At 37.5% G+C, this 57,671-nt stretch carries 44 protein-coding genes and 1 pseudogene; 38 read left to right on the top strand and 7 right to left on the bottom strand.

The window, feature by feature from the left end; genetic code table 11:
* Nucleotides 1-146: 146 nt before the first annotated feature.
* The 7 genes from allC (at nucleotide 147) to B5D30_RS03000 (ending at nucleotide 8,944) form a co-directional block, all read left to right on the top strand.
* Nucleotides 147-1,379, top strand: a complete 1,233-nt coding sequence (gene allC / locus B5D30_RS03030) for an allantoate deiminase (RefSeq protein ID WP_078806567.1) — start codon at nucleotides 147-149, stop codon at nucleotides 1,377-1,379.
* Between the two features lie 378 nt (nucleotides 1,380-1,757).
* Nucleotides 1,758-2,975, top strand: a complete 1,218-nt coding sequence (locus B5D30_RS03025) for an MFS transporter (RefSeq protein ID WP_078806566.1) — start codon at nucleotides 1,758-1,760, stop codon at nucleotides 2,973-2,975.
* Nucleotides 2,976-3,059: 84 nt separating this feature from the next.
* A complete protein-coding gene (gene allE, locus B5D30_RS03020; protein WP_078806565.1) occupies nucleotides 3,060-3,848 on the top strand; it encodes a (S)-ureidoglycine aminohydrolase in 789 nt (262 codons plus the stop codon).
* Between the two features lie 77 nt (nucleotides 3,849-3,925).
* Nucleotides 3,926-5,002 carry an ureidoglycolate dehydrogenase gene (allD, locus tag B5D30_RS03015; protein ID WP_078806564.1) on the top strand — a complete coding sequence of 359 codons (1,077 nt, stop codon included), beginning with the start codon at nucleotides 3,926-3,928 and terminating at the stop codon, nucleotides 5,000-5,002.
* A 54-nt stretch (nucleotides 5,003-5,056) separates the two neighbouring features.
* On the top strand, nucleotides 5,057-6,817 hold the full coding sequence (fdrA, locus tag B5D30_RS03010) for an acyl-CoA synthetase FdrA (protein WP_078806563.1): 1,761 nt from the start codon (nucleotides 5,057-5,059) through the stop codon (nucleotides 6,815-6,817).
* Nucleotides 6,818-6,840: 23 nt separating this feature from the next.
* Nucleotides 6,841-8,103: a YlbE family protein gene (locus B5D30_RS03005; RefSeq protein WP_078806562.1), complete on the top strand. Its 1,263-nt coding sequence runs from the start codon at nucleotides 6,841-6,843 to the stop codon at nucleotides 8,101-8,103.
* Nucleotides 8,104-8,128: 25 nt separating this feature from the next.
* Complete coding sequence (locus B5D30_RS03000) at nucleotides 8,129-8,944, top strand: oxamate carbamoyltransferase subunit AllH family protein (protein ID WP_159443179.1); 816 nt, start codon at nucleotides 8,129-8,131, stop codon at nucleotides 8,942-8,944.
* Nucleotides 8,945-8,966: 22 nt separating this feature from the next.
* Here B5D30_RS03000 and B5D30_RS02995 read toward each other — a convergent pair whose 3' ends face one another.
* The gene (locus tag B5D30_RS02995) at nucleotides 8,967-9,461 is read right to left on the bottom strand and encodes an ABC transporter permease (protein ID WP_234984610.1); all 495 of its coding nucleotides are present in this window, start codon (nucleotides 9,459-9,461) and stop codon (nucleotides 8,967-8,969) included.
* 187 nt (nucleotides 9,462-9,648) lie between these two features.
* On the opposite strand from B5D30_RS02995, the gene B5D30_RS02990 reads away from it, so the two are divergent.
* The 9 genes from B5D30_RS02990 to B5D30_RS02945 all read left to right on the top strand — a co-directional run bounded on the left by B5D30_RS02990 (nucleotide 9,649) and on the right by B5D30_RS02945 (nucleotide 18,982).
* Complete coding sequence (locus tag B5D30_RS02990) at nucleotides 9,649-10,596, top strand: hypothetical protein (protein ID WP_144399460.1); 948 nt, start codon at nucleotides 9,649-9,651, stop codon at nucleotides 10,594-10,596.
* Nucleotides 10,597-10,732: 136 nt separating this feature from the next.
* The gene (locus B5D30_RS02985) at nucleotides 10,733-11,335 is read left to right on the top strand and encodes an ABC transporter ATP-binding protein (RefSeq protein ID WP_078806558.1); all 603 of its coding nucleotides are present in this window, start codon (nucleotides 10,733-10,735) and stop codon (nucleotides 11,333-11,335) included.
* A 68-nt stretch (nucleotides 11,336-11,403) separates the two neighbouring features.
* A complete protein-coding gene (locus tag B5D30_RS02980) occupies nucleotides 11,404-11,616 on the top strand; it encodes a hypothetical protein (RefSeq protein ID WP_078806557.1) in 213 nt (70 codons plus the stop codon).
* A gap of 235 nt (nucleotides 11,617-11,851) precedes the next feature.
* Complete coding sequence (locus tag B5D30_RS02975; RefSeq protein WP_078806556.1) at nucleotides 11,852-12,349, top strand: hypothetical protein; 498 nt, start codon at nucleotides 11,852-11,854, stop codon at nucleotides 12,347-12,349.
* Between the two features lie 499 nt (nucleotides 12,350-12,848).
* Nucleotides 12,849-14,135, top strand: coding sequence for a hypothetical protein (locus tag B5D30_RS02965; protein ID WP_078806554.1), 1,287 nt, complete (start codon nucleotides 12,849-12,851; stop codon nucleotides 14,133-14,135).
* 57 nt (nucleotides 14,136-14,192) lie between these two features.
* Entirely contained in the window at nucleotides 14,193-14,858 is a 666-nt protein-coding gene (locus B5D30_RS02960; protein WP_078806553.1) for an ATP-binding cassette domain-containing protein, read from the top strand.
* 725 nt (nucleotides 14,859-15,583) lie between these two features.
* Nucleotides 15,584-16,102 carry a lactococcin 972 family bacteriocin gene (locus B5D30_RS02955; RefSeq protein ID WP_078806552.1) on the top strand — a complete coding sequence of 173 codons (519 nt, stop codon included), beginning with the start codon at nucleotides 15,584-15,586 and terminating at the stop codon, nucleotides 16,100-16,102.
* A gap of 161 nt (nucleotides 16,103-16,263) precedes the next feature.
* Nucleotides 16,264-18,327, top strand: coding sequence for a DUF1430 domain-containing protein (locus B5D30_RS02950; protein ID WP_078806551.1), 2,064 nt, complete (start codon nucleotides 16,264-16,266; stop codon nucleotides 18,325-18,327).
* Nucleotides 18,328-18,334: 7 nt separating this feature from the next.
* Nucleotides 18,335-18,982, top strand: a complete 648-nt coding sequence (locus tag B5D30_RS02945; protein ID WP_078806631.1) for a putative bacteriocin export ABC transporter — start codon at nucleotides 18,335-18,337, stop codon at nucleotides 18,980-18,982.
* A gap of 82 nt (nucleotides 18,983-19,064) precedes the next feature.
* Here B5D30_RS02945 and B5D30_RS02940 read toward each other — a convergent pair whose 3' ends face one another.
* From B5D30_RS02940 to argR, 3 genes are all read right to left on the bottom strand, one after another.
* On the bottom strand, nucleotides 19,065-19,583 hold the full coding sequence (locus B5D30_RS02940; RefSeq protein ID WP_078806550.1) for an LURP-one-related/scramblase family protein: 519 nt from the start codon (nucleotides 19,581-19,583) through the stop codon (nucleotides 19,065-19,067).
* A 20-nt stretch (nucleotides 19,584-19,603) separates the two neighbouring features.
* Nucleotides 19,604-20,476 carry a Cof-type HAD-IIB family hydrolase gene (locus tag B5D30_RS02935; protein ID WP_078806549.1) on the bottom strand — a complete coding sequence of 291 codons (873 nt, stop codon included), beginning with the start codon at nucleotides 20,474-20,476 and terminating at the stop codon, nucleotides 19,604-19,606.
* Nucleotides 20,477-20,629: 153 nt separating this feature from the next.
* Nucleotides 20,630-21,073 (bottom strand): arginine repressor, encoded by a 444-nt coding sequence (gene argR / locus B5D30_RS02930; RefSeq protein WP_078806548.1) that lies wholly within the window; start codon nucleotides 21,071-21,073, stop codon nucleotides 20,630-20,632.
* 327 nt (nucleotides 21,074-21,400) lie between these two features.
* Here argR and argS point away from each other — a divergent pair, with 327 nt between their 5' ends.
* From argS to B5D30_RS02905, 5 genes are all read left to right on the top strand, one after another.
* Nucleotides 21,401-23,092, top strand: coding sequence for an arginine--tRNA ligase (argS, locus tag B5D30_RS02925; RefSeq protein ID WP_078806547.1), 1,692 nt, complete (start codon nucleotides 21,401-21,403; stop codon nucleotides 23,090-23,092).
* Nucleotides 23,093-23,903: 811 nt separating this feature from the next.
* Nucleotides 23,904-24,770, top strand: coding sequence for an RluA family pseudouridine synthase (locus B5D30_RS02920; RefSeq protein WP_078806546.1), 867 nt, complete (start codon nucleotides 23,904-23,906; stop codon nucleotides 24,768-24,770).
* A 102-nt stretch (nucleotides 24,771-24,872) separates the two neighbouring features.
* Nucleotides 24,873-27,008 (top strand): PBP1A family penicillin-binding protein, encoded by a 2,136-nt coding sequence (locus B5D30_RS02915; protein ID WP_078806545.1) that lies wholly within the window; start codon nucleotides 24,873-24,875, stop codon nucleotides 27,006-27,008.
* A gap of 72 nt (nucleotides 27,009-27,080) precedes the next feature.
* Nucleotides 27,081-27,416, top strand: a complete 336-nt coding sequence (locus B5D30_RS02910; protein WP_078806544.1) for a YlbF/YmcA family competence regulator — start codon at nucleotides 27,081-27,083, stop codon at nucleotides 27,414-27,416.
* Between the two features lie 110 nt (nucleotides 27,417-27,526).
* A complete protein-coding gene (locus B5D30_RS02905) occupies nucleotides 27,527-28,810 on the top strand; it encodes a replication-associated recombination protein A (RefSeq protein WP_078806543.1) in 1,284 nt (427 codons plus the stop codon).
* A gap of 52 nt (nucleotides 28,811-28,862) precedes the next feature.
* On the opposite strand, the gene B5D30_RS02900 is transcribed toward B5D30_RS02905, so the two are convergent.
* On the bottom strand, nucleotides 28,863-33,110 hold the full coding sequence (locus B5D30_RS02900) for a 2-hydroxyacyl-CoA dehydratase (RefSeq protein ID WP_078806542.1): 4,248 nt from the start codon (nucleotides 33,108-33,110) through the stop codon (nucleotides 28,863-28,865).
* Nucleotides 33,111-33,289: 179 nt separating this feature from the next.
* Between B5D30_RS02900 and B5D30_RS02895 the strand changes: the two genes are divergently transcribed.
* From B5D30_RS02895 to B5D30_RS02885, 3 genes are all read left to right on the top strand, one after another.
* Nucleotides 33,290-33,886 (top strand): TetR/AcrR family transcriptional regulator, encoded by a 597-nt coding sequence (locus B5D30_RS02895; protein WP_234984609.1) that lies wholly within the window; start codon nucleotides 33,290-33,292, stop codon nucleotides 33,884-33,886.
* Between the two features lie 85 nt (nucleotides 33,887-33,971).
* A complete protein-coding gene (locus B5D30_RS02890) occupies nucleotides 33,972-34,676 on the top strand; it encodes a GntR family transcriptional regulator (protein WP_078806540.1) in 705 nt (234 codons plus the stop codon).
* A 513-nt stretch (nucleotides 34,677-35,189) separates the two neighbouring features.
* The gene (locus B5D30_RS02885; RefSeq protein ID WP_078806539.1) at nucleotides 35,190-37,421 is read left to right on the top strand and encodes an Ig-like domain-containing protein; all 2,232 of its coding nucleotides are present in this window, start codon (nucleotides 35,190-35,192) and stop codon (nucleotides 37,419-37,421) included.
* 214 nt (nucleotides 37,422-37,635) lie between these two features.
* On the opposite strand, the gene B5D30_RS02880 is transcribed toward B5D30_RS02885, so the two are convergent.
* Nucleotides 37,636-38,553: a peptidylprolyl isomerase gene (locus B5D30_RS02880; protein ID WP_078806538.1), complete on the bottom strand. Its 918-nt coding sequence runs from the start codon at nucleotides 38,551-38,553 to the stop codon at nucleotides 37,636-37,638.
* Nucleotides 38,554-38,852: 299 nt separating this feature from the next.
* Here B5D30_RS02880 and truB point away from each other — a divergent pair, with 299 nt between their 5' ends.
* The 9 genes from truB (at nucleotide 38,853) to B5D30_RS02835 (ending at nucleotide 48,760) form a co-directional block, all read left to right on the top strand.
* Nucleotides 38,853-39,779 (top strand): tRNA pseudouridine(55) synthase TruB, encoded by a 927-nt coding sequence (gene truB, locus B5D30_RS02875; RefSeq protein WP_078806537.1) that lies wholly within the window; start codon nucleotides 38,853-38,855, stop codon nucleotides 39,777-39,779.
* Between the two features lie 2 nt (nucleotides 39,780-39,781).
* A complete protein-coding gene (ribF, locus tag B5D30_RS02870) occupies nucleotides 39,782-40,735 on the top strand; it encodes a riboflavin biosynthesis protein RibF (protein WP_078806536.1) in 954 nt (317 codons plus the stop codon).
* A 224-nt stretch (nucleotides 40,736-40,959) separates the two neighbouring features.
* Entirely contained in the window at nucleotides 40,960-41,289 is a 330-nt protein-coding gene (locus B5D30_RS02865; protein WP_078806535.1) for an ArsR/SmtB family transcription factor, read from the top strand.
* 91 nt (nucleotides 41,290-41,380) lie between these two features.
* A complete protein-coding gene (locus B5D30_RS02860) occupies nucleotides 41,381-43,663 on the top strand; it encodes a heavy metal translocating P-type ATPase (protein WP_078806534.1) in 2,283 nt (760 codons plus the stop codon).
* A 156-nt stretch (nucleotides 43,664-43,819) separates the two neighbouring features.
* Nucleotides 43,820-44,041 carry a hypothetical protein gene (locus B5D30_RS02855; protein WP_078806533.1) on the top strand — a complete coding sequence of 74 codons (222 nt, stop codon included), beginning with the start codon at nucleotides 43,820-43,822 and terminating at the stop codon, nucleotides 44,039-44,041.
* A gap of 15 nt (nucleotides 44,042-44,056) precedes the next feature.
* On the top strand, nucleotides 44,057-45,052 hold the full coding sequence (locus B5D30_RS02850) for a hypothetical protein (RefSeq protein ID WP_078806532.1): 996 nt from the start codon (nucleotides 44,057-44,059) through the stop codon (nucleotides 45,050-45,052).
* A 163-nt stretch (nucleotides 45,053-45,215) separates the two neighbouring features.
* Nucleotides 45,216-46,742, top strand: coding sequence for a prealbumin-like fold domain-containing protein (locus tag B5D30_RS02845; RefSeq protein ID WP_078806531.1), 1,527 nt, complete (start codon nucleotides 45,216-45,218; stop codon nucleotides 46,740-46,742).
* Between the two features lie 108 nt (nucleotides 46,743-46,850).
* The gene (locus B5D30_RS02840) at nucleotides 46,851-48,209 is read left to right on the top strand and encodes a 4Fe-4S dicluster domain-containing protein (RefSeq protein ID WP_078806530.1); all 1,359 of its coding nucleotides are present in this window, start codon (nucleotides 46,851-46,853) and stop codon (nucleotides 48,207-48,209) included.
* Nucleotides 48,206-48,760 (top strand): BMC domain-containing protein, encoded by a 555-nt coding sequence (locus B5D30_RS02835; RefSeq protein WP_078806529.1) that lies wholly within the window; start codon nucleotides 48,206-48,208, stop codon nucleotides 48,758-48,760. The genes B5D30_RS02840 and B5D30_RS02835 overlap by 4 nt, the downstream gene beginning before the upstream one ends.
* Nucleotides 48,761-48,831: 71 nt before the next feature.
* Here B5D30_RS02835 and B5D30_RS02830 read toward each other — a convergent pair whose 3' ends face one another.
* Nucleotides 48,832-50,274 (bottom strand): helix-turn-helix domain-containing protein, encoded by a 1,443-nt coding sequence (locus B5D30_RS02830; protein ID WP_078806528.1) that lies wholly within the window; start codon nucleotides 50,272-50,274, stop codon nucleotides 48,832-48,834.
* A gap of 302 nt (nucleotides 50,275-50,576) precedes the next feature.
* On the opposite strand from B5D30_RS02830, the pseudogene B5D30_RS13955 reads away from it, so the two are divergent.
* The 5 genes and pseudogenes from B5D30_RS13955 to B5D30_RS02815 form a co-directional block, all read left to right on the top strand.
* Nucleotides 50,577-54,791: pseudogene (locus tag B5D30_RS13955) on the top strand (glycosyl hydrolase family 18 protein); the annotation flags it as partial.
* 233 nt (nucleotides 54,792-55,024) lie between these two features.
* The gene (locus B5D30_RS14235) at nucleotides 55,025-55,150 is read left to right on the top strand and encodes a hypothetical protein (protein WP_268802093.1); all 126 of its coding nucleotides are present in this window, start codon (nucleotides 55,025-55,027) and stop codon (nucleotides 55,148-55,150) included.
* The gene (locus B5D30_RS14230; RefSeq protein ID WP_268802093.1) at nucleotides 55,147-55,272 is read left to right on the top strand and encodes a hypothetical protein; all 126 of its coding nucleotides are present in this window, start codon (nucleotides 55,147-55,149) and stop codon (nucleotides 55,270-55,272) included. The genes B5D30_RS14235 and B5D30_RS14230 overlap by 4 nt, the downstream gene beginning before the upstream one ends.
* A gap of 557 nt (nucleotides 55,273-55,829) precedes the next feature.
* Entirely contained in the window at nucleotides 55,830-56,615 is a 786-nt protein-coding gene (locus B5D30_RS02820; RefSeq protein ID WP_078806526.1) for a dihydroorotate dehydrogenase electron transfer subunit, read from the top strand.
* Nucleotides 56,615-57,562 carry a dihydroorotate dehydrogenase gene (locus B5D30_RS02815; RefSeq protein ID WP_078806525.1) on the top strand — a complete coding sequence of 316 codons (948 nt, stop codon included), beginning with the start codon at nucleotides 56,615-56,617 and terminating at the stop codon, nucleotides 57,560-57,562. The genes B5D30_RS02820 and B5D30_RS02815 overlap by 1 nt, the downstream gene beginning before the upstream one ends.
* The last annotated feature ends 109 nt before the right edge of the window (nucleotides 57,563-57,671 follow it).

Here is a 57,671-nt window from a genome sequence, read left to right as displayed (position 1 = left end):
AGATTGTTTTTATTCTTGTTTAAACCAACTAATGAAATCCAGGTGCAAACGATTACAATATAAGTGTAAGGTAAAGGAATTTCTAAGGCTAAAAAGGTGTAGCACAAGGATTTTCCAAAAAAATAAAAAGAAAAGAGGAATACGAAATGGAGAACTTTTATCAAGAAGTCGAAGAAAACATTAGCTGGCTATCTGCGATTGGTAGCGATCCAACAGGTGGGATTAGTCGCTTGTTGTACGACGAAAATTGGCGAATTGCTCAAAATGGTTTAAAAGAGAAATTCGAGGGAATTGGTTTAAGTACAACATTCGACGAAGTTGGGAATTTATTTGGTCGTTTGACAGGAAGTAAATACCCAGAAGAAACGATTATGTCAGGAAGTCACGTAGATACTGTTGTAAACGGAGGAAGTCTTGACGGTCAATTTGGGATTGTCGCAGCGTATCTTGCCGTGAAATACCTCAAAGAAACGTACGGTCAACCGCTTAGAAGTCTGGAAGTCATTTCAATGGCAGAAGAAGAAGGAAGTCGTTTCCCATATGCTTTTTGGGGAAGTAAAAATATTTGGGGACTTGCTAAACGAAGTGATGTTGAAAATGCAACGGATGCAAACGGAGTGCCGTTTGTCACGGCAATGCGAGAGTCTGGATTTGATTTTCGTGATGAGGATAATCGATTCCGTAATGACATTAAGGCATTTGTAGAAATTCACATTGAACAAGGAAACGTTTTGGAGCGTATTGGTAAATCCGTTGGTGTGGTCAATGCGATTGTTGGTCAAAAACGTTATACGATTACTCTAAGTGGTGAGGCGAACCATGCAGGAACCACTCCTATGGAATATCGTAGAGATGCAATTTACGGATACAGCAAAATTGTCAGCCAAAGCATTGAAAAAGCAAATGCTCAAGGAAATCCTACTGTTTTGACGTTTGGTCATGTGGAAGTAATGCCAAATACGGTCAATGTAGTTCCCGGAAAAGTTGTTTTCTCAATGGATTGCCGTCATACCGACCAAGGAAAACTCAATGAATTTACACAAATTCTTGAAAATGATATGAAACAAATTGCAGAAGAACTTGGATTGGCAATTGACATTGATTGTTGGATGGACGAAAAACCAGTACCAATGTGTGAAAAAATCGTGAAAGTGCTTGAAACTTCTTGTCAAGAACAAGGACTTGATTATCAACTCATGCACAGTGGTGCAGGACATGACTCTCAAATTTTTGCTCAATTTGTACCAACGGCAATGTTATTTGTTCCAAGTATTGCAGGCATTAGCCACAATCCAGCAGAAGCGACAGAAACAAAAGATTTAGTAGAAGGTGTAAAAGCGTTAGTTTCTTCACTTTACAAACTGGCTTACGAAGAATAAAAAGCGAAATGGTGCGTTTTGAAGTTTGCAACAGTGAGCCACAGCATTTACTTGCTGGAAACGTAAGTTTCCAGTGCAGTTGCGAACAGTTGCCAAACTTCAGCACCATGTAGCTAGACAAAGAAAAGCTACGAGGGGCGTTTAGGAGTTTGTCGCAGAGAGCCATGCCATTCACTTGCCTGAAGCAGAGCTTCAGGTGGCATTGCGAACAGCGACCCACCTCCTGTCCCTCACAGCTAGACAAAACGAAAAGCTACGAGGGGCGTTCAGGAGTTTGTCGCAGAGAGCCATGCCATTTACTTGCCTGAAGCAGAGCTTCAGGTGGCATTGCGAACAGCGACACCCTCCTGCCCCTCACAGCTAGACAGGAGAATTAAAATGGAAATTTCAGAAGCAAAAACAGGCGTTCCATATTGGCAAAAAGTAATCGTCATGCTCTGTATGGGGTGGATTGCCATTTGGATTTATCGTTCAGCACTTACCCCGCTATTTCCAGAAATACAGCAATCTATTGGGATTCATTCAAATGCTCAAATGGGATTGATTTCAAGCTGTTATTTCTTTGGTTATACAGGAATGCAAATTCCAGCAGGGATACTGGTTGACAAACTAGGTAGAAAAATTGTGTTAATTCCGGGCTTTCTTATTTTTGCAGCGGCAGCATTTTTGATTGCCAAATCTGGCACGCTTATGACCATTTATATTGGTAGTTTTATTGCAGGTTTAGGGTGCGGGTCTTATTATGGTTCAGCCTATTCGCTGTCAAGTGAATGTATTCCAAGCGAAAGACGTGGACTTTCCACTGCGATTATCAACAGCGGTTCTGCCGTTGGTATGGGCATTGGCTTGATTGGCTCTAGTTTGCTGGTGAAAAGCGTTGGTTTGCCTTGGCAAATGATGATGTATATCTGTTCAATTACGATTCTTGTCATGGTGCTAGTATTTGCACGTGGCATAAAATCTAGCGTAAAAAGTGAAAAAGTAGAAGAACAAGCAGTTGAGAAGAAAAAAGAAAAAATTAAAATCAGTTCTTTGTTCAATATTCACATGATTGCCTCTTATCTTTTATACTTTGGCACTTGTTATAGTTATTACATGATTGTGACATGGTTGCCTTCATTTTTACAGGAAGAACGTGGTTTTAAAGGTCTTGCGATTGGTTTTTCTTCGGCATTGGTAGCTTTTGCGGCAATTCCGGGAGCGTTATTTTTCAGCCGATTGTCTGACAAATTTAAGGAAAAGAAAATCAGTTTTATACTCTTTTTAGAGCTTGCAGCAGCGGGTATGCTTTTTCTCGTGGTAAAATCACCAAATGCTACGTTGTTATTAATCGGATTGATTTTATACGGTTTGTTAGGAAAATTAGCAGTAGAGCCGATTATCATTTCGTTCATTGGTGACAGTGCCTCCAAAGAGAATTATGGAACAACTTTTGGAATATTCAACTTTTTCGGTATGAGTTCTTCCGTTTTGGCACCAGCCATTACAGGAATGATTTCCGACAGCACAGGTTCTAAAATTATGGGATTTTATATAGCAGCTGCCATTTTAGTTGTCACAGCGATTTTCTTCCTCATCGTCAATAAAAAACGATAAATGCGGAAATTTAGGAGAGAGACAGAGTTTCGTGGAAAAAAGAAAAAGGGTTAGGCAGTAGTAAAAAAGAAACGGAGAATTATTATGGGATACAAAACAAACCAAATTGGTTATACAAAGGAATTATTATCATCACGTGCGATTATGAAACGTGGCAATTATGCCCTCATTCCCCCAGACGGATTGGTGAAAAACGTTGTGCCGAATTTCGAGAATTGCGAAATGACAATTTTAAGCACGAAAAAACTAGGTGCGAGCTTTGTAGATTATATTTGTAAAGTCTTGCCAAATGGAAAAAATGTCAAAGGTTTTGGCGATGAAGGGATTGAAGTCTTTTTATACGTTGTCAAAGGAAAACTTTCTGTTAAAACGGATGATACAGAAACGAAAGAGCTTAGCACAGGAGGATATGTCTACGCTCCAGCAGGTGTGAAAATTTATTTTGAAAATACAAGCGAAGAAGCGACAGAATTATTCCTTTACAAAAAAAGATACCAAGAACTTGAAGGAGCAAAACCTTACACGGTTATTGGAAATGTCAATGAGTTGAAATCTCAAGCCTATGAAGGAATGGAAGATGTGCAATTAGTTGATTTATTGCCAGCAGAAATTGATTTTGATATGAACTTCCACATTTTAAGTTTCGCTCCGGGGGCAAGCCATGGGTATATTGAAACACACGTTCAAGAGCATGGAGCATTGTTACTTTCTGGGCAAGGAATGTATAACCTAGACAACGATTGGGTGCCAGTACAAAAAGGAGATTACATTTTCATGGGAGCATATAGCTTGCAAGCCTGCTACGCAACAGGACGTGATGAACCATTAAGTTATCTCTACTCAAAAGATTGTCACCGAGATGCAGAAATATAAATTTACTGATTTTTAGAGATGCCCTTATCTAAAAGGGAATATAAATCAGTAGAAAATCTTGGAATGGAGAGAGCAAAATGGAAAATGAAGTGATTAGACTAGGAGCTTTTGAATTAAAAGAAAAAATTGTAAAAAAATTATCAAAAGCTGGTTTATCCGAGGAATATGCAGGAGATATTGCGGATAATCTAGTGTTTGCAGATATTCGAGGCATTCATTCACATGGAGCAGTTCGTGTAGAATATTATGCTGAGCGTATTTCAAAAGGAGGCACGACATTAGAGCCAAAACTTCGCTTTGAAAAAACAGGAGCAAGCACTGGAATTTTTCATGGAGATAATGGAGCAGGTCATATGGTGGCGAAAAAAGGAATGGAGGAGGCAATCAAACTTGCCAAGGAAAGTGGAATTGGAGTAGTAGGTGTAAGAGAAATGGGGCATAGTGGCACACTTTCTTATTATGTAGATATGGCAGCAAGAGAAGACTTAGTCGCTATTTCCGTTTGTCAATCAGATCCAATGGTCGTCCCGTTCGGTGGGCGAGAAAATTATTTTGGCACGAACCCAATTGCATTTGCTGCACCGACAAATAAAAAACGTCCGATTGTTTTTGATATGGCAACGACAGTACAGGCTTGGGGGAAAATTTTGGATGCGAGAAGTAAAAATCATTCTATTCCAGACACTTGGGCAGTCGACAAAGAGGGAAATGCGACAACAGACCCTTATGAAGTGCAAGGCTTATTGCCGATTGCAGGTGCAAAAGGGTATGGTTTGATGATGATGGTGGATATTCTCTCTGGCAGTTTGCTAGGACTTCCTTTTGGAAAACACGTGACGAGTATGTATAACGACATGACGGAAAAAAGGAATCTTGGTCAATTACACATTGTGATAAATCCAACCTATTTTACCGACCTTGAGACATTCAAGGCACGTCTAAGCCAAATGATTGATGAACTTCATAGTATTCCAGCAGGAAATGGCTTTAGCGAAGTATTATATCCGGGCGAGCTGTCGGAAAAAATCGCTGAAGAAAACCAAGAAAAAGGTATTCCGATTGCAAAATCAGTCTATGAATACCTAGAAAGCGACATCATTCACCGCAACCAATACGACCACTCCACTGCATTTGCAGCAGGGTCAAAAAAATGAAGTGTTTAAAGGAGTATCCTCAATTTGAGGGTGAAGAAGGGAGAATGTTCAAGAATGTTACAAACAATAATTAAGAAAAATAGTTATCAAGACTCTGTTGTTTTAATGCTTTTAACGAATAAAATCAATGAACTTGATGCGGTAAAACGTGTTTCGATTATGATGGGAACACCTGCAAATAAAGATATTTTTATCGCCGCAGGATTTGATACACCAGAGATGAAAGAGGCATCAGCAAATGACATGGTCATCATGCTAGAGCTAGAAAATGGTGGCAATGAAAAAGAAGTTCTGGAAAAAGTAGATGAATATTTATTAAAACAACAGGACGGAGAAGGTGTGCGAGAGGAAAATGTGAACTCGTGGGAAAAAGCATTGAAAAAAGCGAAAAATGCCTCTGTTGCTCTGTTTTCAATTCCGGGAGCATACGTGCCACTTGAAGTGGAAAAAGCACTTCATCACGGGTTGCACGCATTTATTTTTAGCGACAATGTGCCAGTAGAAGAAGAACTTCGTTTGAAAAAATTGGCACATGAAAAAGGCTTGCTTGTCATGGGACCTGATTGTGGGACAGGGATTCTTCACACATTGCCACTTGCATTCACCAATAACATTCGTGCGGGAAAAATTGGGATTGTGGGGGCCTCTGGCACAGGCATACAGGAAGTTTCAACACTTATTCACCGTTATGGTCAAGGTGTGAGCAATGCAATTGGTACAGGTGGACGTGATTTGTCATCAGAAGTCGGGGCAATTTCCATGATTGATGCGATTGTTGCATTGAACGAAGATGTGAATGTTGACACAATTGTCGTGATTTCTAAGCCACCTGCAAAAGAAATCAAGGAAAAAGTGATGAAACTTTTACATGCCATTTCTAAACCTGTGGTAACGATTTTTATTGGCGAAAAACCAAGTTTTCATGAAAAAAATATTTATCAAGCCTATACGCTTGAAGAAACTGCACAACTTGCAACGAAAATCCAAAATCATGAGCCAGTACAATACACGCCACGTTCTCCAGAGAAACTCAATGTAAAATTGACGAACGAACAAGTCGGTATTCGTGGGTTTTATGCAGGCGGCACGTTAGCTTATGAGGCGTCAATGCTCTTGAAAGATGCTCTTGTTCTTGAGGAAGTGGAGCATAAAGAAGGAGTCATGCTCCAGACGAGTGAGCATAGTATCATTGATTTGGGTGATGATATTTATACGAATGGGAAACCACATCCGATGATTGACCCAGAAAATCGTATTGGAAAAATTAAAGAAATTGTCAACGACTCAACGGTTGCAACCGTACTCTTTGATATTGTCCTTGGCTACGGAGCACATAAAAATATGGCAGAATGTCTTGCAAAAGTAATCAAGGAAGTACAAGAAACACTCGCTCTTCAAAAGAGAGAAGTCGCTTTTATCGGGGTAATTGTCGGAACAGATTTAGACGTTCAAGGAATGGAGACGCAAAAGAAAATTTTAGAAGAAGTTGGTGTGACAGTTTGTGAAAATAATACACAAGCGGTACAAACTGCTTTGAAATTACTAGGCAAAGAAGTTCAGTTTGTAGAAAAAGAAATCTACGCAAGCAAAGAAATTTCATGCGAAAGTCCGTTACCAAAAACCTCAAAAGAATTGAGCGAACTACTTTCAACAAAACCAACGGTTATCAACGTAGGTTTAAAGAGCTTTACAGAGTCTATCATTGAAAACAACGGGGAAGTCGTTCAATACAATTGGGCACCTGTTGCAGGCGGAAATATCGAATTACAAAAAATCTTACATTTCTTAGATACTTATCAATTTAAGAAATCATAAAATGAACGGAGGAAGTAGAGAAAATGAATTATCAAACAATTGATCAAGCCAATCAAGCTGTTATTGACAAAATAATTGCCTCATCTCCATTCTTATTGGATGTAGTGCCAGCAAAAGAAGTGATTGCAGAATTAAAGGATTACGTGTTACTTCATGCAGGCCCGCCTATTCAATTTCATGAGATGACAAACCCAATGCAAGGTTCTTGTATCGGAGCAACGCTTTTTGAGGGCTGGGCAACTACTGAAGAAGAGGCTCTGGAGCTTTTGGAAAATGGAAAAATTACCTTTATCCCTTGTCACGAGGTGCAAGCAGTTGGACCAATGGGAGGGATTACCTCTCAAAATATGCCTGTATTTGTAGTGGAAAATGCAACAGACAACAATCGTGCGTATTGCACAATGAACGAGGGAATTGGTGCCGTGCTTAGATTTGGTGCGTATTCTCCAGAGGTGATTAAGCGATTAAGTTGGATGCGTGACGTGTTAGGACCAACATTGAGCAAAGCATTGAAAACATTGGAAAATGGCTTGAATTTGAATGTCTTGATTGCTAAAGCGATTGCGATGGGCGACGAATTTCATCAGCGAAATATTGCCGCATCTCTAGCATTTTTAAAAGAAATTGCTCCGATTATTCCAAAACTTGTGATTTCTGAAAAGGAAAAAGAAGAAGTGCTGACATTTTTGGCGGATACGGATCAATTTTTCCTCAACATCATGATGGCAGCTTCAAAAGCAGTGATGGACGGAGCAAGGAAAATTCAAGAAGGAACGGTTGTAACTGCGATGTGCCGAAATGGAAAAGATTTTGGTATTCGCATTAGTGGCATGGGCGATACTTGGTTTACAGCACCTGCAAATACCCCAGAAGGTCTGTATTTCTCAGGATATTCAGCAGAAGATGCCAATACAGATATTGGAGACAGTGCGATTACGGAAACTTTCGGAGTAGGTGGAATGGCGATGATTGCTGCTCCAGCAGTTACACGATTTGTAGGAACAGGTGGCTTCTATGAGGCATTGGAAATTAGCGACAATATGACCGAAATTTGCCTTGCACACAACCCGAATTTCCCAGTTCCTACGTGGGATTTCAAGGGAATTTGCTTAGGCATTGATGCAAGAAAAGTGGTGGAAACAGGCATTTTACCTGTGATTAATACAGGAATTGCTCACAAAAAAGCAGGAATTGGTCAAATCGGAGCAGGAACGGTTACTCCGCCACTTGCTTGTTTTGAAAAAGCCCTCCGTGCCTACGCAGAAAAATTGGGAATGGAGAAATAAAAGGTTAGTAAAAACGGTGATGAAAATGAAATCAGTCAAAATAGGCAGTTTAGTAAAGAAAATGTTAAGCGTTTCTCTAGTTCATTCTTCAATGAAAAATGAGATAGAATTAAAAGTTCACAGCGTTTTTCAAAGTGGGTTCAATATGCAAATAGACAACCAATTAATTTTTATTGGCAATCTGGAAAAAGGCATTACACCGTTTGGACTTCACATGGAAACAAGTGAATTTTTACGACTGAAAGAGGCGGTGAAAATGGAAAAGAAACTTTCTGTATTTTTTCCGCCCACATTTCACACCATGACATTGCTTGCAAATGGTGAAACCTTTCACTTTGACGAAGTAGAGGAACATGACGGAAACCTTACGATTCACCAGCCGTTTGTTGAATCAAAGAAAATTCAAGGAATAAAACTTTTGACTGGACTAGATTTTACGGAAGAACTTGAGGAAAATTCTGAAACCCTCTCTTGTCTGTTTTCAACAAACGAAGAGAAGATAGAGAGAGGTTTGACGTATTATTTAGGTCGAGGGTGCGGTTTGACTCCTTCGGGAGATGATTTTCTAGTAGGTTTACTGTCTGTCGATAGCCATTTCAACCTTTTAGACAGCCAATTTTATCCGATATTGGAAAAATTATTGCACGAAAGGCGAACAACAGATGTTTCAACCATGTATCTGCGTGCTGCTCTACAAAAGAAATTTAGCTCATTAATCATAGATTTTCTATCACAAACACACGAGAGCAGTTTCTTAGCGTTATTAGCAAGTGGTAGCACGTCTGGGGCAGATACAATGGCTGGGATTTTTGTGGGAATGAAAAGGACGCTTAAAACTTAAAGGGAGTTTTGAGCGTCCTTTTCTATCTTAATATCTCAATCAAATCTTTATTTGCCGCTTTATTTGCTGGAATGACACTAAACAAAATCCCAATGAAACCAGAAACACCTAAAGCAAGGGAAAGAGTAAAGAAATCTGGTGCTACTTGAAACGGAAGAAATACAGAAATCGTAAGAGCCACCAGAAAACCAAAAATATAGCCAATTATTCCACCGATAACGGTAAGAAAAACTCCTTCTAGCAAAAACTGCAAACGAATATCTCGCCGTTTTGCACCCAAAGCACGCCTTATACCGATTTCTTTTGTTCGCTCTGCAACAGAAATGTACATCATATTCATCACACCGACACCAGCAATTAAAAGAGAAATTCCTGCAATCGCTGAAATGAAATACGTCAACATTGAAAGCACATTGCCAATTCCGTCTGTCAAAGCACTCATATCAAATGTTTCATAAGTACCACTCAGTCGATTGTTCCCTTTATTCCTCAAAAGTTTTAATGCTTGATTTGTCACTTCTGTTGCTTTATATCCTTGAGTAATCACAAGTTCAATCGAGGATTGATTATTATTTTGCTTAAAATAATAATCTTTGACTCCTTTTGGAAAAATGACGCTATAAGATATGTTTTTTATTTTAGTATTTTTTATGATTCTATTCTCAATTATTTACTTCTTACTTTCAATAGAAAGCAAGCAGACTTTGGAAAAAATAGTTAAGCCTACTTTTTTTCAAGAGTATTTTTATCATTTTTGTAAAAAGAGAATATTTCCTATTTTTAAAGGGAAACATATGATTACGCAAATAACGATGATACGGGAGATTTATTCTAATGTAAATATCTTGAGGAGTATTTGTCAAGTTCCTTATGGTATGTTTCTTTTTCTATCTTACTTATTACTAGAATATGTAGAAAGAGAAAATTTGAGGAATTTAATTATTCTTTCTCTTTTATCTATCTTAGGGCAACGTTTCGTTTCCATGAAAAATGCAAGAGGAGTTATGAGTATTGAGAAGAAAACGGGAGAAGATTTCTTTTTCTATCAAGCACAAAATATAAAAGTAACACAAGTATTATCTGAAAAGTCTCGTGCATTTCTATTTTTTTCAAGTGTGAAGATGTTCTATCTTCTTGTTTTTATTGCATTTTCATTTCGTACGTTATTAGAATGTTGTTCATTTCTATTGATTGTAGCTATAACTATTTTAAACAATTATAAATTATCTTCTTATAGCTTATATCTTTTGCCAAAGCAAGAGAATAATATAAAATATAATGACCAAAAAAAATTGAATGGTTATTTGTACTATGTTTCATCTTTAAGCGTTATACCACTTCCAATGCTTTGGTTGCAATCAATGACTTCAATGGTATTTTTAATCAGTTGTATAATTTGGATAGTTTTAGGAAATGTATTTCTTTTTATTCTCCATAGAAGAATAGAAAAAGCATTGTCTTGGCAGAGATTTATTGAGGAAACAAGAACATTTTCATATAAGAACTTGAATGGATACGAAGTTTTTATTTTCTCTATATTGTTGTTTTTGGTTATCTATTTATTTAGAGAAAAATTTATCTCTTATGTTTGTTATGTATTTATTTGGTTCTATGGATTAATAAATATTTTGGTTGTTACAAAGAAAGAATGAGGAGAAGAGAATGTTCAAAAACAAAAATGACATTACTCAAAGAATATGGTAGTTTTTATTTACGCTTTATTATGCCGTTAGTCGTTTTTAGTGCGTTTGTAGAAGCGTTTGTCTCGAAAACTTTAGGAGGATAAGCATGTTATACTTAAAAAATTTAGAAAAGAAATACGGAGATTTTCTTCTGTTTGATAAAATAGACTATACATTTCATGATAATGAAATCTATGGAATTATTGGAAAAAACGGAGTTGGGAAAACAACGTTATTTAAAGTAGTAACAGGTATTGTACCAGTTGATAGTGGGGAAGTTATTTTTGAACATTCTGAGGACACAATGTACTATCTTGGTGACAGCCCATTTTTATATGAAGAACTAACAGGAGAAGAATTTTTGGAGTTTTCGGCAAAGATGTTAGGTTTCTCTAAAGATGACTCTGAGTTAATTTCAATGTGTAAATCAATCGACATACAGCCATATCTTTTCAATAGAATCAAAACATATTCATTTGGTATGAAGAAAAAATTAGCATTAATTGTGGCTTTTATGTCGAAAGCCAAATACATTGTATTGGATGAGGCAACAAATGGAATAGATAAAAATTCATTAGAGAGAATAACAGAAATCATTAGGTGCAGTAGCAAAAAAAGAACATTTTTTATCATCAATCATGAGAGCGAACTATTGGAAAGTATTTATACAAAAAGAGTTTATTTAGAAAATGGAAAATTGGTAGAATAAAAAGAGTCGCTTTTTATAAATATATGGTAATATATGGGTAGATAAAATAAGAAAACAGAGGTACGCATATGCTAAAAATCCCAGAAAACAGACAAGCCCACAAACTACTACGTTATGAACTAGCAACAATGCAAGTAATTATCGTAGTATTTTCAGTCATTATTTTGCTAACAGAGAAAGAAAACACTCTAGGTTATGCTTTATTAGCTGTAAGCACAATTATTTCAACAATTTTTGAAGTATCAATTCGCAAAGAGGCAGAAAAAGAACAAAATAAGTAAAGCGAATGCAAAAAGGAGAAATGAACTTTAATGTTTCTCCTTTTTTGAAGAATTTCTTTTCCTAGGAAAATGGAAATAATCGTAGTCTATAACTTTGTAAAAGAAAAGACTTCAAGCAATACCTTCTTTTAGTGAAATTGACAGATTTTACAAATTTTATTCTTTTTCTCTAAACATTGTGTTATAATCAACATATAGAGAAAAATGTTCGTGCGAAGTGAAAGGAAGGATTATAATGATAGGAAAATTAAAAATCAAAAAGATGTATCCGCTATTATTGGTTGTTGTTATTGCTAGAATCATAGCATTTTTATGTAGTTATTATACAGGAGCAAAAGGGGAATTTTTTCACTCCGTAGAACTTGTAAAATCTGATTTCGTAGCAAAGTTGATATTGGCTATAATTGTAATTGTTATTTCAATTGTCAGCATAGGGATTGTTTATCTTTTTTCAGAACTTTTACTTTTTATTTCAAAAGAAATTTTGCAAATAGAAATTCAATTTGAGAAGATATTTATTGCCTATGCAATCTTTATGATTGTGACAGCTATACAACCTATATTTAGAAACTGGAGTTTATTTTCACTTTCCTTTTTAAATCCAATAAGTGTGCTAGGAACACTTATATTTGGAGTGTTGTTATACCATTTTTCTAAAAATAAGGTATTAGCTGTATCGTTGAGTATATGCGTTTGTTTTTCAATTCATATAATTAACATTCTTCAGCTATAAAGTTTTTGAAAGCAGGTGGCAGATTGAACATACTGAACTCTAAAAGAGTGAATCAAACAGTAATCACGGTATTTATGGTTTCTTATATATCAATTTCTATGAGTACTCTTGAAGAGAATGGTCTATCGAGCAATTATTTTTTGATGATTTTATTTGCTCTTTCGGCTGGTGTAATGATGTTAGTTACCTATCTATGTTATTCATTTTTTATGAAAATTGTTTTAATATATGGGTTAAAATATAAATATTTAATTTGGAATACAATATGGATAAGTTCATCAATAAACATGATCATTAGTTTCTTTCTTCGAGAAGAAGATTGGATAAAATTTTTCAATAACATTGGCTTTAGTCCTTTCTTTTTCATCATGTTTGGACTAATTGCTTATATTTTGTTGAAGATAGAAAAATGGTCAATCAAACAAGTAAGTGTGTATATGTTTTTGTTGTTACTGTATAATTCGTTAGGTACTTTTTTGATCATGTTAGGAGCGTGAATATGAGTAAAATAAACCGTTTTATTACTTTTCTGAGGTATGAGAAATTTAAAGAACAGTATAGTCTTTATCTTCCTCGTTTACCAGAAATACTTTGGAAAATTATCTTTTTCTTTTTTCGTAGAAGAGAATATTTTTTGATAACGATTATAAGCGTGATTTTATTTTTTATTCAATACAATCATTTAGTTTCAGTAAACGGTTTACTGTTAACAAGTTTGCTATTTTTCTTCTCGAAACTAGTGTTTACTGAAGCTGCCATTCTTCGTGATAATGAGATATTCAAAGTTCGTCATTTGGATTATTATCGTTCTACTTTATTCACAAAAGAAGAACAACGGCAACTTATTTCTAATTTATCCTTTTATTATATGAAAGAAGAGTTGTTTGTTTTTATTCCGTTTGTATTTTATTTTGTGTTCTTACAAGTAACAGATAGTGTTGCAGTAGTAGATTATGTGTTGTTTCCAGCGGTGGTAGTTTCCTTTTTGTTTTCTGTATGGAAAGTCTGTATTTATCACTTAGAATTAGAAGAGTATTCCAAGAAGGAAAAGAAACCGACAGTTTACTTATTGTTTTTTTCGCTATTAATACTAGTCAAATTATTTTTATTACTGGGAGTGAATGTATCTTTTGAACATTTCACGATTAGCAAAATTATAGAACTTTTGAGTAATAGAACGATTTCTCTCTTAATGATTATTAGCTTTGCATGGGTACAACTGGGGATAAAAATGGTACAAATAAAGCAAAAAGATAAGCGGTTGAATCATGTGAATTTCTTTCTAAAACATTTGAAATCGTTGAATAGAGATTTATTTTTTCAAGAAGTACAAGCGACAATAGGTTTTATATCGGGTATGATTATACTCTCGTTTTTACTTCCGATGACCACTCAGACAAAAAACGGTATATTAACTTTGGTTCTCGTGTTTTTCATAAGTCCTTTCAACTCAAAATATTTAGTCAATGAAAAGTATCTTAGTTATTTAAAAATTACACAAAAAACATATAGAAGTTTATGGCTCATTTTTAAACGGACTTTTTGGCTACAAATTACAATCGTAATGACCCTTACGCTTTTACTAAATGAAAATTTAGAATCTGCGTTGTGTTATTTTTTTGTAAACACACTATTATTTTTGATTGCAATGTTCCTGTTATTTGTTTTATATGGAGTAGTTCTTTCTAGCAAACATACCGATAGAATGAAGTTAAAATTATTGGAAATTACATTCTTTATCCCAATTGTTTTAATGACACTTTTCTTGGTATGGAGAGGAAAATAACAAACGAGGAGTAGGGACATAGCTATCATTGAAAATTTATTTGTTTAAGGAGAGAATATGAAGATTGAAAAAATTGTAAAAACCTATGACGGTAGTAGAAAAGTAATAGATAACTTATCTTTTGAGTTTGAAAAAAATAAAGTTTATAGCATATTTGGGAAAAACGGGATAGGTAAAACCACATTATTAAATATTATAAGTGGACACTTGAGTATTGATGAAGGTCGAGTTTTTGATAATGATGATGTAATGCTTATAACAGAGCATATGATAATCTTTGAATATATTACAGGACTAGAATTTCTCACTTTAACATTAGAGCATAAGAAGAAAAAGATAGAAGTAGAAGTGATCAATGAATGGCTGGAGAAATTTGAGATGTTGGACTCAAAAGATATGTATATAGCAGAATATTCGGCAGGAATGAAGTATAAATTAATGATGATATTAATTTTCTTAATTAAGCCGAAAGTTTTGTTACTAGATGAACCCTTTGCTGAATTAGATATTTTAACGGTAAAGAAAATCAATAAAGAATTTCAAAAAATAAAAAATGAAGTCTTGATTATTTTTTCCACCCACACGTCCAACTTGGCGTTTCAAATGAGTGATGAAATTTTGTATTTGACAAGGAAGAAAATCTATCCTTTTAAAAATGAATTTCACTCGAATGAAGAATTAGAAAACTATATAGAACACTTGATGAAAGAAAATGAGAAATAAGAGTATCTTTAGGGCACCTCTAAAAACTCACGCTTATCCAAAATTGCTAGTTTCCCGATTTTCTTCGTCAGTCTCCTCAACCTTGTCTAGCTCCGAAGTGCAGGAGTTTGGCAACTGTTCGTAGTGTCGCTCGAAACTAAAGTTTCGATGCTAGTCTTTCAAGAATCTTTGATTCTTAGAAAGACTGTATGCGAAACGAAGTGTAGCGGTAAATAAACGACACGGCTCACTGTTGCAAACTCCTTAACGCACTTCTTCGCTTTTCTATGAACCACATAGCTTTCGTCGATTTCCTCGAAAACAAGAAAAACTAGCTAATTTTGGATTAAACGGAGTTTTTAGAGGTGCCCTTTAAAAATTCACGCTTACCGAAATTGCTTGTTTTGGATTAAGCCGATTTTTTTGAGGTATTCTGATTTTTTGTTTGAGATTTTTCCATTATTTCTTTCACTTTTGATAATTTTAGCATGAGGGGAAGTTTGATAAAATCTGAATTAAGTGTTTTTTTTAAAATAAATGACGAATTTTCGTATATTTAGTTTTCGTGACTTGATTTTGTTCTTTATTCGAAAAAATGTGTTATACTCAGTGTGTCTTGACAAATGTTAGGGCAAACCAAAAGTTAAAAATCAATTTTTGCGTAATTCTGCTCGTTGTGTGGAAATTGTTTTTTAGAGCAGGCTTTTGGTATTGAAATGGAAAAAGCCAAAAAGTAGGAGGATACTATGGTAAAAGAGTTAAAACATTATGAATCCAATAAAGAAACTTTGTTTGAGAAAGAAGAAACAAAGTGGAAACAGATGAAAAAGATTACAGTGACAGCAACTGCAACGCTTTTTATTGCTACACTTGCTTTCACTTCTATTAGTGCTTTTGCTGGGGAAGTGAGCATTAATAAAAGTAGTCCAATGTCTGGTGCGGTTGTATTAGATGATAATGGAAAAGTAATTAGTGCGAATGACACAAGTTTCATATCAAAAAACAAATCTATTCAGTCATATGGAATTACATGGGTAGAAGATGGACAATGGGTTTATGGCTCTCTCGGCTATCCACAAGTAGCATGGGGGAAAAAAGGGTCATTCTCTAATTTTCTTCATAAGAAACGTCTTCATTCTGCTACGGCAAAAGTAGGCAGCAAATCCAGTGGTCGTGTATATGCCGAAGCTGGTAAATGGGCTTGTGCAAAAGTTGTTGCTAACTCAGGTGAGGGACAAGCTCAAGCTTTCTACAATATCTATTAAGGGTATCTCTAAAAACAGAAGATTTCGTTAGTAAAAAACAATGAAATCTTCTGCTTATTTTCAGGACACCTCTAAAAACTCACGCTTATCCAAAATTGCTAGTTTTGGCTTAACCGGAGTTTTTAGAGGTACCCTTCAAATAAAACAGAATCGAGAATACAATGAATACAAAATTACACAAATCAGCATTGATGTTTTTTTTCTTATTAATTGTTGGATTAAGTTCTGTTCATTTCAGACAGAAGGAAGAAATAAAAGAGATCAAAGCTCAATTCCACATTGAAAAGCAATATCCTTCCTTTGTTTTACCTAGTAGAAAAGGAACTTTTCAAAATAGACAAAAACTAATCGAAAAACTAAGTGCATTAGCAAAAGAATTTGAAGTAGAACTCATTGCACGGTCGACCTCCTATACTATTGAACCGAGAAAAAATGAAGAGAGTTCAAATTTATATTTTTTCACCACGGATAAAAAACATTCTATTTTGGAGAAAAGATTTAAAAATAGCTCTAAAAAAATATTTGGAAAACATGGAACAGTCAATTTTATTCTTGAGGATTTTCAACAGGCAAACTCTTTAGATGTTGCAACTTTTTTTGTTTTAACAAAGGAAAAAGTAGAGTTCAATAAATTTTTAGAGAAATTGAAAATAGATTATGAACAAGTCACAGGAGAGACGTATCCAATCAATTCATTTCAAACAATAGAAAAGGAAGAAGTAAATTTAGAGGCTAATTCATCTTTTTCTCAGTCACTTACTTTATCCATTTTCTTCCTAAGCGTATTCTCTATTGCATGGCTTTATTGTGAAAGTAAAAAAGTAGGTCTTTACACTTTACATGGATTGAGTGTAGGACAACAATTTTCAAAGATTGTTTTCACAAAAGGAATGAGTGTTTTGTATTTACTGGCTGTTATGTTAGAAGTTGGTATTTTACAAATGTATGCTCTAAACTATTTTATTTACCTAATCGTTTTTATTCTAGGTTATTTAGGGATATTGTATGTCGCCTTACTTATCTTGTTCCATTTGTCAACGGTTAATCAACTCAACCATAAATCTTATGATAAAAAACTGGCATTCTTAGAGCATGGGGTGAAATTTGTGATCCTCTTTACTTTGATACCAACATTGTTTCCTTTAATAGATAATGCAAGAAAAGTGAAAAATAGTATAGAACTATCAAATAAGAACGAGGAATACGCAGTTTTTTATCCTATTTCCATTGGAAAAGAGACGATGTTGCTCCAAAAACCAGAGGAAAATTTTTTCTATGAAAGTTTGGCATTTAAAATTTACGATAAAATGAATCAAAATGGAGGGCTATATTTTTTCTCTCATGATTATTATAATCAAAATGATGAACTATCCAAAACCCTCGTAGTTAATCCAAATTATTTGAAAAAATTTCCGATTGAAACGGTAACAGGCAAGAAAGTGAATATTTCAGATGATGAAACCTCTGTTGTTTTGCTCGTCCCTGAAAAATTTTCTTCTAAGTTAGAAGAGATTAAGCAGTATTACAATTCAGAATCTCTAAAAGAAATTCGTTCGCTTTATAGCAATACAGAATTTGGCAATGAAGAACCTAAATTAGAGATTTATCTTATCAAAAACGAACAACGATTGAGTGGATTTGATAAGAAACCTTTGATTACCCACCCAAATCTTATTTTAGTACAAACGGAAAAAAATAAGCAGTTTCTCTTGCCGAATTTTTTAAGCGGGAATTCTTTTGAAACTTCTATGAAAATCAAATTAAATGGAAGTGTAGAGAAAACATATCAAGAATATTTGCCTATTTTGAAAGAAATCGAGCGTGAGGATACATACACTTCACTTGTTCCTTTAAATAAATTGGATGATTTTTTGTTAAAAGAGACAATTGGAAATATACGAGAATATGTTCAAGAAAAAGCATTAGCTGTTTATTTGATTCTGAGTTTGATTATTAGTAGCACAATGTTTTATTTTCAGCAAAAGAAGAAAAAATTCGTTATCAAACGAATACATGGGATTTCTTTATACAAAACCTATCAAACATTATTCCTGTTGACACTTAGTGAATACTGTTTGCTCTTTTTATCCGTTTTGTACTACAAAGAAAAAGTGAATGCAATGATTGCGGTTTCCGTGTTTTTTGTGATAGAGATACTCGTGGTGTTGCTTACTTTGATGTGCATGGAAAAACGGAGTATGGATGAAACGTTGAAAGGAAAATAAAAATATGGTGGTAAAAATTTCTAAATTAAATAAGTCATTCAAAGGAAAAGAAGTATTAAAAAACATCACTTTGCACATTCCAGAGAAAAAATTTGTCGTGATTTATGGCGAGAGCGGAAGTGGGAAATCCACTTTATTGAATATGATTGGATTGATTGATTCTTTTGATAGCGGAGAATTAACACTATTCAACAGAAAAGCACCCCCAAGGTATGCAACAGAGGCATTATTATTAAGGCGAAATTTCATGTCGTATATGTTTCAAAATTATGCTCTGATAGAAGATGAAACGATTCAGGAAAATTTGGATATTGCCTTGTGCTATGAAAAGCTAAGTAAAAAAGAAAAAAGGGAAAAACAAAACAATGCATTAAGTGAAGTAAACCTTAAACACTCTTTGAAAACAAAGATTTACCATTTGTCTGGCGGGGAAAAGCAACGTGTGGCACTTGCCCGTGTGATTTTAAAACCTAGCAGACTCATTTTAGCAGATGAGCCTACTGGCTCTTTAGATGAGAAAAATAGAGATGAAATCATTCAACTACTAAAAAAGGAAGTCGAGAAAGGGAAAACAGTTGTCGTTGTAAGCCATGACCCTTATGTTATCGAACAAGCTGAACTTTCATTTTCTATGGATAAGTTAAATAATAGATAGTTAAGGGTACCTCTAAAAGCTCCGCTTAAGACTAAATTAGCTAGTTTTAAGCAGAGTTTTTAGAGATACTATGCATTATTCGTCACACCAATTTTACCTCGCCAGAAAAACTTTTCATCTCCAGCCGTTTTCCAGAAAACACCCAATAATCGAGAACAAACGCAAGAACAATCGCCACAGGTGCGTTTTCTTTCTCGGAGATTTCTAAGCAATAGACATCGCCTACGCTTGTGCTTGCAGGATACATTTTCAAAACTTGGAAAATACCTTTCATGATTTGATAATGATGAGCATGAAGGTTTCCTTGGATTGTCCAGTTGAGTTGTTCGACAAAATAAATATCTTGAAAAGTAAACGTCCATTTTTTCTTTAGTGTTGCGATTTTTTCATTGTTGACAAAAATATCGTAGTGACGACCGAGCAGTTGCCCAACTTGTTTGATTTCGACAAGTTTGCGACCGCTCATATCGTAGAGAGAAAGCGTATCTCCATTTGAGAGCATAGAGCCTGTTAAGAAATAAACAGGACGTGCATTTTCGTCCAAAACAATGGAGCGTTTGCCGTCAGAAAGCGTACGTTGTTGGATATAAAATTCACACATTACCTGTTCACCTCCTCTTGCTAAAGATTTTCTTCTATCGCTCGTAAAATTGCTGTTCCTACACCATTTTCTTCGTTTGTTCCTGTAATATATTTTGCGTGTTTTTTCACCTCATCATGAGCATTGCCCATTGCAAAACTCACACCTGCATACTCAAGCATAGAAACATCATTGAAACTGTCGCCAATTGTCATTACTTCACTCGCCTCAATGCCTAACTTATCAGCGAGAGCTTTGACCGCTAGTCCTTTTTGTGCATTGATGTGGTTGATTTCGATGTTGTATTCACCACTTGACGTGATAATCACTTCGAGATTTTCTTCCGCCACTTTTTTGCGAAACGGAGCAAAAGAGACATTTCCGTCATGCGACATAACGAAAAATTTTAGCACCTCAATGTCTTTTTGTAGAACAATTTCACGCAGATTTTTTACATATTGAATATGGAAAAACTGCATTGCCGTGCTAGACATTGCCACTGCTTGCTTAAATGTCAAATGTGGCAAGCTCTCAGCAATATTTTGTGCGAAAAACTCAATCCGCTGTGCATGATTTTCCGAAAAAATCCCTTTATTTGTACCAAGTTCGGCATACAGCCCAAATTCTTCAAGTAAGTCTATTAATTGTAAGACAATCTCTTTGTCAAGTGCAACCGTGCGAATACTGTTGCCGTCTTTGTCAAAAATTGCCGCACCATTCACTCCGATAACAGAACATTCAATGCCCGCATTTTTTAGCGGAATTTCTGCCTCTTGGTAATTTCTTCCTGTCGCTACGACAAAGGTAATGCCACTTTCTTGAGCTTTTTTAATCGCCTTGGCAGTAAAATCTGAAATATCAATATGTCCCGTCACAAGAGTCCCGTCCATATCGCTTGCTATAAGTTTAATCATTTGTTTGGCTCCTTGCTTATTTTTTTGTCTAGCTACGAGGGGCTGAAGTCTGGCAACTGTTCACAATGTCGCTCGCAACTGACGTTGCGAGTAAATAAACGACAGTGTTCACTGTTGCAGACTTCAAACCGCCCCTCTCCGCTTTTCTTTTTACTAGAGATACCCTTTAAATTTTTCCTCATACTTTTTGGCAATTTGTTTGTCACGGAAGGCGATGAATAATGTATCTGCACCTGCAATTGTGCCAACAATTTCCTCGTTTTTTGCCTCGTCAAAAATATTGGCAAGAATATCCGCTTTTCCAAGTGTCGTGTGGATAACCAACAAAAAATCCACACGGTCAATTTTACTCGCACTGCGTCTGATTTCTTCTTCGGCTAAGATTTCATGCGTATCACGTGGTGGCACATAGGCAAATTTGCCAGGTGACGTGCGAATTTTGTTTAAATTTAACTCTTGAATATCTCGAGAAAGTGTTGCTTGCGTTGTTTGAAAGTTATTTTTGCTTAGCTGTTTCAATAATTCTTCTTGGGTGGAAATCGTCATCTCTTGAATTAACGAAAGAATTTTTTCCTGCCGTTCTTGTTTTCTTTTCATATCTTCTCCTTATAGTATAGAACATTTTCTCTTAAATTTCCCATATTTTTTATCAACTCAAATCTGTAAGGGTTTTCTATTAAACCTAGCATTTTCCAAAAGAGAAATGAAAATAGATGAGCTGATAAAAATATTATACTAAAAATTTCAATAAAAATGGGCAATTTCTTCTATTTTTTGGTATGATAGGAGGAGAGAAAAATCTTGTTTTTTGTTGGAGATGTTTTAGACTATTTAGGTGCACTTAAAACAAGAAAACAAAAAGAGATGTGTGAAGGGGAAACTCTCACTTATATCAGAGAAAAAATGAAATAAAGGAGTAGAACGATGAGTGAAAAACAACTTGTTGCACAAGCAATAGCAAAAGCACTTGACGGTGAATTAAGTGCTGAGGAGATTTTGAATTTGCTAGAAAATCCAAAATCAAAAGAGCATGGAGATGTAGCGTTTCCGACGTTCTCGCTTGCGAAAAAATTCCGTAAAGCACCACAAATGATTGCAGCAGAACTAGAAGAAAAATTGGAAAAGGACGCTTTTGAAAATGTAGAAGTTGCAGGAGCTTACCTTAATTTCTTCTTAGACAAGCAAAAAGTAAGCAGTGCGACACTTTCAGAAATTATCACGCTTGGCGAAAAATATGGTCAGCATGAAATTGGGCAAAATCGCAAAGTGCCGATTGATTTATCTAGCCCAAATATTGCCAAACCATTCAGCATGGGGCATTTGCGTTCAACGATGATTGGAAATTCTTTAGCGAAAATTTACGAAAAAATTGGTTTTGTTCCAGTGAAAATCAATCACCTTGGTGACTGGGGAAAACAGTTTGGTATGTTGATGACGGCATATAAAAAATGGGGGGATAAAGAAACAGTCGAAAAAAATCCTATCCAAGAACTTTTGAAATTGTATGTGCGTGTCAATGCTGAAGCTAAACAAGATGAAGAAATTGACGCACAAGGTCGTGCATGGTTTAAGAGATTAGAGGACGGAGACCCTGAGGCTCAAGAACTTTGGAGCTGGTTTAGAGAAGAAAGTTTGGTAGAGTTTAACCGTATTTACAATAAATTAGGTGTAGAATTTGACTCGCTAAATGGTGAAGCATTTTACAATGATAAAATGGACGAAATCGTTGAGATTTTAGAGGAGAAAAATCTGCTCAAAGAATCAAAAGGTGCATTGCTTGTTGATTTAGAAAAATATGATTTACCGCCTGCATTGATTAAGAAAACAGACGGTGCAACGCTTTATATTACGAGAGATTTGGCAGCTGCTCTTTACCGTAAACGCACGTATGATTTTTACAAAGTATTGTACGCAGTAGGAAATGAGCAAAGCAATCACTTCAAGCAATTAAAAGCCGTTCTTGCGGAAATGGACTTTGATTGGGCAAAAGATATTATTCACGTGCCATTTGGGTTGATTACACTTGGAGGAAAAAAACTTTCTACACGTGAAGGGAAAGTCGTTCTTCTTGAGGAAGTGCTTGATGAGGCAGATGCTCTTGCATTAAGTCAAATTGAGGCGAAAAATCCAGAGCTTGCCAATAAAGAGAAAATCGCACATCAAGTGGGAACAGGAGCAGTTATTTTCCATGATTTGAAAAATGACCGCTTGAATAGCTTTGACTTTGACCTTGATGAAGTCGTGCGTTTTGAAGGAGAAACAGGACCTTACGTGCAATACACACGTGCAAGAAGTATGAGCATTTTGAGAAAAGCCAACTTTACGCTAGACGTGAATGTGCAATATTCTTTGAATGATAAAGATTCTTGGGAGGTTGTGAAATTATTGAAACAATTCCCAGAAATCGTGGTGCGTGCAGCGGAGAAATACGAGCCTTCTGTTATTGCGAAACATTCGATTCAAATCGCTCAAGCATTCAACAAATACTATGCACAAGTGCGTATTTTAGACGAAAACGAAGAACTTCCAAACCGCCTAGCACTCGTTCACTCAGTAGCAGTCGTGTTAAAAGAAAGTCTCAGACTTCTAGGCGTAGAAGCACCAGACGAAATGTAAAAAAGAAAAGCAAAGAGGGGCGTTTTGAAGTCTGCAACAGCGAACACTGTCGTTTATTTACTTGAAACGAAGTTTCAAGCGACATTGTGAGCAGTTGCCAGACTTCAGCCCCTCGTAGCTAGACCAAGAAAAGCAAAGAGGGGCGATTTGAAGTCTGCAACAGTGAACACTGTCGTTTATTTACTCGCAACGCTAGTTGCGAGCGACATTGCGAACAGTTGCCAGACTTCAGCCCCTCGTAGCTAGACCAAGAAAAGCGAGAGGGGCGTTAAGGAGGTTGTCGCAGTGAGCCACGTCGTTTATTTACTCGCAACCCAAGTTGCGAGCGACGTTGTGAACAGCGACCAACCTCCTGCCCCTCGTAGCTAGACACAGAAAAGCGAAGAGGGGCGATTTGAAGTCTGCAACAGTGAACACTGTCGTTTATTTACTCGCAACGTTAGTTGCGAGCGACATTGTGAACAGTTGCCAGACTTCAGCCCCTCGCAGCTAGACACAGAAAAGCGGAGAGGAGCGGTCTGAAACTTGTCGCAGTGAGCCACAGCATTTACTTGCTGGAAACTTCAGTTTCCAGTGCTGTTGTGAACAGCGACCAAGTTTCAGCTCCTCGTAGCTAGACACAGAAAAGCGAAGAGGGGCGATTTGAAGTCTGCAACAGTGAACCATGTCGTTTATTTACTCGCAACGTTAGTTGCGAGCGACATTGTGAACAGTTGCCAGACTTCAGCTCCTCGTAGCTAGAACAAAAAAAGGGGGTTATCCTCCTTTTTCTTATGGGTACCCATAAGCTATCTCTAAACAGGAGGAAATAATGGAATTTCAAATTCAACTGCCCGATACGTTTCAAACAATGGATATTCGTACTCTGCTTGAGCGTGAGTGGTTAGTGCCACGCAAAACACGTCATTTTCTGCGTATTCGCAAAGGTGTTTTGGTAAATGGTGACGTAAAAATGTTTCATGAAGAAGTGAAATCAGCCGATATTGTTACGCTAAAACTAGAAAAGAGCGATTATCCTAAGGTAAGTGTGCTTTGCGGAAATCAACGATTTGTTGAAGTATTGTATGAAGATGAGCATATTTTGGTTGTAAATAAACCTTTTGGCATGAAAACTCACCCCAATCAACCGAATGAAACCAATACATTACTCAATCATGTGGCAGATTATCTTGCCAAAGACAATCAAGTGCCTTATGTGGTACATCGTTTGGATAAAGAAACAAGTGGTGCGATTCTTTTTGCGAAAAATCCATTTATCCTCCCCATACTCAGCAGAATGTTGGAGAAAAAGGAACTTCACCGTGTTTATCAAGCGATAGCAAGCGGAATTATTCACAAAAATGAATTTACCATTGACAAAAAAATCGGGCGAGATAGGCATGATAGGCGAAAACGAGTGATTGATGAACGTGGTGGAAAACGTGCAATTACGCACGTTCGACTGGTAGAAGTCGATAAACAAACGAACACAAGCAAACTAGAGTTAATTTTAGATACAGGTCGGACACACCAAATTCGTGTGCATTTACAGAGTATTCACCATGCGATTATTGGCGACCCACTTTATGCTGAAAAATTTACAAGTCGTCGCCTCATGTTGCACGCAAGAGAATTGTCGTTCATTCATCCATTTACGAAAGAACAATTGATTATTCAAACAAACGATACACTTTTTTAAGATTGTTTGAAATTCTCCACTCAACACCTCGTTGATTTTGGGCGATTTGGTATAATGGAGCAGTAACCATTAGCTTTTATAAAAGAGGAATGTGAGGGAATTATGGAGAAAAAGGCGAAACAAGAGGAGAGTATAAGGCAAAGTCCTTTTAAACGAAAATGGCGACAATTTCGCACGTGGCAAAAAGCCTATTGGAAAAAATATCAAGTGACCAAATTGATTATTTTAACGATTTTAACAACGTTGCTTGTCTTTACAAGTTATTTGTTTTATCTTGCGAAAACGACCAATATCAAAGTTTTGGAAAGTTCGTTGAAAACGACTACGACAATTTTTGATGAAAAAAATGAGGCAGCAGGAGCATTATATGGTCAAAAAGGGACGTATGTTGAATTGAGTGAGATAAGTCCACTCGTGCAAAAAGCTTTGATTGCCACAGAAGATCGTTCGTTTTGGACGAATCACGGGATTGATCCGAAAGGAATGGGGCGAGCGGTTTTTAGAAAGATTACGAGTTTTGGGAGTAATGCAGGTGGCGGTGGCTCAACGATTACCCAACAGCTTGCGAAAAACGCTTATCTCTCCGTTGAACAAACGATGAACCGAAAAGCACGTGAATTTTTCCTTGCTCTTGAGATTAACAAGCAATATTCTAAAAAAGAAATTTTAACCATGTATCTCAATCAGTCCTATTTTGGAAATGGTGTTTGGGGGATACAAGATGCGAGTTTGAAATATTTTGGTGTAGAGGCGAAAAATTTGACATTGGAGCAGGCGGCAACGCTTGTCGGAATGTTAAAAGGTCCAGAAATTTATAATCCGCTAAATTCAAACGAATATGCTAACAATCGAAAAAACACCGTTTTACAAAATATGGTAGATGTGGGCGATCTTTCACAAGCAGAGGCAGACAAAGCGGCAAGTATTGATATTGCCACAGAAGTACATGACGGTTATCATTTGAAAAAGGAAAGTTATAAATACCCTTCTTTTTATGATGCAGTAATCGAAGAATTAGAAAATAAGTATGGCTTGAAAGAAAAGGATATTTTGAATAACGGGTATGAAATTTATACTACATTAAATCAAGATTATCAAGGGGCGATGCAAAGTACGTTTGCAGAGGATTCGTTTTTCCCGCAATCTGAAATAGACGGAGAGTACGCTCAAGGGGCGAGCATTGCCATAGACCCTGCAACAGGCGGAGTGCAAGCTCTTGTCGGTCAGCGTGGAAAAGTAGAAGAACACGTCTTTAGAGGGTTTAACCGTGCAACGCAAATGAAGCGAAGTCCAGCATCAACGATTAAGCCAATTGTTGTCTACACACCTGCTTTAGAGGACGGCTGGAAATTTGATTCCATGCTTGAGGATAAGCCGCAAGATTATTACAAAGTCGCACAAAATTATTCACGTGAATACTCTGGTGAAGTGCCAATGTATGAGGCTTTAGCGGATTCGCTCAATTTGCCAGCAGTTTATCTTCTCCATAAAATTGGAATAGATAGAGGCTATGAAGAGGGCATAAAGTTTGGTTTGCCACTTGAGCAAAAAGACAAATATTGGGGACTTGCACTAGGTGGTTTACGAAAAGGTGTTACCCCTATGCAAATGACGCAAGCCTACTCTGTTTTTGGGAATGCAGGCACACAAATTGAAACACATCTTGTTCGCAAAGTGCTAGATTCTTCAGGAAAAGTAATTGTTGACGTGGAACCTGAAAGAAAACAAATCACAAGTTCTGGCGTGGCTAGTCGAATGACGAGCATGATGCTAGGCACATTTTCTAATGGAACAGGGGTCAATGCCAATCCAGCAGGTTATATTATGGCTGGAAAGACAGGAACGACCGAAACAAGTTTTGATGCAAGTAAAACGAATGACCAGTGGGTGATTGGTTATACGCCAGACGTGGTGATTACTACATGGTTAGGGTTTGATAATCCGTCACAGGAAAAAGGGCATTATTTGGACGGTAGCAGTACCGAGCAAGCGAGTGTGATTTTTCAAAACGAGGCAAGCCAAATCATGCCATTAGTTTCTGGGAAAAAATTTAGCGATCTCTATCCTAATATCGAAAATGCTTACGCAATGGCAGGACGAGATACAGGAGACAACGAAGAAACAGGAAGTTTCACTCCAGAGGCAGATGATTTACGCAAAAAAGCAGAAGATGCACTTGATGATGCCGTTGATAAAGCAAAAGACATCTGGAAAAGCATAACCGATTGGTTTAAATAGCATTTTTCGGTATAATGGGAAAAGGAATAAAAATTATAGGTACCCCATAAATAATGAATAGGAGAACAACAAATGATTAACATTTACGACACAGCCAACCAAATGGAGCGTGAACTTCGTGAAACGGAACAATACAAAGCAGTGCTTGAGGCAAAAGGAAAAGTAGAGAATGACTCAACAGCAAAAGCGTTGTATGAAGAATACAAAACAATTCAACAAGAAATGCACGCAAAAATGATGTCGGGTGAGATGCCAACAGAAGATGACCAAAAGAAAATGCAAGAGTTTAGCGAGAAAATTGATGCAAACGAATCAGTTGTTGAGCTATTAAAAGCACAACAAGCTCTTGGTATGTTAGCAGATGAAATTCAACGCATTGTCTTTGGAAATTTAAACGAAGTATTTTAGAGTTAGCCTTAAATGACAGTATAGGTTGGGATAATACTTGCCACTCTCTCAATAGAGAGGAGTGACTAGAGTGTTGCCTGACCTTTTTCCGTAAGATTGGGGGAAATGATATGACACAGCCCTTGGCATATCGTATGCGACCACGCACGATTGACGAAGTCATTGGACAAGCTCATCTTGTGGGGGAAGGGAAGATTATTCGCCGTATGGTGCAGGCAAAAATGCTCTCCAGCATGATTTTATATGGCCCACCGGGAACGGGGAAAACTTCGATTGCCTCAGCGATTGCAGGAAGTACGAAGTATGCGTTTCGTATGTTAAACGCTGCTGTTGACTCCAAAAAAGATTTGCAAATTGTAGCTGAGGAGGCACGCATGAGCGGTACGGTGATTTTGCTCCTTGATGAAATTCATCGACTTGACAAAACAAAACAAGATTTTCTTCTTCCGCATTTAGAAAGTGGGCGAATTGTGATGATTGGGGCGACAACGGAAAACCCTTATATCACGATCAACCCCGCAATACGCAGTCGAACGCAAATATTTGAAGTAAAACCGTTGAGCGAAGAAGAAATTACGCACTCCTTACTTTTAGCTTTGAAAGATACTGAGCGTGGACTTGGTGAGTATAAAGTGGAAATTGAAGAAAATGCTCTTTTGCATTTATCACGTGCGACAAATGGCGATTTACGTGCTGCCTTAAATGGTTTGGAGCTTGCAGTAAAATCCACCTGTGAAAACGAGAAAGGTGTGATTTCTTTGACACTAGAAGTAGTCGAAGAAAGTGTACAGAGAAAAGCTCTCACGCATGACAAAGATGGTGATGCACATTATGATGTGATTTCAGCCCTTCAAAAATCGATTCGTGGAAGTGATGTCAATGCGGCACTCCACTATGCCGCTCGCTTAATCGAGGCGGGGGATTTGCCAATTCTTTCACGAAGATTGCTCGTGATTGCGTTTGAAGATATAGGTTTAGCCAATCCAAGTGCTGCTCAGCATACTGTTGCTGCCATTCAAGCAGCTGAAAAACTAGGATTTCCAGAGGCGAGGATTCCACTTGCCAATGCGATTGTCAACTTAGCTTTATCGCCAAAATCAAACTCAGCCTATACAGCAATAGATGCTGCTCTTTCAGATATTCGCCGTGGAAATGCAGGAGAAGTGCCAGACCATTTGCGAGACGCTCACTACAAAGGAGCGAAAAGTCTTGGGCGAGGCATCAATTACCAATATCCACACGATTTCCCAAATGAATGGGTCAACCAGCAATATTTGCCAGACAAACTAAAAACTCGTATCTACTACGAACCAAAAACAAGCGGGAAATATGAAACAGCTTTGAAACAAAGAGATGAGCAAATAAAACATTGGAAAGAAGGAGCAAGAGAATAGTGCTTTTTTGAAAAGAAACACCCCCTAGCATTCCACAACGCTAGGGGGATTTTTATTGCACACTCTCTAATTCTTTTTTCGCTGTTGCCATCATCAAACGAATACGATTTAGCTGATTGACAAGGGAAACGCCGGGGTCATAGTCAATCGCTGCGATATTTGCTTTTGGATATTGATGTCGTAGTTCTTTTACCACACCTTTTCCAACGACATGGTTTGGTAGGCAACCAAAAGGCTGCATACAAACGATATTGTTGACGTCTTCCTTGAGCAATTCAATCATCTCGCCCGTCAAGAACCAGCCCTCGCCTGTATGATTGCCAATTGAGAGAATTTGCTCTGCCCCCTCAGCAATTTCATAAATTGACTTAATCCCCTCAAAACGCTCACTTTTCACAAGAGCCTTGTGCATTGGTTTTTCAATGACTTCAATTAACTTAATCGCAATTTCTCCAAATTGTTTGGCACGTTTGCTCATGCCAAGCTCTTTGTACCGCCAAATTTGATTGTAGAACGAGTAATTTAAAAATCCAATAATATCAGGCACGACCACTTCAGCACCCTCAGATTCAAGAAGTCTGACAATGTCATTATTGGCAGTTGGTGAATATTTTACAAGGATTTCACCAACGACACCTACTCTTGCTTTTTTCTCATCAGTCAAAGGAATGGTATCAAAATCTTTGATGATCTTCTTCATATTGCGATTGAATTGTGTAAACGAGCCATTGCGAACATTGCGTTGTACTTTTTTCAGCCATTCTTGGTGCAATGCGTCAACCGAACCTGTTTTTACTTCATAAGGACGTGTGCGATATACTACTCGCTCAAATAAATCGCCATAAAGGAAGGAGACAACGATTCTTTTGAGTAGCGGAAGTGTCCATTTAAATCCGGGAGTTTCTTCTGTCCCTTTATTTCCTAGTGAAAGCGAAACGACAGGAACATGAGCAAAACCAGCGTCTGATAGAGCTTTGCGAAGAAGTGGAATATAATTAGTCGCTCGACACCCACCACCAGTTTGTGTCATCATGACCGATACGTTATTCAAATCATATTTTCCGCTCTCAAGTGCCTCGATTAATTGCCCGATGGAGATAATTGCTGGATAGCAAGCGTCATTATTGACATATTTCAACCCGACATTGACCGCCTCTTTGTCCTCGGAGGGTAAAACGACCACATCATAGCCACTTGCATGAAATGCCTCGTCCAGCAAACCTTCTTGGTGAATAGGGGAAAGCATTGGCATAAGCAAAGTGTGATTTTTTCTCATTTCTTTTGTGAAAATCACTTGCTCTGGTGTGTCAAATTGTTTGAAAGGTGTAAAATTCAGTTTTGCACGTTCACCTACCGCCGCTTTCAAGCTACGCAAGCGAATACGAATAGCACCGAGGTTACTTCCTTCGTCAATTTTCAAAACGGTGTAAAGTTTGCCGTATTGCCCCATGATTTCTTCGACTTGGTCAGTGGTTACCGCATCAAGCCCGCAACCAAAGGAGTTTAGTTGCACGAGTTCTAAATTCCGTGATTTTGCCACCACACGAGCAGCAGCATAAAGCCTTGAGTGATACACCCATTGATTCACTACACGCAAATTATCGACTTCAGCAAGATGAGCCACAGCATCTTCCGTCAAAACATGGAAACCTTCTTGTGTAATTACATCTGCAATTCCGTGGTTAATCTCAGGGTCAAGATGATAAGGGCGACCAGAAAGCACCACCGCTTTTTCCCCACGAAGATTCAATCGCAAAAGCAAATCTTCCCCTTGATTACGAATATCCTGCTTGAAATTTTCAAGCTCTTGATACCCTTTTCTCAAGGCAAGGGAAATTTCTTCTGCCGAAATCTCTAATGCTTGAAATTCCTTAGCTAAAGCATTTGCCACGGATTGCTCATTGGCAAGGTTTAAAAACGGACAATGATAGTCCACTTTTCCTTGACGAATGTCATCCATATTGTTTCGCAAAACTTCAGGGTAACTTTGCACAATCGGGCAATTGTAATGATTGTCCGCATTTTTGCTTTCTTCACGCTCAAAAATAACACCGGGATAGAAAATTCTCTCCACTCCGTCATTGATTAAAGACTGCACATGACCATGAGCGATTTTCGCAGGATAACACGCTGTATCACTTGGGATTGTGTCAATTCCGATTTCATAAAGCTCTTTATTACTTCTCGGCGAAAGTTGCACACGAAATCCAAGTTCGGTGAAAAATGTGTACCAAAGAGGATAATTTTCATACATATTCAGCACACGAGGAATCCCAATCACACCACGTGTAGCTTTTCGTTTGTTGAGCGGGCGATATTGGAAGAGACGTTTGTATTTATAATCAACGAGATTTACTTTTTTCTCTGCCGTATCAATTTTTAACTTCATTGCTTTTTCAGCACCACGTTCACATCTATTCCCTGTCACAAATCGTCTGCCGTCAGAGAACACTGTCATTGTAAGCATACAATTATTTTCACAAAGCCCACAGTGCATAAATTCTTTTTCACTCGTAAACTCATCAAGTTCTTCAGCCGAAAGAATGGTTGAATTTTGTCCAATTTCCGTATTTTCAAGAGCGATAAGTGCCGCACCAAAAGCTCCCATAAGCCCTGCAATAGACGGACGAACCACTTCTCTGCCTGTAATCGTCTCAAACGCACGCAAAACAGCCTCATTGTAAAAAGTTCCGCCTTGCACTACGATTTTTTCACCCAAATCTTCAGGTTTTCTGATTTTGATTACTTTGTAAATCGCATTTTTGATAACAGAATAAGAAAGACCCGCTGAAATGTCTCCAACGCTTGCTCCCTCTTTTTGCACTTGTTTCACTTTTGAGTTCATAAATACTGTACAACGTGAACCTAAGTCCACTGGATTGCGTGAAGAAAGAGCCTCTTTTGCAAAATTTTCCACACCAAAGTGAAGAGATTTTGCAAATGCCTCAATAAATGAACCACAGCCAGAAGAACAAGCCTCATTTAGCTGAATACTTGATAATGCCCCGTTTTTGATTGTCATAGCTTTCATATCTTGTCCGCCAATATCAAGGATAAAATCCACACCTTCACGGAAAAAGTTTGCCGCTTTGTAATGAGCCATTGTTTCCACTTCGCCCAAATCTACCTTGAGAGCATTTTGAATCAAATGCTCTCCGTAACCTGTCACGCAAGCATTTGCAATATAGGCATTTTCTGGAAGTTTTGCATACAAATTTTTCAAAACGTCAATTACATTTTCAAGTGGTTGCCCGTTATTGTTTCCGTAGTATTCAAACAGTAGCTCGCCATTTTCGTTGATAAGTGTAACTTTTGTAGTAGTAGAACCTGCATCAATTCCTAAAAAGCTCGCACCTTTGTGCGTTTCTAGCTCTGCACGCAACACGTCTGCTTTTTTATGACGTTTAGCAAATTCGTGATATTCTTCCTCGCTTGAAAAAAGTGGTGGAAGTGTATCTGTTGGAATTAACGTATCCTTTGCATTTTCTTCTAAGCGAAGAAGTAACTCGTCTAAAGTTGCACTGTTTTCCTCCTCAGAAAAAAGTGCCGCCCCAGTTGCTACAAATAATTGTGGGTTTTCTGGAAAAATCACATTTTCATCTTGAATATCAAGTGTTTCGATAAATCTCTTTCTCAGCTCGCTCATGAAAAACAAGGGGCCACCTAAAAAAGCGATATTTCCTTTGATTTTTCGACCGCTGGCAAGTCCTGCAATTGTTTGGTTGACAACTGCTTGGAAAATACTTGCCGCAATATCCTCACGTGCCGCCCCTTCATTAATCAAAGGCTGAACGTCTGTTTTGGCAAATACCCCACAGCGTGAGGCAATAGGATAAATTGTTTGATAACTTTTGGCTAATTCATTGACTCCGTTGGCATCTGTTTTTAAAAGTACAGCCATTTGGTCAATAAAAGCCCCAGTTCCGCCTGCACAACTACCATTCATGCGTTGCTCTAACGCACCGTCAAAAAAGGTAATCTTCGCATCTTCGCCACCAAGTTCAATAGCGACATCTGTTTCTGGAATGATTTCTTCAACCGTTTTCGTACAAGCAATTACTTCTTGAACAAACGGAATATCTAGCACTTCGGCAAGCCCCATGCCACCACTTCCAGTAATGGTCATGCTAATAGGCACTTTATTGCCAAGAAAATCACTTGCCTCTTTTAAAACTTTCATTGTTGCTTTTTTTACATCGGAAAAATGTCGCTCATATCTTGAAAAAATGGAGTGATTTTCATTGTTTAGAACGACTAATTTTACGGTGGTAGAGCCTACATCAATTCCTGCTCGTTTCATATTCTACCCCTTATCTTTTGTTGAAAAACCAACAAAGTGTTTAATATAATCCATAGTGTTAGTTTAGACCTATTTTTCTATCTTGACAATAAGCAAAAAAAGAAAAACTGTCTGATAACCGACAAAAAACTAAGAATTGTTGTATAATAATAGAAGTATTTTTAAGGAGGGAGCAAAACGTGGATTTAAGAGTGAAAAAAACACAAAAGGCAATTTTTGAGGCATTTATTAAATTAAGTGGTGAAAAAGGGGTAGAATCTGTAACAGTGCAAGATATTTCTAAAGAAGCAATGATTAATAGGGCGACTTTTTACGCACATTACAAGGACAAGGAAGACTTATACAATCAGATTTTAGACAGTCTGGTGACCTCGTTTACTTCGGTGATTGATGAAGAAAAAGTGATTGTTAAAAATCGTTTGCAGGTGAAAAAAATAGAGTTAATTTTGTCTATTTTCTACAAAGAAGTGCGAAGTACACTTTCTTCCGCCTATGCTTTATTTGAGGGAAGTAGCCAAGAAATTTTACGACAGAAATTTGCAGCGGTGTTGCAGAAAAAGTATGAAACAATTTTCAAAGTGCTTAGAATTACAGAAAATAAAATCGAAGTACCAGTTGATTTTATTATTGAATACATGACGGGAATTTTCATTTCTACTTTGCACTGGTGGATGAAAACAGATAGTGAAATGACCCCGCAACAAATGGCACAACTTGTAGTCAAACTCATTGGTAACGGTCATTTGACGGTGTTGGGCATTGAAGTGGAAAGATGAGGAAAAATTTTCACTTGTCAAATCGCTTTCATCTGGTAAAATTGAACTAGACCAATTTGTCTGAAAAAATTTGAGGAGAGAAGAAATGAGCAAAGCACAACCCGTATATATTCGGATACATGATGAAATCAAGAAAAAAATTGAAACAGGGGAATTAAAAGTAGGCGACAAGTTGCCAAGCGAGCGAGAACTTTCCGTAGAATTTGGCGTAAGTCGCATGACGCTTAGACAAGCGATTCAAACGTTAGCTGATGAAGGAATTTTAGACAGAAGACTAGGAAGTGGCACGTATGTTTCGAGTCAGAAAGTACGTGAAAAAATGAGCGGAACAACTTCTTTTACTGAAATCATCGAAGGGCAAGGAAAAGTACCGTCAAGCAAGACGTTAACCTATTTTTTCGTCGCTCCTTCCATTAGTGAGCGTGAAAAATTGCAACTAAGTGAGGATGACAAAGTATTGCGAATGGAGCGGATTCGTTATGCAGACAATATCCCAATTTGCTATGAAGTAGCAACTATTCCTGCAAATTTGGTAGAAAATTTTTCTAAAAATGAAGTGACTCAACATTTCTACCACACGCTCGAAAAAAATGGCTACGTTATTGGAAATTCCGAACAAACAATCTCTGCCAGCCTCGCAACAGAGCGAGTAAGCGAATATCTTTCCATGAAACGCGGTCAAGCAATCCTAAAACTTCGCCAATTAACTTTTTTAGAAAACAAACAACCTTTTGAATACGTGCGTTCACAGTATGTTGGCAATCGGTTTGAGTTTTTTTTGGAGAAGTAGGGGGATAACAGAAAAACGCAGGATTATTGAAATCAAGCGTTTTTTTTTAGGTGTAATTTTATTTGGTAGATATAAAAATTCTATATAACGTAATATATTTTCTCAAAAATGATGATTTTGAAATTTAAAATCATAAAAGTAATAAAAAAATCACGATACATATAATAAAGTCAAAAAACAATTAAATCTAATGAAAACTTGAATTTTATTTAGTGTTACTATAAAATGGTAAATGAAACAACCAAAATAACCAAACCCCTGTAGCAACTTTACTTATAAGGAAATGAAAATCGTAATATTTTTAAGGCTGTCCTTAAATAAAACGTTTAGACTGTTAATGGATATTTGTTGATAAGTTTATTTTGATAAACGGTTACTGATAACGTTAACAAAAAATTTGTTTTTCCTTTGTAAAACGTTGTTGTATCGTAGGGTGAGTGTTAAATTGGCTCTTTCAAATTTTAGTTACAAAATAATGGGAGAATAGCAAAAAAATCAATCGGAGGCGAAAAAATGAAGAAAACAATCAAAAAACAGATTGCAAAAATGTTAGCGATTTTTATTGCTCTAACTGCATTGCTGTCAGGACTGGGAACTTTAAACGTACAAGCGACAACTATGCCAGCAATTTCTACACCAGATGTACAGTATAGAACACATGTTCAAAATGTAGGGTGGCAGAGTTATAGGAAGAACGGGGAGACGAGTGGGACAAGTGGTCGTAGCTTACGTCTTGAGGGAATTGACATTCGTGTGAATGGCAGGAGTGGAGGAATTGAATATCAAACACACGTACAAAATGTAGGGTGGCAAGATTGGAAGAAAAACGGTCAAATGAGTGGAACAAGCGGAAAATCACTTCGTTTAGAGGGGATAAAAATTCGCTTAACTGGAGAAATTGCAAAATACTATGATGTCTATTATCGTACACACGTTCAAAGCATTGGCTGGCAAGATTGGAAGGTTAATGGCGGAATGAGTGGAACGAGCGGGCGTAGTTTGCGTTTAGAAGCGATTCAAATAAAATTAGAACCTAAACCAGCATCCTCCTCGGCTGATCTCATTACCTATTCTACTCATATTCAAAATTATGGATGGCAACAAACGGCTGGTGAAGGAGAAGTAAGTGGTTCGTGGGGGAAATCTTTACGCCTTGAAGGAATCAAAATCAATGTTGCAGATTCTTTGAAAAGCCAAGTCGAATATACTACGCATGTGCAAAATATTGGATGGCAAAATTATGTAACCAACGGGCAAGTATCTGGAACGCAAGGGAAAGGTTTACGTCTTGAAGGAATTAAGATTCGTTGGAAAAAAGGAGCACCTGCTGCAAAAGATTATGATATTGTTTATAGTACACATATCGAAGGTATTGGTTGGCAAAATTGGGTGAAAAATGATGCGTTAAGTGGAACGACAGGGCAAGGAAAACGACTAGAGGCGATTCAAATTAAGCTAGTAAAAAGAATCGCTGTGACAGGCGTGATTGCTACCATTGATAAATCAATTCTACACACTGGAGAAGTTGCTCAAGTAACAACAAAAGTGATACCGCTTGAAGCAACGAATAAAGCGGTCACTTACTCATCTGATAACACAAAAGTAGCGATAATTGATGGAAATGGAAAAGTAACTGCAAAAGGTGTTGGAGATGCTATTATAACTGTGAAAACAGTCGATGGCGGGAAAACAGCAAGTCTAAGAGTTACAGTGAAACCTGTTTCTGTAACTGGAGTTACAGTAAAAATAGACAAGTCCAGAATAAGAGTAGGAGAAGTAGCTCAATTAACTCCAACGGTACTCCCAAACAATGCAACAAATAAAGCTGTAACCTATTCGTCTAGTAATACAAATGTTGCCGTAGTTGATAGCAAAGGAAAAGTAACGCCAAAATCTGCAGGAGAAGTTAATTTGACTGTGAAAACGGCAGATGGAGGAAAAACTGCAGTTGTGAAATTGACTGTTGCAGCGTATCGTACGTACAATGAATCTGTTAGTGAATTGTATAATAAGCACAAGATTATTTTTAAGGCTGACGATGCTTCGAAAGTGAATCCAAATCTTTTAAGTAATAATGTAGATGCAGTGAATAAATTTTATAGTGAAAATCCACAATTTAAAAAATTAGATGTTACGAAATTGGATGAGGTAAGAGTAACGAAACTTCCTTATGGTGTAGCTGGACAAGTTACTACACAATATTATGTTAGTAATCATAAAATTGTTTCAATGAAAATGGAATTGAGTTCTGATTACTACAATACTGCGGTTGGTAATGAGGGAGATGAATGGGAATTTGGTATCAATCATGTGTTCGTTCACGAATATGGTCATGTAAATCAACGTCTAATGGAAGACAAAATTCGTCAAGGTGGAGTCGACTTTAGAATGTTGAAACAGGTTTTAAATAATAAAGCAAATGCTAAAATTACAGATGCAAAAAGTATGGTTGATTGGTGGAGTAAAAACATCAATTTGATTGCTCAAAATATTACTCCATATGGAGCTAACCTTAGTTATGGTACGGACTCTAATGGATCAATCAAAGAGGCATACCCAACAGAACCTTTTGCAGAATTATTTGCGGAGAGTTTTACTCAAAATAATCCAAGAGTTTGGTCAAAAGAATTTAAGCGCCTGCTGACAGCTTACATGACAGAAATTTCTCGTTCAAACAACTTGGAAAGAGAAGAAAATCCTGCAGATGATGAAATCGTGACTGAAGTATGGCAAATTAAAGAATAAAAAAATAGCTATTCTACCATTATTTAAAGAAAAACTCGAAAAAATCAATTTATGAATTTACAAAGAAGGGTACCTCTAAAAACTCCGTTTGAGTCAAAACTAGCAATTTTGGGTAAGTATGAGTTTTTAGAGGTGCCCAGATAGAATTAGGGAAGAAAACCGTGAATAAACCCAAAAAAACAGCACCCAAAAAGTGCTGTTTTTCATCATCAAATTATTTCTTAGTAGACGAGCTAGAAGAGCTTGTGCCAGTAAATTGGTCTAAGACTGTCTTGAATGCGTCGTCTTCGATTTTTACGTTTGCTGCTTTTAATTCATCACCGATAACTTTTGTCGTGAATGTTTGGTCAGCAAGTTTAGTATCTTCGGCAATTTTCTTCACTTCTTTTTCGTATTTCGTCATATCATTGCCTTTGTCAACGTTTTTCTCCATTTTCACAATGTAGTATTGTGTTTGGTAAGTAGATGGATTTGTGACATTGATAACATCAGATACTTGACCGTCTTTCAGTTTGAAAGCTGCTGTTTTTACTTCGTCTGGAACAGTTGTAGAAGAAGAATCGAATTTGATTTTTCCACCGTCTGCTTTAGTTGTTTCATCAGAAGATTTTTCTTTTGCAAGTTTTGCAAAGTCAGCACCAGCTTTTTTCGCTTCTTCACCAACAGTTTTTGCTTCATCTTCGCTTGCAAGTACAATGATAGATGCTTGAACTTCAGGGTGGAATGCTTCCCACGCTTTTTTCAAATCATCTTTTGAAAGTTTGATATGAGCTTTCAATCCAGCATTTAATGCAAGGTCGCTCTTAATTCTTTCTTTATAGCTTGCTTCTGTAAGACCATTTTGTTGAAGTGTTGTTTTAAAACTGTCTCCATATTGCTTTTTCGTTTCATCAAACTTCTTGTCAATTTCAGACTGTTTAACATCTTTACCATATTTGTTTGTAAACACATCATAGATAATCATGCTACGCACAAGTTCTTGGTTGGTTGAATTTGTTTTTGCTTTATCGTAGAAATCCTCCACGGTAATGCTGCTACCTTTCATTGTTGCGATGTTTTTTGAACCACCACAAGCTGCTAGGGTTGTCAAAGTTAAAAGTGTTACCGCACTAAGTGCTAATTTTTTCTTCATGAAAATACGTCTTCCTTTCAGTAATCCTAATCAAAAAATTTTACATATTCTATCATACCACAAAAATAAAAAAAAGCTAAGCATATGCCAGTGATTATGAAGAATTTCAAAAAAATTAACCTTTTAAGTTTCAGATAAGCTAACTGTGCGATGGTTTTCAGAGGGAAATTTCTATACAAATGATTTTTTCCTCATATTTTTTTGATTAAAAAGTCATACCAAAGAACAAATGAAATTTTCACTTGTTTTTTGTTATAATAAAAAGTGCATAGCGAAAATTTATTAAGAGGATGGAATATATGGACGGCATTTTAGCATTGTGGAAACCACGAGGGGTGACCAGTCATGATTGTGTGTTTAAACTAAGAAAGATTTTGAAAACGAAAAAAATTGGGCATGGTGGGACACTTGACCCAGATGTTGACGGAATTTTGCCGATTTGCATTGGCAAAGGAACAAAAGTAATTGAATATATGGTAGATAGTGGAAAAGTATATGAGGGTGAAATTACCCTAGGTTTTTCGACGACAACGGAAGATAAAAGTGGCGAAGTGGTCAATAAAACACCTGTTTCACAAATGATTGCAACGGAAAAAATTGATACAGAGATGCAAAAATTTGTCGGAACGATTACGCAAATTCCTCCGATGTATTCTGCTGTAAAAGTAAATGGCAAGCGTTTGTACGAATACGCACGTGCAGGAATGGAAGTAGATCGCCCTATAAGAAAGGCGGAAATCTACTCGTTTGAACGCTTAAATGAGCCTGTTTTGAACAATGAAAATCAAACACTTGCATGGAAATTCCGTGTTCATTGTGGTAAAGGCACGTATGTACGAACTTTAGCTGTTGATTTAGGCGAAAAATTGGGATTTTCTGCACACATGAGCGATTTAACAAGAATACAAGCTGCAGGTTTGAGGCAAACGGACGCTCTGAGTCTTAGTGAAGTTGAGGAAAAAATGAACAATAACACAATAGCTGAATTTTTACAACCAATTGAAGTAGCAATCAAAGAATTTCCACGCATTGATTTGACGGAAGAATTATACAGCAAAGTGAAAAACGGAATGCCCTTATCAAAAGAAACACTCAATATCATAGAAACTGCCGATTTAGTTGCCTTATTTTACCGAGAAAAAGTGGTCAGTCTTTATCAGCCACATCCGAGTAAAGAAGGTATCTATAAACCAAGTAAAGTGCTAAGAAATCAGGAGGACGATTGATTATGAAAGAAATTTTTATTCATCATCCATACAGTCAAAGCCAAATTCCAGCAGAAGAAGTGGTGCTGGTGCTAGGATACTTTGACGGAGTGCATATTGGACACAGGGCGGTGATTGAAAAGGCAAGAGCAATCGCAGAGGAAAAAGGGTTGAAACTTGCTCTTATGACATTTAATCATCATCCTTCGATTGTTTTTAACAAATTGAGTTTTGAAACAATGAAGCCACTTGCAACTCCTGTGAAAAAGGGAGAAATTATGAAAGAACTGGGTGTTGAAATCTACTATGTTGTTGATTTCACAAGCCAGTTTGCTCGTCTTTCGCCACAGGAATTTGTTGACCAATATATTGTCGGACTTCATGCAGTGGAAGTGGTCACAGGATTTGACTATACTTTTGGAAAAGCAGATGTAGCAAGCGTGGAACATTTTCCGAAATACGCAAAAAATCGCTTTAACGTGACAGTGGTAGCGGAATATGTCGAGGACGGTGAAAAGGTCAGTTCGACTCTCATTCGTTCTTTGTTGGACAAAGGAGAAATTGAGCAAGCCAATCATCTGCTTGGGCGAACGTATGAAACGACTGGTATCGTTGTGCATGGCGAGGCACGAGGTCGCACGCTTGGATTTCCAACGGCAAACATCGACATTTCACGTGACGTTCGCCTGCCAAGAGTTGGGGTGTATGTTAATCGAGTGAAAGTTAATGGGAAATGGTATCGTGGCATGGCATCTATCGGCTATAACGATACATTTGGCGACAACCTTTCCCTCACTCTTGAAGTGTATATTTTAGATTTTGACGAGGACATTTACGGCGAAGAAATAACTGTTGAATGGATTCACTATATTCGTGACATGGTGAAATTTAACGGCATTGAAGAATTAATTGCCCAACTAGAAAGTGACAAACGTTTTACTTTAGAGTTTGATATGAAGGACGAAAAATTAGGCTGAGTATTTTCGAGGCTGCTGAAAAATTACGTGTTTTTAGAAAAGTACAGATTGAAAACCGCATGGTTGAGCGATTTGTGCATTTGATTTTCTCTAAAAACGAATTTTTCAGCAACCTCGTATTTTTTGTATAAAACAGAGCAAAAAAATTAACATATTAGTCTTGACTAATATAAAAACCAGCAGTATCATATAAGCGTAAACTAATATGATAAGAAGGTAGCAAAATGAACGTCTTAACAGATAAAAAGCGGTTGAAATTAATTCATGGATTATCCAATCAAACAAGACTTTCCATCCTTGAAGCGTTAAAAGAGGAGGAGAAAAATGTATCGGATATTTTGGGTATTGTCGGTGGAACGCAGTCGAATTTGTCGCAACATCTCGCTTGTTTAAAGGAATGTGGCATTATCAAAAGTAGACAGGACGGGAAATATGCTTACTATTCTTTGAGCAATCACGAGTTGGTGCATTTGTTAAATGTGCTAGATAAAACGGTGTTAGAAATGCACTGGCAAGATGATGAACAAGTTGCTTGTGTGAAAAATGTAGATTAATAATTTTTTAAGGTAAAAAAGTAACAAAATATAAATGCAATTGTAAGGACATAAAAATTCCTTACAATCGCTAGATTTAGGAGGAGACATCATGTTCAAAAATCTTCATTCATCAACTGCGGAGTGTCAAGACCACTGTGGTGCAGACACTCACAATCACAATGAAGGAAAATGTCATTGTGATACTTGTAAAAAAGTAGAGCAACAAGCTACTTGCAAAGACGACTGCTGTTGTGGCGAAAAATCTTCTTCGGAGGAAGGGGGGAATTCGGACGATGAGCCTGCCTCGAGTGGAAAAAAAATCGTCTACAATGTAAGTGGTATGGATTGCGGAAGTTGTGCCATGACCATTCAAAAAGGAGTCGCGAGTTTGCCAGAAGTGAAACAAGTAAATGTGAACTTTTCAACAGGTAAATTAGTGGTCTATGCAGAAAATCTTAACGCACTCAAACAAGAAATTCCCAAAAAAGTCAAACAACTCGGATATTCAGCAGTTTTGGAAAATGAAAAAGTAGAAAGCTCAGGAAAAGAGTGGCAAATTACGTTGATTTCTACTGTATTTTTCCTCCTTGCACACGGTTTGCGATTGACAACAGATGTTCATTTGCTAACCAATGCGTTATTTGTAATAGTAATGCTCATAAGTGGCTGGAAAACGCTGAAAAGTGCCTTTTATTCGCTCAAAACTTTTTCACTTGATATGAATGTTTTAATGTCAACTGCTTGTATCGGTGCGATTTTGTTAAACGAATGGAGCGAGGGTGCGACGATTTTGTACTTGTTTTATATCGGGACATTTTTACAAGGAAAAGCAATTCACCGTACGAGAAATACAATTCAACAACTGATGAATTTGTCGCCAGATACCGCACTTGTGCAAAAAAATGGTGCGTGGCAAGAGATGCCACTAGATGAAATTCCAATCAATAGTCGCTTGCTCGTGCGAGTAGGAGATAGAATTTCACTAGACGGGAAAATCGTTCTCGGAAGTTCCAGTATTAATCAAGCAGCGATAACAGGGGAATCTGTACCGATTGTCAAAAATGCGGGCGACAAAGTATTCGCCGGTTCTCTCAATGAGTCGGCACCGATTGAAATGATTGTCGAAAAAACGCAAAGTGAAAGCACAATTGCAAAAATTATCCAAATGGTCGAGGAGGCAGAAGAACGCAAGGCTCCGAGCGAAACATTTATTGAAAAGTTTGCAAGCATTTATACTCCTGTCGTCTTTGTTTTGGCGATTTTGACGATTGTGACTCCGCCACTGTTGCTCAATGCTTCGTGGCATGAGTGGGTATTTAAAGGCTTGGAGCTTTTAATCGTTGCTTGCCCTTGTGCTTTGGTGATTTCTACACCCGTTTCTGTCGTGGCAGCTCTTGGAAATGCGGCAAAAAATGGTGTTTTGGTCAAAGGAGGAAGTTTTTTAGAAAAAGCAAGCAAGGTAAATACTGTGGCTTTTGACAAAACAGGCACGATTACGCATGGAAAACCGAGCGTTCACCAATTTTCTGTGGTAAGTGGAGCAGACGTGCAAGAAATTTTGAGCATTGCTCTTTCTATTGAGGCACTTTCTACTCACCCAATTGCTCAAAGTATCGTGCGTTACGCCAAGGAAAAAGAGGCGAAAGAACTTTTCGTTGCTGAGCAAAAAGCTCTTGTAGGTCGTGGACTTCTTGGAAAAATAGAAGGTGAAGAATATTTTATTGGCAATCATCAACTTTTTGTTGAAAAAGGAATCAAAGTGCCACCCGAGATTGTCGAAAGGGAAAATAGAGGAAGTACAGTTGTTATCATAGGTGACACGTCTACTATTTTAGGCTTTTTTGAAATAAAAGACACGATTCGTTCTTCTAGCGTTGCAACGATTCAAGCATTGAAAAATCAAGAAATTAAGGATTTGTATTTGTTGACAGGTGACAATGAAAATGTGGCGAAAATTTTAGGTGAACAAGCTCAAATTCCCAATGTTGTTGCCAATATGTTGCCAGAAAATAAAGCAGAGGTCATTGAGGAATTGGATCGTGCTGGAAAGACGGTGGCAATGGTTGGTGACGGGATCAACGATGCTCCAGCATTAGCTCTTGCAGATGTCGGTATTGCAATGGGTGGAGTCGGAACAGATGTTGCCATGGATGTCGCAGATATTGTGCTAATGAGTGATAATATTGAAAAACTCCCTTTTATTTTTACGCTAAGCAAACGCATGGTACGAATTATCAAGCAAAATATCTTTTTCTCATTAAGTATTAAACTCGTCGTACTAGCATTCATTTTCACTGGAATGCTCCCAATGTGGCTTGCGGTAATGAGTGATACAGGTATGTCAATAGTGGTAACTTTGAATGCTTTGAGATTGGTGAGGGGTAGAAAATAGCAAGTAAAAAAAGGTATCCATTTTTGATAGGGTATCTTTTTTTATTTTTTTAATAGAAAACACCCAACCTCTCTTTTTTTTGCTGACATTTTTCCAACTGTACGATAAAATACAAGTATATAGTTGTAAAAAAGTAAAAAAATTGGAGACAGAAAAATGAATAAAGATTTAAAAGATAAAAAAACATTTCTCAAAACAAAAAAAGGAAAAATCGTGGTAGGGTGTGTGGCTGTTGCGTTAGTTGGCGGAGCAATCGCAATGAAAGCTCAAACGGATTATGCACAGACAGAAAAAGCAAAGACAACTTTAAAACAAGAAATCAAAGAAACAAAAACTCTTTTGAGCAAAGCGAGAGCATTGCTTGACGAGAAACAGTAGTTTTTAAAGAAAGACTTGAAAAAAGAGGAAATTGACAAGGTCAAAGAGGAATTGAAAACAAATGAAAAGGAAGTAAAAGCCTTTGACGATCAAAAATATAAAGAGTTGTTTAGTGAGTTTTCGTCTACGGACAAAGAAGTGTCAACTTTTGTCGAAAAAGTAGAGAAAATGTTCCAAACACAAACGGAAGTGAATGATTTGTTCACGGTGAAAGTGCTGAACGGTAGCGAAGTCGGAAAAGAAATCATTTTGAAAAAAGATGTGAAAAACGAGTCAATTGTTTCATTGGAGAAACAGCTTGTAACGAAAGAAAAAGATACGGCGTTTAAAGCAAAAGTGCGTGATGTGCTCATTCAGGCACGTGGGCAATTTACTGATATAGAAAACGCAAGGAAAGCAACCACCGAAAGCGAAAAAGACAAAGGAAGCCGAGATAAAAACAAAAAGGCTTTAGAGTTAGTAGGCAAGATAAAAAATACAGATGTAAAAAAAGAGCTAGAGGGCAAGCTCAATCCAATAAAGGCAGAGTTGGATAAAAAAGATAAAGAAGCGGAAGAAAAACGGAAGGCAGAGGAGAAGAAGAAAGCAGAGTCAGAGGGAGTAAAGGTAGCAACGAACAGCGAGGATGCGTTGGCGGAAGCGAACAGTAGTGGTCAACCAGTATATGACAGTGGAAGTGGCACATACGTCCAACCGACCTATCCAAGTAGTAATAGTAGTGGAGGAGGGACAACCAACACAGGCGGAGGTAGTACAGCAAGCAGTGGAGGAGGAAGTACGGCAAGTACTCCAAGCACTCCAAGTACGCCAGCACCGAGTCAACCAACTCCCCCACCAAGTCAGCCAGCACCGCCAGCGAACCAAGTGAAGCATTACCTATATATAACAGATAGTAATGACGTAGAAACATTCAAAGGTGTATTCGATACTAGGGAAGCGGCAGAGAACGCTGGAAAAGCTGCTATAGCTGCTATGGGTGGAAATGGTGGTTATCGAGTTGTAAGTATCTAATACCAACTTAATTTAAATATTTTCAAATAAAAGTAGAGAAGGAATCTAATCCATATATCTCTACTTTTTTTGAATTTACAACACTTCCAAATGAACGCGCTATATTATATGAGACTGATAATATAAAAGTCAAAATATATAAGTGAAAGGAAGAAATTCATTCATGAAAAACTTCAATAGGAAATTGCGTTCATTGTTCATGCTAGTGATTATCCTCTTTGGGCAGACTGGTAATTTATCTGTTTTAGCACAGGTACCAGAAGTCTCAAGTGATGTGGAAGTTACCACTACCACACCACTTGAGGAAAATTCAGAGGTAAAAGAGAAGCAAGAACAGGAAGAACCGCAGAAAACAGTACAAGAGGATACAAAGCAAGAAGAGCCAATACAGGAGGCGAAGTATCCAAGTTTAGCGGAATTGGAACAGGATAAGAACAACTCCCCGCCAAGTCAAGCACCAAGTGTGACCCCAGGGGAATATTTTGAGAAAGGTTATAAACCTCCAAAATTTGAGTATGTCAAAGGACAAGACGGACAGTATTATCCAAAAATGGTCGTAAACCCAAGGTTACGTTTAGGTACATCTTCGGATGAAGTGTGGCTAATGATGAGCGACAGTATGGAAACATTTGGGTGGAGTTCAGTACCCGTAAGTGGGTCAAATTGGATATACGAAACGAATGCACCTATCATGATACGAGACCAAAGTTACAGTGGACCAGGTACACCGTCAGGTTCAAATTGGATATATGGATTTTGTATCCAACCCACTGTGCCAATTTATACTGGAGACAAATGGACGACAGTGACAGCGGACGAGCAAACAGTTAGAAGTGCGATACGTGGGAATATGAAAGTACTGTGGGCATCAGCATTATTCAACGACTGGTGGTTAGAAACACATACGAATTTAGATTTCACACCACAGTTTGTGGCTAACTATGTTATCTGGGATTACTTAGGGGTTTATAATGTAGACCGAGTTATCCAAGGGAACGGTCAGATGGCAGGAATTGATACCCAGAAGTTAAAAGACTACATGGCAGACTATAAGAAATATATTGATGCGTGGGGACTATTACCAATATTTGATAAAGACCCTGCTGTAGCTCAAAGTGTAGCAGTAGGTAAATCAATTACTTATAATGTAACAAATGGTGTAGACTTGAGAAATTACGCAGTTAAAACCAACGGAGCGAATGTGAATTACTCTATTAGTACAGACGGAAAGAGTATTACATTTACACCTACTTCAAATAGTTTAGATGGAACGATTACGTTTGAAAGAAAAGGTGGCTTGAGATGTACACCATTCTTATATTCAGACCCTAACAAACAAAATATGCTTTCAGCGGGATTAATTGACCCTGTTATGCGTGGGTTCAACCTCCGAGTCTTAAAAGAAGGCAAACTCCGAGTACAAAAACGCTCAACAGAAAACGGAGGCAATCACTATAACAGTAATTATAGTTTTGCAGGAGCGGAGTACAAAGTCTATACAAGCAACGCAGATGCAGTAGGACGCGGGGGTAATAATGTAGATACAGTAACTACGGATGCGAGTGGCATGAGTGGTTATACAACAGCGACTTTAGAGTATGGCAAAACGTACTATGTTATAGAGACGAAAGCACCGACAGGGTATTTGTTGTCTAATACAGTTTATACTGTGACGATAAATGATACCTAACCTTAACTTACAGAAAACAGCATTGCCATATAAAAATCAGTGTAGTATAATGATAGCGGTATCAGTTGGTTGAAAAATATTAGATTATAAAAAAGTGGGTGGTAAAAAATGTCATCTATAATAGAAAGTATTAAAAATGCAGGGGTAGTTGGAGCAGGTGGAGCAGGATTTCCAACGCATGAAAAATTGAACGCTACGGTGGAATATTTGATTATCAATGCGGCGGAATGTGAACCATTGTTAAAAACAGATCATTATGTTATGCGTAATCACGCAATAGAAATAGTGAAAGCGATTTTAACGATGAAAGAACACACGAAAGCAAAATATGCTGTCATTGCTACCAAACGTTATTATACCCAAGAAATTGAATCTTTAAATTTGGCAATAAAAGAACTTCAGGCGGACGTTACGTTGAAACTAATGGATAATTATTATCCAGCTGGCGATGAACAGCTTATGGTGTATGAAGTGACAGGTCGCATTGTTCCCCCAGCAGCAATTCCGTTGTCCGTTGGGTGTATTGTTTCAAATGTAACGACTATGTTAAATATTTACCGTGCTGTTTTTGAAAATCAACCTGTCATTACGAAACAACTCACGATTACAGGGGCGGTTAATCAACCGACATTAGTAGAAACCCCAATCGGTACGCCATTTGAAAAATTACTAGAAGTTGCAGGAGGAAGCGACTTAGAGAATTTTTTATTTATTGACGGAGGCCCTATGATGGGCAAACTATTTACGGATAAAGAATTGAGCCAAAAAGTTGTCACTAAGACAAGTTCAGGTATTATTTTGAAAGAAGATGAAGGATATTTGAGCAAGCTGAAACATCAAACACTTGACCAAATTTTCTTGGAAGCTAGCTCTGCCTGCATACAATGCTCGCTTTGTACGGAATTATGCCCACGACAAAATTTAGGGCATGAAGTATTTCCACACAAAGTCATGCGATATTTTGGAGGTGCAGCAAAATCTTATGAAATCGAAGAAAATGAGATTTTAAAAGGTGCGAAAATTTGTAGTGAGTGTGGCATTTGTGAAGTGATCGCTTGTCCAATGGGGCTTTCTCCTCGTCAAGTGAACAAATTTGTCAAATCTGTTTTAGGAAAAAATGGTGTGCGTTATCAAACAGAGAAAAAATGTTTTGCCCCTCACCCAATGCGAGAGTATCGACAAATCAATCCAAAAAATATTTTAATAAAAATGGGATTAAAAAAATACGAAAATATCTCGCTAAAACAGATGAAACACATCGAAGTCAATGAAGTATTCATTCCGCTAAAAATGCACATCGGTGCCCCGTCCGTTCCTATTGTGAAAATAGGGGATTTCGTTCATGTGGGAGATTTAATTGCAAGTATCCCAGAAAATTCTTTAGGAGCAAATATACACGCGAGTATTTCTGGAAAAGTGATGAATGTAACAAATAATGAAATTCACATTAAGAGGACAGAGAAATGAAGATTGATACATTAGGTTTTTTAGAATTAAATAGCATATCAAAAGGAATTGAAACAGTGGATCAGATGTTGAAAATTGCAGAGATTGAGCTTATTTATGCGAAAGCAAGTTGCCCGGGGAAGTATTATATTCTTGTTGCTGGCGACACTTCCTCTGTTGAACGCTCTATCCAATATGGTGTAGAAATTGGAGAATCGCACATCGTTGGCAATCTCGTCATTCCTCGCATTTCAGAAGAAGTAATCAAAGGAATCAATCGAACAGATATTCCTGAGAGCGTGAATGCGGTAGGGGTAATGGAATATTATTCTTGTTCAGGTTCGATTCTTGCAGCAGATGTAGCAGTGAAATCTGCGAACGTGTCAATTGTCGCTCTACGTTTAGCCACGGGAATTGCTGGAAAATCCTATGTTGTAGTAACAGGAGACACAGAAGCCTGCAATACCGCAATCGAAGCAGGAGTCCATTCAACGAAAGATGTGGCATTGCTTATTAATAAAGTGGTCATTTCCAATCCTCGTAAGGAGGTTTTTGAGAGTTTGGTTTATTAGTCAATAACCGAGAAATCCATTCACACAATGAATTTCTCGGTTTTTTAGTATTCAGCAGATTTTGTTTCCCCCTACCTGCTACTCGGATTTAAAAGCTGGATAATAATCTGTTCCAAAAGTTGCAATTCTTCCTTTTCATAGTGAAATTGCCAATAAAATGAGTCGAGTTCAGGAAATTCTTCGGAAAAGTTTCCCAATGTGTGAATGACGTAATCATAATCTTTCTCAGGATTGAACCAATCGATTTCGATATTTGGATACTTGACAAGTGTCGAGATGATGTTTCGGATATTCGGGTTGTTTGGCTCAATGGAAAGAGCGATTCTTACCTTTTTTTGTACATATTGTTTTGGTGAATTGACAATCATTCTTGTCAACATACGACTTAAAAACGGCAATGATAAGTCATTCAAATAATCTTTTAAATGCATTTTATAAGGAGTCAAAGCCTGCGTAATTTTCTTTTGAAGTTCCTTAAATTCAGCATTATCTTCCTTATAGAAAAGCGAGTTTGACGGAAAAGGTGAGGACGTGATGTACTGCACAAGTGCGATATACAAAATAAGATTGTTCACTCTCGTTTGGTCCATATCTTTTGTCAAAATTCTTTCTTTGATTAAAATTTTATTCAAAAGTGTAGCTGTTTTATGAATCACATGACTTTCTTCAAGGTTTAAATATTGGAAGAAATTATCATTGATCACATAACGTTTCAAGCGTATTGACTGAATGAGTGCGTACACTTTTAAAAAGAGTGTTTCACGTTTCAACTGTTCTTCGGTGAAAACTTTTCTGCTTTCAATCAAATGAATATCAGAATAGTAAGTAAGCAAATGCTCCAAATTTTCAGGAGGCGTGTATTCATGACCGTGTAACACACGTTTTTCGATAATTCTAAGCCAGTAATTGCACTGAGTATTAAAAATATAATTTTCCTTTAACGCACAAGTTTCATAAGCGTTAGAGAGAATTTTTTCGTCTTTTGTGAAAATGTCCTTTCCATTGCAAATAAGCCAGAGCAAGTCGAAGAAAAACGTCCGAACGGCAAATTCTTTTCCATTGATTTGAAAAGGAGTGTAGGAAATTGTCACCCCATGAAATTTTGCAAACGCATTGAGGTTTTTTGTTTTGTTGTGCAAAGTTGTTTTAGAAATCCCTTGAGCGTCCAAAAATTCCTCAACGGTTGCATATTCTTCATTTAGGAGTGCGAGCAATACTTGGAAAGGAATTGTTTTTTGTGCGAAAAACGTGCGGTAGCTATCGACTTCTGGAAAATCTTTTAGAAACTCAATCAAGCCATTTTTAATGACAAATCCTTTCGTCCATTCGTCCATTTCCGTTAGTTGATGTTGGATTTTCACAAGATAGCGAGAAACTTGACCATAGGAGAGGAAAAGCGACTCTGAAAGTGCCTTGATAGAAACGGTCTGTTTTGTTTTCAATTTAGAAAGTTCAATATAGACTTCTAATAGTAATAGTTCGCTATCGGAAAAAAATAAAGAATTGATATTCATAATCCTAACCCCTTTTAAAATTAATCTAGCATTATTAATAAACTTCTACATTAAGAATAAAGCCATAGAAGAAAAAAGTCATACAATATGCTCAAAGGTTTGAAAAAATTATACATAATTCCGTAAAATAGAAAATAATTTCCAAAAACTAAATTTCATTATTTCATTCTCGTTTTTGTAAAATAGGTAGTATAAATGTTTTCTTCGGTAAAAAAATGATTTATATTATACTCAAGCAGAACGACAAGAGCTCATCGTTCTGTTCCGAGAATATTAATTTAGAATAAAAAGAGGTATCAATTGTGAAAGCATCAAAAATTATTAATAAAGTTATGGCAACGTCAACTGTTGCACTTACAATGTTGCAATTATCTACTCCACTTATCACAGTGGCAGCAAACGAAACAGTTGTAGCAAATACACCTGTTCAGACAAAAGCAAAACAACAACAAAAAGCACCTTATCGTAACGTAATGTATTATGGAGATTGGTCAGTCTGGGGAGGACAAGGAAATCAATATCCAAAAGATTTACCAGCAGGAGATTACACACACTTAAACTTCTCATTCTTAGATTTTGACTCAAATGGTGAATTGAAATTGACAGATGCAGGAGCTGCATTTGATAATCCAGTGGGAAGTGGCAATCAGTGGGAAGATCCACTTGCAGGTTGTATTCCAGCGTTGGCGGCAATTCGCTCACAACATCCAAATATGCGTTTAGGTGTTTCACTTGGTGGTTGGAGTAAGTCTGGAGACTTCTCAGAAGTATCTGCAAATCCTACAAAACGTGCTAACTTTGTTAAAAATGTCATGAAGTTTATCAAATTGACAGATATGGATTTCGTTGATATTGACTGGGAATACCCAACAAATGTTCGTCAAGGTGATTTAGTTGACAACAAAAACGACGAAGGAACACCAAATGCGAAGCCTGAAGATTACGATAACTACATTAAATTAATGCAAGCATTGCGTGACGGTTTAGACAAACAAGGGGTAGAAATTGGCAAAACTTACGAATTGTCAACAGCACTTCCGGGTTCAGTTGCCATGATGGATAAAGGAATTGATGTTTCTCGTTTGTTCAAGATTATTGATTTCGGAAATGTGATGAGTTATGACTTGACAGGTGCGTTTGACGAATATACAGGTCACCATACAGGACTTTATGCAAATCCAAATGCGAAAAATGACCATTCAGTAGATACAATGGTGAAATATTTGGAAAGCAAAAATGTTCAAATGGACAAAGTGGTTATCGGTGCAGCATTCTATACACGTGGTTGGGATAGCGTAGAAAAAGGAAACGACCCAAGTCAACCTGGTTTGTTCCAAAAAGCAAGTGCAACAAACAAAGATGGTGATGACAGCCCTTCACGTGGTGCGGAAAATGATGTACCAGCAGCTGCTGGAGACGGTGGACGTAAAGGTGGCGTATGGTCATTCCGTAACCTTGACTTATTAAAACGCAATATTCCTGACTTGAAAGAATACTGGGATGATGTGGCGAAAGCTCCATATATGTATTCAGAAAGCACAAAGGATTTCTATACATTTGAAAATGTTCGTTCGATTACTGAAAAAGCAAACTATGTAAAAGCTCATGGTCTTGGTGGAATGATTTCTTGGATGGCTTCTCAAGATAACGACGAAGACAATGACGGTGTGCGTAGTGAATTGACAGATGCAATCGCAAAAGGTTTATATGGAAACAATTTCACATTGCCAAGCCAAAAAGAAGACTATGAATTGAAATTGAATGTTTCAGCAAAAGTGGAACTTGCAGGAACAGATTCTGGTAAAAAAGGTTTCCAAATTTCTGTAACGAACAACCAACAAGCAGAAACTTCATCAAGTGATGCGTTGAAATATGCTGACCGTTATTTTGGTGCAGTGAAAAAACCTCATTTTGTTATTAAAATGAAAGACGGTTCTACTTTGAACAAGGGAGATTACAAAGCTGGAACTGTTACAACAAATGGCGACAAGACAATTGTTGACCTTTCTACACAATATGATGGACGTTACATCAAACAAGGAGAAACAAAACAATTCAAACTTACTCGTGCAGACGGCAAAGATGCTCAATTGAACGAAATTGAATCGATTGAATTGGTACAATACTATAATGACAAAATTGTAGTAGGTAGCCAAATGATTTACGGAAGTCAATCAACGGTTGATGCGGCTCCAGTATTCTCTGGCGTGCAAAACGAAACGATTACTGTTGGCGACAACTTCAACGCTTTGTCAGGAGTAAAAGCAACAGATAAAGAAGACGGCGATATTACGTCAAAAATCAGTGTTACAGGAACAGTTGACACAACAAAATCAGGTCAATATGAATTGACATACTCTGTAACAGACAGTGCAAACAACACAACAACAGTAAAACGTGTGATTACAGTAAAAGAAAAAGTAGTAGCACCAAATGAAAAACCAGTATTCACAGGCGTGAGCAACAAAACAATTACTGTTGGCGATAACTTCAATGCTTTGTCAGGAGTAAAAGCAACAGATAAAGAAGACGGCGATATTACTTCAAAAATCAGTGTTACAGGAACAGTTGACACAACAAAATCAGGTCAATATGAATTGACATACTCTGTAACAGACAGTGCGAACAACACAACAACAGTCAAACGTGTGATTACAGTAAAAGAAAAAGTAGTAGCACCAAATGAAAAACCAGTATTCACAGGCATGAGCAACAAAACAATTACTGTTGGCGATAACTTCAACGCTTTGTCAGGAGTAAAAGCAACAGATAAAGAAGACGGCGATATTACGTCAAAAATCAGCGTTACAGGAACAGTTGACACAACAAAATCAGGTCAATATGAATTGACATACTCTGTAACAGACAGTGCGAAAAACACAACAACAGCCAAACGTGTGATTACAGTAAAAGAAAAAGTCGTTTCAACAGGGGATGCTGCAGATGAAATGGTGAACCCAAGTAAACAAGTAATGGTTGGTTACTGGCATAACTGGGCGTCTAAAAATGACGGCTACCAACGTGGTACAGCAGTTGCACTTGATTTAGATGAAATTGATGAAAACTACAATGTCGTAGATGTTTCATTCATGAAAGCATCAGGCAACTCACACATTCCAACATTCAAGCCGTACAACAAAACAGATGAAGAGTTTCGTAAAGAAGTTGGCGAATTGAATGCCAAAGGAACTTCAGTATTGCTTGCTTTAGGTGGTGCGGACGCTCATATTGAACTTCGCCAAAGTGATAAAGCTGCATTTGTTAAAGAAATCATCAACCAAGTGGACAAATACGGATTTGACGGATTGGATATTGACTTGGAACAATCAGCAATTACAGCAGCGGAAAACCAAACAGTTCTTCCGGAAGTATTGAGAGAAGTAAAAGACCATTACGCTAGAGAAGGGAAAAACTTCTTGATTACAATGGCACCTGAATTTCCATACTTGAAAGCAAATGGTTCGTATGCGAAATACATTAAAGGATTAGAAGGTTATTACGATTGGATTAACCCACAATACTACAACCAAGGTGGCGACGGTGTATCTGGAGAAAATGGTGTATGGTTGGCACAAAACAACGATGCGAAAAAAGCTGATTTCTTGTACGCATTAAGTTCAGCATTGATTAACGGAACAGACGGTTTTGCTGGATATGTGCAAATTCCTGCCGATAAATTGGTTATTGGTTTGCCGTCAAATCCAGATGCTGCAGGAAGTGGTTATGTTAAAGAAGCAAAAGACGTGAAAAACGCAATGGCTCGTTTGACAAAAGACAACCACCAAATCAAAGGTTTGATGACTTGGTCTGTTAACTGGGATGCAGGATGTGACGCAAATGGAAAAAACTACAACTGGGAATTTGTGAATCGTTACAAAGATTTGATTGACTATGGTCAAGGTGGAAGTGGTAGCGTAGTAGTAGATACAAAACCAATTCTCTCAGGTGTAATGGACGCAACAATTACAGTTGGCGACAAATTTAACGCTCTTGCAGGAATTACAGCAAGCGATAAAGAAGACGGCGATTTGACAGCGAAAATCAAAGTGACAGGTACAGTTGACACAACAAAAGCTGGAAAATATGAATTGACTTACTCTGTAACAGATAGTGGAAACAACACGACAACAGCAAAACGTGTGGTAACGGTGAAAGAGAAAGAACAACCAACATTACCGGGAGTTCCTCCGATTACATGGCCAACAATCCCTGTAACACCAGAATTACCAAACCCAATATTACCAGTAGTGCCTCCAATGCCACTACCAACATCACCAGTAACACCAGAAAAACCAGCTCCAACAGATAACGAGTGGAGTGCAAGCAAAGTGTACCAAACTGGCGACAAAGTAACGTATAAAGGAAAAGAATATGTTGCAAAATGGTGGACTCAAGGTGATGAACCAAACGATTACGGAACAGGTCCATGGGAATTAGCCGTTAAAGAACAAGACAATGAATGGTTAGCAGAAAAAATCTATGTCAAAGGCGACACTGTAACCTTCAAAGGACAAAAATACGAAGCACAATGGTGGACAAAAGGTGACGAACCAGGAAAAACATCAGTTTGGGCTAAAAAATAATTTTGACACAAAAGCGAAGAGGGGCGTTTTGAAGTCTGCAACAGCGAACACTGTCGTTCATTTACTAGAAACGTAAGTTTCTAGCGACATTGTGAGCAGTTGCCAGACTTCAGCCCCTCGTAGCTAGACAAAGAAAAGCAGAGAGGGGCGTTTAGGAGTTTGTCGCAGTGAGCCACAGCATTTATTTACTGGAAACGCAGTTTCCAGTGCTGTTGCGAACAGCGACCGAACTCCTGCCCCACGTAGCTAGACACAGAAAAGCGAGCGGGGCGATTAGGAGTTTGTCGCAGTGAGCCACAGCATTTACTTGCTGGAAACGCAGTTTCCAGTGCTGTTGCGAACAGCGACCGAACTCCTGCCCCACGTAGCTAGACACAGAAAAGCGAGCGGGGCGATTAGGAGTTTGTCGCAGTGAGCCACAGCATTTACTTGCTGGAAACGCAGTTTCCAGTGCTGTTGCGAACAGTTGCCACCCTCCTGCCCCTCGCAGCTAGACAAAGAAAAGAAAAGGGGAGACTTCTCTTTCTCTAGTGTGGTTGTAAGTTGAAATATTATAGAAAAAAACTAGGGCAACTGCTCTAGTTTTTTTTGTAAGGGTGGATTTATGAAGGATTGTTTTTTAGAGGTAGCAATGTAGAAAATCTTGAGATGCTATTTTCATTGAGAAGTTAAGACGAAAGAAAATCAAAAATTTTTAAGACAAAAATCATTGCAACCAATCGAAAAAAAAGTTATACTAGAAAAAATAAAATATTTAGAGGTTCCCTTTTCCTTTAAGAATAGTCCAGAGAGGCTAAGAAGGAGTGAGCATCATGTTTATGGTGTTATCTTGATGTAGACATTCACTTCTGGCTCTGGTAGTCAGGAGTTTTTTTGTTAAGGGTACCTTTAAAAACTCCGTTTAAGCCAAATTAGCAATTTTGGGTAAGCGTGAGTTTTTAGAGGTACCCTTAAATAATGAGAGGAGTAGCTATGTTACAAGAGAAGATGACGATTGTTTCACAAAAAAGTCTTGCACCAAGGATTTTTGAGATGAAATTGCAAGGTGATTTGGTTCAAGAGATGAACAAGGCTGGGCAGTTTATTCACATCAAAGTACCAAGTGAGGACAAAGTTTTGCGTCGCCCGATTAGTTTGGCAAAAATTGATAAGAAAACAAACTCTTGCACGATTATTTATCGTGTAGAAGGGGGAGGAACTGCGATTTTTTCAAAAATGAAAGCAGGGGACACCTTAGATGTGTTAGGGCCTCTTGGCAATGGTTTTGATACAAGTGTTGTTGAGAGTGGTCAAACGGCTCTTGTGATTGGTGGAGGAATTGGTACGCCACCAATGTATGAATTGTCTAGGCAATTAAAAGAAAAAGGTGTGCAAGTTATTCATTTGATTGGTTTTGCTAGTCGTGATGTTATGTTTTACCAAGACAAATTCCTTTCTTTAGGGGAAACGCATTTTTCAACAGATGACGGAAGTTTTGGTTTACATGGTCATGTTGGGCTGTTGATTGATGATTTGTTGGCAAAAGGAATAAAACCGGATGCGGTTTATGCTTGTGGGGCGAATGGTTTGCTCAAAGCAGTTGATGAAAAATTTGCTCAGCACCCGAATGCCTATATCTCCATGGAGGCGAGAATGGCTTGTGGTATGGGGGCTTGCTATGCTTGTGTTGTTCACGTTGTGGGTGATGAAACAGGGGCAAGTAGTTTGAAAGTGTGCGATCAAGGACCTGTTTTTGAAACTGGAAGGGTGGTTGTATAATGAGTGAAAATCGTTTGAAAATATCTATTCCGGGATTGGAGTTGAAAAATCCAATCATTCCAGCAAGTGGTTGTTTTGGGTTTGGACAAGAGTATGCAAAATATTATGATTTAAATAAACTAGGCTCGATTATGATAAAAGCTACGACTGCTCAAGCTCGTTATGGTAACCCCACACCTCGTGTAGCGGAAACGCCAAGTGGTATGCTCAACGCAATCGGTTTGCAAAATCCGGGGATTGATGTAGTCATGAGTGAAAAATTGCCGTGGCTAAAGGAAAATTATCCAGAGTTGCCGATCATTGCTAATGTCGCAGGAAGTTGCGAGGAGGATTATGTCGAAGTTTGTGAAAGAATTTCAACAGTAGAAAATGTTAAGGCAATTGAATTGAATATTTCGTGTCCGAACGTAAAACACGGCGGACAAGCATTTGGAACAGACCCCAATGTAGCATATAGTTTAACAAAATCTTGTATGGCTGTTTCAAAAGTGCCTGTTTACGTGAAACTTTCGCCGAATGTAACAGATATTGTTGAAATTGCTCAAGCAGTTGAAAATGGCGGTGCTACTGGTTTTACAATGATTAATACACTTATGGGTGTGCGGTTTGATTTGAAAACGAGAAAACCAATTTTAGCCAATGTTACAGGAGGCTTGAGTGGTCCAGCGATAAAGCCTGTGGCATTGAAAATGGTTCACCAAGTGGCACAAGTAAGTCATTTGCCGATTATCGCCATGGGGGGCATAAGTAGTGCAGAAGATGTGCTGGAATTTTACATGGCAGGTGCAAGTGCCGTAGGAGTAGGCACTGCCAATTTCACTGACCCGTATATTTGCCCGAAAATCATCGAAGAATTACCTGAGAAAATGGATTTTTATGGGATTACAAGTTTGGAAGAATTGCGTCGAGAGGTAGCAAAAGACTTGAGAGGTTCAAGTTTTCTGTGAAATGAAGATAGAAGAATAATCAATGAATTTGTATGAAAGAAAAAATAAAAGCGTAATGGTGCGTTTTGAAGTCTGCAACAGTGAACCACAGCATTTACTTGCTGGAAAC

The organism is Pilibacter termitis (assembly GCF_900167335.1).
Lineage (GTDB): Bacteria > Bacillota > Bacilli > Lactobacillales > Streptococcaceae > Pilibacter > Pilibacter termitis.
This window is presented reverse-complemented; position numbering and strand designations above follow the sequence as displayed.

Coding starts and splice junctions, on each gene's coding strand:
- allC (WP_078806567.1), top strand. CDS start 147: ATGGAGAACTTTTATCAAGAAGTCGAAGAAAACATTAGCTGGCTATCT.
- B5D30_RS03025 (WP_078806566.1), top strand. CDS start 1,758: ATGGAAATTTCAGAAGCAAAAACAGGCGTTCCATATTGGCAAAAAGTA.
- allE (WP_078806565.1), top strand. CDS start 3,060: ATGGGATACAAAACAAACCAAATTGGTTATACAAAGGAATTATTATCA.
- allD (WP_078806564.1), top strand. CDS start 3,926: ATGGAAAATGAAGTGATTAGACTAGGAGCTTTTGAATTAAAAGAAAAA.
- fdrA (WP_078806563.1), top strand. CDS start 5,057: ATGTTACAAACAATAATTAAGAAAAATAGTTATCAAGACTCTGTTGTT.
- B5D30_RS03005 (WP_078806562.1), top strand. CDS start 6,841: ATGAATTATCAAACAATTGATCAAGCCAATCAAGCTGTTATTGACAAA.
- B5D30_RS03000 (WP_159443179.1), top strand. CDS start 8,129: ATGAAATCAGTCAAAATAGGCAGTTTAGTAAAGAAAATGTTAAGCGTT.
- B5D30_RS02985 (WP_078806558.1), top strand. CDS start 10,733: ATGTTATACTTAAAAAATTTAGAAAAGAAATACGGAGATTTTCTTCTG.
- B5D30_RS02980 (WP_078806557.1), top strand. CDS start 11,404: ATGCTAAAAATCCCAGAAAACAGACAAGCCCACAAACTACTACGTTAT.
- B5D30_RS02975 (WP_078806556.1), top strand. CDS start 11,852: ATGATAGGAAAATTAAAAATCAAAAAGATGTATCCGCTATTATTGGTT.
- B5D30_RS02965 (WP_078806554.1), top strand. CDS start 12,849: ATGAGTAAAATAAACCGTTTTATTACTTTTCTGAGGTATGAGAAATTT.
- B5D30_RS02960 (WP_078806553.1), top strand. CDS start 14,193: ATGAAGATTGAAAAAATTGTAAAAACCTATGACGGTAGTAGAAAAGTA.
- B5D30_RS02955 (WP_078806552.1), top strand. CDS start 15,584: ATGGTAAAAGAGTTAAAACATTATGAATCCAATAAAGAAACTTTGTTT.
- B5D30_RS02950 (WP_078806551.1), top strand. CDS start 16,264: ATGAATACAAAATTACACAAATCAGCATTGATGTTTTTTTTCTTATTA.
- B5D30_RS02940 (WP_078806550.1), bottom strand. CDS start 19,583: ATGTGTGAATTTTATATCCAACAACGTACGCTTTCTGACGGCAAACGC.
- B5D30_RS02935 (WP_078806549.1), bottom strand. CDS start 20,476: ATGATTAAACTTATAGCAAGCGATATGGACGGGACTCTTGTGACGGGA.
- argR (WP_078806548.1), bottom strand. CDS start 21,073: ATGAAAAGAAAACAAGAACGGCAGGAAAAAATTCTTTCGTTAATTCAA.
- argS (WP_078806547.1), top strand. CDS start 21,401: ATGAGTGAAAAACAACTTGTTGCACAAGCAATAGCAAAAGCACTTGAC.
- B5D30_RS02920 (WP_078806546.1), top strand. CDS start 23,904: ATGGAATTTCAAATTCAACTGCCCGATACGTTTCAAACAATGGATATT.
- B5D30_RS02915 (WP_078806545.1), top strand. CDS start 24,873: ATGGAGAAAAAGGCGAAACAAGAGGAGAGTATAAGGCAAAGTCCTTTT.
- B5D30_RS02910 (WP_078806544.1), top strand. CDS start 27,081: ATGATTAACATTTACGACACAGCCAACCAAATGGAGCGTGAACTTCGT.
- B5D30_RS02905 (WP_078806543.1), top strand. CDS start 27,527: ATGACACAGCCCTTGGCATATCGTATGCGACCACGCACGATTGACGAA.
- B5D30_RS02900 (WP_078806542.1), bottom strand. CDS start 33,110: ATGAAACGAGCAGGAATTGATGTAGGCTCTACCACCGTAAAATTAGTC.
- B5D30_RS02890 (WP_078806540.1), top strand. CDS start 33,972: ATGAGCAAAGCACAACCCGTATATATTCGGATACATGATGAAATCAAG.
- B5D30_RS02885 (WP_078806539.1), top strand. CDS start 35,190: ATGAAGAAAACAATCAAAAAACAGATTGCAAAAATGTTAGCGATTTTT.
- B5D30_RS02880 (WP_078806538.1), bottom strand. CDS start 38,553: ATGAAGAAAAAATTAGCACTTAGTGCGGTAACACTTTTAACTTTGACA.
- truB (WP_078806537.1), top strand. CDS start 38,853: ATGGACGGCATTTTAGCATTGTGGAAACCACGAGGGGTGACCAGTCAT.
- ribF (WP_078806536.1), top strand. CDS start 39,782: ATGAAAGAAATTTTTATTCATCATCCATACAGTCAAAGCCAAATTCCA.
- B5D30_RS02865 (WP_078806535.1), top strand. CDS start 40,960: ATGAACGTCTTAACAGATAAAAAGCGGTTGAAATTAATTCATGGATTA.
- B5D30_RS02860 (WP_078806534.1), top strand. CDS start 41,381: ATGTTCAAAAATCTTCATTCATCAACTGCGGAGTGTCAAGACCACTGT.
- B5D30_RS02855 (WP_078806533.1), top strand. CDS start 43,820: ATGAATAAAGATTTAAAAGATAAAAAAACATTTCTCAAAACAAAAAAA.
- B5D30_RS02845 (WP_078806531.1), top strand. CDS start 45,216: ATGAAAAACTTCAATAGGAAATTGCGTTCATTGTTCATGCTAGTGATT.
- B5D30_RS02840 (WP_078806530.1), top strand. CDS start 46,851: ATGTCATCTATAATAGAAAGTATTAAAAATGCAGGGGTAGTTGGAGCA.
- B5D30_RS02835 (WP_078806529.1), top strand. CDS start 48,206: ATGAAGATTGATACATTAGGTTTTTTAGAATTAAATAGCATATCAAAA.
- B5D30_RS02830 (WP_078806528.1), bottom strand. CDS start 50,274: ATGAATATCAATTCTTTATTTTTTTCCGATAGCGAACTATTACTATTA.
- B5D30_RS02820 (WP_078806526.1), top strand. CDS start 55,830: ATGTTACAAGAGAAGATGACGATTGTTTCACAAAAAAGTCTTGCACCA.
- B5D30_RS02815 (WP_078806525.1), top strand. CDS start 56,615: ATGAGTGAAAATCGTTTGAAAATATCTATTCCGGGATTGGAGTTGAAA.